The organism is Marivirga sp. (assembly GCF_051117495.1).
In the GTDB taxonomy this organism is placed as follows: Bacteria; Bacteroidota; Bacteroidia; order Cytophagales; family Cyclobacteriaceae; genus Marivirga.
This window is the reverse complement of the sequence record NZ_JBNPEF010000032.1, coordinates 1-57,671: the sequence shown is the minus strand read 5'-3', so window position 1 is coordinate 57,671 and position 57,671 is coordinate 1. Positions and strand designations below refer to the sequence as shown.

Below are 57,671 nucleotides of genomic sequence, written 5' to 3'. Positions count from 1 at the left end.
ATGAATACAGCTATAAGAATTGGGCCACGGTTCAAAATCAAATTAAAAAAGCAGGTATTCGATTAGCGGGCTTGCTAAATGAAATTTATGGATAAGAAAAGAAAGCAGTGATTCAAAATATTGTTTCACTGCTCTTTTATCAAAATTGAATCTCCTTCTACCTCAATATTTATAAAACCTTCCTTTTCTAAAAAAAAGCCTTTTTCTCCTTTGGCTAAATTTTTGGTTTTTATGATATCATCATTTAGTATATCGATTTTATAATTCTTGGGAAACCATTTCCTAAATTTAGAATTCGGTATTAAGGAATATTTCCCATTTTCTGTGAAAAATATTATTGGAATGGAAAATTTCACTTCCTTTATATCCTGAAATAAGCTCTTCATTAAACCATCATCACAAAATATATAAATGCCAGTATAATTTTTACTGACTATCCAATCCTTAAGGTTCAATGCAAAATTTAAGGGATTATAAACTAAATTATTATTACCCTTTATATGATTACCCTTCTCATTTGCTAGATACCCATCAACTTTGGTTTGCTTTAATTCAAATACTTCCTTTAAATCTGGATCAATTAGTAAAACTGGAGACCAACCCAACAATTCGGAAAGCTCATTCCAATTATTAAACAGTTTAAATACTAAAACCGGAGGCTCTTGTTCATCCCTTATGATGTGGTGAGAAGACATATTTAGATTATATTAATAATAATTCATTTAAAATCAATGATAAGATAAATTCATTTTGTAAAATTACAGTGGAAATACATTAAATTGCACAAACAATTTTTAAAAGTGAAGTTTAAAACTGTTATCATATTAGTCTTTTTAATCATTATTTTACCTCTTTCTATGAAAGGGCAAAATCAGACAATGATAGACAGCCTAAAAAGCGCACTTCCAAATGCTGGCCCCTCCAAAACAATAGATATTTACAACCAATTAGCTTGGGAATTCAGAAAATCATATCCTGACAGCACTATAATTTTTAGTCAAAATGCTATTGAAATTGCTTCAAACAGTGCTGAATTAAATGAAAAAGTTGTGAAATCATTGAATTTCAAAGGTGTTGGCCATTTTTATGAAGGAGAAAATATAAAAGCATTCGAACTTTACCAGCAAGCTAAAGATTCCGCATTAATTTATGGGGATTCACTACAGTATGGATATTCCCTTAATAATATAGGCCGCCTCTATTTTAATCAAGGAAATTATGTAGCGGCATACGATAATTTTTTTCGAGCTCTAGAAATTTTTGAAGCTGTTAAAGACAGCATTTCTATGAGTTATGGATATAAAAGCCTTGCGGAGCTGTACCAATCGCAAAACAACTTAGAAAAGGCTTTAGAAATGTCCTTAAAAACAGCTGAAATCCGGCAAACTTTTGATGATCCATCCGGGATAATTTCTATTTACCTTGAAATAGCTGAGATTTACGGACAGATGGAAAATTATAATAATAGCCTAAAATACTTTACACAAGCTTATGAGGTTGCCTCCAAAATAAATGATGAGGCAAACTTGGCCATTATTAAATTGTCTATTGCCAAAATGAATACAAAAAGAGGACAATTAGCAATTGCCCTAAACAATGCCAATGAGGCACTTGATTTTGCCTCAAATGCCAAAAATGTAAACCTTGTCATTCAAGTGTATTCACTGTTAGGTAAAATTTATTTCTACAGAAATGATTATAATGAAGCTTTAAATTACTTTAATAAAGTAAATCAGCTTGCTACAAATAATGACATCACCTTCGAACAGGAGGCTTATTATTACATTTCCGTGATTTTAGAAAAACAGGGCAAAATAGAACAAGCCTTTGATTATTTTAAAAATTACACAGATTTGAAAGAAAAAACCGAAAATGTTAACACTGCCCGTGAAATTGAAAGATTAGAAGGCAGACTAGCATTGGAAGCCAAAGAAACCGAAAATGAACTTTTGAAAAAAAATGAAGAAACATATAAACAGGTTATTCAAAAACAAAAAGCTTTCAATATTGCCCTTACTGCTACTATAGTACTTGCCATCATTATTTTAGTGATAATATGGATTACTGCCAACAGAAGAAGAAAACTCAATAAAATTCTTCAAATAAAAAACTTGAAAATAGAAGATCAACAAAAAAAGATAACTCTACAGAACAAAGAAATAAAGGCGCAAAATGACGAACTCATTATTAGAAATAAGGAATTGGATGATTTAAACAATGAAAAAGACTCTCTTTTGAGCTTGGTTGCACACGATATGAAGGCTCCATTTCATAGAATAAAAGGCTTAACTGAACTACTAAGGTTGTCCGGCCTTAATGAAGAGCAAAGTCAATATGTTGGAATGATAAGGAATAATGCAAAACACGGAGCCTATTTAATTAATGATTTGTTGGATGTTAACGCCATCTCAACTGACAAAGAAGAGCTTAATTCCGAAAGTTTTGAATTAAAAAAATTATTGGATGATACAATCTCAAATTTTGTAATTGAGCTCACCAACAAACAAATAGAGCATAAAATAGAATGTGAGCCAGGATTAAAAGTTAGGACTGACAAAAACTATATCAACAGAATACTCGAAAACTTAATCTCTAATGCCATTAAATTTTCGGATTTAAAGTCTGAAATTATTATTAGGGCTGGGATTAGCAAAAATAACTTTTGGATCAGTGTAAAAGATTTTGGACCAGGATTCACAGAAGAGGATAAAAACAATCTCTTCAAGAAATTTAAAAAACTATCTGCCAAACCAACCGGAGGAGAAAGTTCAAATGGATTAGGCTTGGCAATAGTAAAAACTTTAGTGGATCGCTTAAATGGTAAAATTAATCTGGAAACCGAATTAGGAAAATACAGTGAATTCACTATTTATCTCCCTATCTCCAAAGATGATTAATCTAAAACCCCATTTTTCCTGATTTCCACCCATTGGTTTCTACCTCGCTAGCTGATTTCAACACCTTATCTCGCATCTCGTTTTTATACTCTTCTAATTTTTTGAAAGCGTCATCGTCAAAATTCGATATTATCTGAGCAGCCAAAATTCCGGCATTTTTAGCGCCATCCAATGCAACAGTTGCCACAGGTACCCCACCCGGCATTTGTAAAATGGACAATACTGAATCCCATCCATCAATTGAATTACTTGATTTTACAGGAACACCAATTACAGGCAAGGTAGTATAGGCCGCCACCATTCCCGGCAAATGAGCCGCACCCCCTGCACCAGCTATAATTGCATGAAAACCATTTTCCCTAGCCGATTTTGCAAAATCCATCATTCTTTCGGGTGTCCTATGTGCCGACACAATGGTTAATTCGTAGCTAACATTCAATTCATCCAAAACTTTAGCCGCCTCGCTCATTACCCTAAGATCTGACTGGCTACCCATTATAATGGCTATTTTTCCCCTTTTACTCATGCCTTTACTTTTAATGTAGATTTAACTTTTTCAATCTTGGTTTTTAAGGAAGTCAAACTTGGGTCAGTAATGGTAACATGACCCATTTTCCTAAATGGTTTTGTTAGTTTCTTACCATACAAATGAACTGATGCACCTGCTATTTTCATGACCTCTTCCATCCCTTCATATTTTGCATCTCCAGTGAATCCATCCTCACCCAAAACGTTGACCATAGCTGAGCTAATTTTAGTTGTTGTATCCCCTAAAGGAAGATTTAAAATCGCCCTTAAATGCTGGTCATATTGGGATACGAAATTTCCTTCAATACTCTGATGTCCACTGTTATGTGGCCTTGGTGCTATTTCATTGACTAAAATCTCATTGTCTTTAGTTAAGAACATTTCAACTGCCAAAATCCCTACCATTCCCAATTTCTGAATGATATCTATCGCTACTTTCTTAGCCTTTTCTGCTTCAGATTTATCAATTACAGCAGGGGAAAGAAGATACTCCACAAGATTATGTTCGGGATGAAAGACCATCTCAACTACTGGGAATGAATTCACTTCCCCCTCTTCATTTCTACTAACGATTACAGCTAGCTCTTTTTTAAATGGAACGAAATCTTCTAGTAATGATGGGGCATCAAAACCTTTTTCAATATCATCTTGAGATTTGATCACCTGCACACCTCTTCCATCATATCCGCCTTTTCCAATTTTATGGACTGCAGGAAATTTATTGATATATTTTTTTAATTCTTCCTTACTTTCAGTTAACACAAATGATGAGGTAGGGATGTTATTGTCAAGATAAAATTGTTTTTGAACTCTTTTATCTTGAATCATTTCAATGATTTCAGGTTGTGGAAAAACCTTAACCCCCTCAGATTGAAGTTTTTTCATGGCTTCAATATTGACCTTTTCAATTTCAATTGTCAATATATCACAGTCTTTTCCAAATTCATAAACTGCATTATAATCTTCCAAATCACCAACTTGAAAATCAGCAATCAAATTTGAGCAGGGCGCATGCGGATCGGGATCCATCATCCTTAAATCAATATTGATATTGATGGCGCTTTGTAAAAGCATTCTGCCCAATTGGCCTCCACCTAATACGCCAACTTTTAAATCTGTGTTAAAACTCATATTGTAATTTTGAATAAATTATGAGGCAAATATAATATTTATAAATATCTATCAATCAATACCAGCCATCAACAATGGTTAAAAAATTGATTTATTCAAATAATTTGAAAAAATGGGCATAAAAAAAGCCTTCCGGCTTAAGGAAAGGCTAAAATTATATGAGACCTAATAAAAAATTTCACAAATATTTAATATTTAGTATTGATTATCAGGTAAACACAAGCTTATCTTGAGTAATTGCCTGATAGGCTCTATTTAAAATTCTATAAGATGGCTTACTTGCCTTTGACATCTTTAATTTTATCTCCGTTAATCTCTACTTTTAAGATGAATAAATCAAAGTCTTCATCTATAGGTAAAAATTTATAAACTAACTTTTCCCCTGTTTTACGAGCAATATCAATCAAACCTAGTCCAGCGCCCCCTTTATTGGAAAGCTTGCCGTGCTTGATTTGTTGCATGTACATTTTCTTCAACTCATCTGCACTGGCTGCATTTACTTCATCTATTGCATTTCTTAAGTCTTCTACCTTATCTCTTGCTACCTTATTACTGGTGATTACATAATAAATATCTTCTTTATTACCAATAACGAACAAACCGTTTCCAATTTGGGCATCTGTAATTTCGTCAGAGTGCTTATTCATGTTTTGAAGGGTCTCTACCATTACGTGGTAAACCCTCTTCTTAACGTATCTATCTTCCTTTTTACGCTCCATGTCTGATTCTGCCATAGAGGTAAACATCTTCGTTATTTCATGATTGAATTCTCCCAAATAGACTAATGAAATTCCATTTCCCTGCATTTCAGAAAATAGACTTAGTACTGATTTGATGAAATTTACATTTAAATCCATCTTGTTTTCATTTATGTTATCTATCATCAATAATTAGATTTTATTCGTATTTTTAAAATATATTTCTAACTTTTTCCAAATTAGTAGATTTTTTTTGAAAAATCAGTCAATTCCTAAATCAATTGTGTCAATTGTATTCTTACTGTTCTTTTTTGCCCTCGATTTACCTTTATTTACGTTTCCAAAAGTATGATTTATCCCAAATCTAAAATCAGCTGCACGGCCTTTCATTGGTTTTGCAATAGACAATAAATCGTTGGTTGCCAATACAAGCTGGAATGGTACTAAATTCAATGTTATCCCAGTTCCAAAGTTGTTCACTCTACCATTCATCATGGTAGCTGAAAAAGCAAAATTAAAGAAAGTTCCTGCTTGAAAATTATACATCCCGGTAAAAGCAGGAATCAATGCCCCTCTATATAATTCAGAATATAATATTGCTGAAGCAGTTTGTCTCCTGCTCAATTGATAGGATGCCCCGGCATAAATCCTGGCTGTCAAAGAAGTGGTAAATGACTCATCAGTTGTTTCAGCTATTTCCAAATTATTAATAGTGCTATCAAAATCATTAATAACCGATATATCCTCTCCATTAATCAATTCAACTACATCTACTCCGCTAAAACTGTATTGAAATGATGGAACTGATAACTGGTTGGCATATTGGCTATTCCATTTGATAAATCCCAAGTCGTTCATACTTGCAAAAAACCTTATCTTCTTGCTAAATTCATAGGTTGCTCCCAGATCTAAACCAAATCCTCCATTTGAAAGTAAGGAGCTTCTAATATCTTCACTATTAAAGTCATCATCAAATACTGATCCTGCGATACCAGCAGTTCTTATATCAAATTGGTTTACGTTCATTTCAATTGAATCTCCCCTAAATTCCTCATTACCATAAGTCCTTAATCTTGCATCAAAATTTTTGATATCAGCATACCCATGGCCTATCAAGTATTTAACTCTTATTCCTGCGGTCATCTGTCCACCTAAAATTTCTCGTCCATGAGACACTCCTATTTCTGTATAACCCATTAATTTGGTCGAAAACCTATTTAAATCTAGAAGTCCATCCTCTAATTCATTACTGGCATTACCCAAAATAGCAAATTGGAAAAATTCCCTCGGCAAACTAACTCTTGCAGTGGTCCGGGTATTAATACTTACGGCCGTATAACTTGTTAAGCCACGTATCCCTAAGTGGAATAGATTGATAGTATTATTAGAACTTATCCTGTTGTTTCTCTTAATACTGTTCAAAAGATTACTGGAATTTATATTTCCATCCGCATCTTTAGCTTCCAACATTTCAAGATTTGTGAAATTTTGCGCTGTATTAATATGAAAACCGGACAATCCAGGAAGTCCTAAAGAAAACTTATAATCAGGTAATATTGCCGGGTTCAAATTATTGGTTTGTGGTAAGGTCTTACCCAATCCATAAGAAATCATATCAGATTGAGCCAAAACTTTACTGCTATTCCAAATAAATAGTATCAATAATGCGCTATATATAATCTTTTTCATCATTCCCTTCATTATAAGTTGACATTATATTTAGCTTGAACTGCCAAATTGAATTGAACTGAGGCATCAGAGGTTATTCTGACAACACTGTTTCCATTGTTTGTAGTTGAAACAGTGGCTCTTATCCCAACCCGTCTCACTTCTTTTAGGTCCTCTAATTCATTAGAATTGGTATCAGGATTATCCTCTAATCTTATAATATCATTTATGGTTGCAGGCTGGTCTTCAGTTCCACCAGCCAAAAACTTCCCATCAAATAAATTCATTACAAAAGCACTATCTTCATCCAATAAATCTGCTGTAAAGTTCAGGTCAATTGGTAAAGAATTTTCAGAAGTAAATTTGAATAAAGCATATTGCAATTCTTGAGTATCTATACCTTCCAAAGTTACTGTCTCATTAATTTCGAGGCCACTTAGACTAAATTCAAGCGGTAAGTTAATTTCATACCCCACTAAAATATTAGAGTTTCTGGTCACAAAATTATCCGGAGTATCATCTGGGTCAATTGCACCATCGACCTGTAATGTAACTGAGTCCGGCATATTATTGATAAGGTTTTTAAAGACATTATCGAAGTTGGCTTCTGTTGTTGAAGATGACCCTTCTTCTGCAGATTCTAGTTCTATTGCATTATTTATCGACTCTTCATTAGCCTCACCATTATTATAGGAAGTAAAATTATTAACATCAAAACGAACAGGAAGTCCCATTGAATTGGTGAAAATCATCCTAAACTGAGGGTTTTCGAAATAATATTCAATGTCATTTAGAAATTCATTATCATTTAAAAAATTGGTTTGAACTGTATTTGTTTCAGTACTAATGTTTTGTGGACTTAAATCCCCATAAAGTCCCCCAAATTCCATATCCTGAAAGCCTATATCCAAATCTAAACTGTTAGCCCCAAAAACTAAATCCTGGTTTACTCTAGTAAGAGATAATTGAAAAGAAAACTTTATTTGACCTAGGCTAGGATCTTCGTTAAATATAAATCTAATATTGCTAAACTGATCAGTTGATTGATCTGATGATATTGGATTCACACCATCAAAACTGAAAATTTGATCATAATTTAAAATAGAATTACTTTCAGGATCTTCCATTGAAAACGATAAATCTACATCGGCAGGAAAATCCTCCTGAACCTGTGTTACTACAAATCCTTCATCAATAAAAATTTCTTCTAAACCAGCTGGATTGGGGTAATTAATATTTATTTCCCTTAAAACCGTTACTTGTCCATTGGAATTAAATAAATCAATTTCTTCTTGAGTTAAAATGATGGGAGGTACATTTAAAGAAGTATTGCTTAAGGAATAATAATCTGAAGCAGATTGACTGAACAAACTATCATCCGAAATGGAAATCACTATGGTATTATTGGCATCAGTAGTGAAGTCAATATTATCGGAATTTGCTTCTAATATTTCCGTAAGTGTGAACTTAGAATCGATTAAAGGTATCCCCAGTTCAGGGCTCCATTTAATATTCTCAAAATCTAAATCCTTTAATTCAGAGTAACACCCACCAATAAAAATTGATAGAATTACTGCTAAATAGAAAATTGGTTTTCTTAATATCCAATCCATATTCTTTAATTTTAATTCAAATCTACCTAAAATTGAATGATTACTATAAATTATAGAAATAAAAATATATGGAAAAATCAATGTTTTTTATAGGAATTTGCCCTCCTCATCCATTAGAAAAGCAAGTTCATGGAATAAAAGAGGAGTTTTATCAAAAACATGGAATTAAGGGAGCTTTTCGCTCAAAAGCACATATTACACTACAAATGCCTTTCAATTTGACCATTAATAAAGAGGAGAAATTCATATCAGAATTGATAAACCTTATAAAAGATCAAAAATCCTTTACAGTACACCTTAAGGATTTTGGATGTTTTGAACCAAGGGTCATTTTCATAAATGTAATTGAAAATACACCTCTTAATGACCTTCAAAAAACCATAGAAAAATATATGAAGCAATTTCAAGTATTTAATGGTACTCATAAACAAAATGGCTTTAATCCTCATATAACCATTGCATTTCGTGATTTGAAAAAACCTGTTTTTTACAAAATTTGGGATGATGTAAAAGACCGAACATTAGAAGAAAGCTTTTTAACCAAATCAATTACAGTTTTTAAACATAATGGAAAATCTTGGGATGTTTTCAAAGAAATTGAATTTGGTAATATCTAATAATTGGAGTTTTCATTTTGCTTCTTTACTTTAGTATTGAACTAAAGCCTTATTTTAAAATGAAGCAAAGAATCAGGATTTGGCTTCGGAATTTTTTTGGTTTTTCCAGAACTGAGACTAACGGATTTATTATTCTCATTTTTTTGATGATTATTGTTCTTGCAATGCCATTTGCTTCTCGTCTATTATACACTCAATACAACAAAAATTTACAATCTGATGAGGATAAAATTCAGCTAGAAGCATTATTAGCAGAACTCGAAAATTCAGTTGAGATAAATACTGCTCGTCATAAAGAAGAAACATATCATGTTTTTGACCTTAATAAATCTAATGTCCATCATTTGATAAATGCTGGATTCCCAGAATATCTTGCCGAAAGAATAGTGAAATACAGAGAAAAGGTAAAACCCTTTGAATCAAAATCAGAGCTTTTGAAAATCTACGGAATGGACAGCTCTTTCTATGAAAAAATTTATCCTTTTATACAGCTTACCATAATAAAGGCTAAACCCGAACAAAAATTCACAACTGATGCCAAGAAAAAAATTGTTAAAGAAGAGAATGAACAGACAAAAAATGCGTTTGAAAAAGTAAAGATCACAAGGTTAGACATTAATAAAGCAGATAGCACCCAATTACAAAAGATTTATGGCATAGGTCCTGCATTCTCAAAAAGGATTACCAAGTATAGAGATTATCTTGGGGGATTTCATTCCCTTGATCAACTTGAAGAGGTATATGGATTGAAGGAAGAAAATTTAGACTCATTGAAAAAACATGTCTTTATTAAAGACAAAATAAATCTTAAGCAACTAAAAGTTAACCGAATTGATGCAGATAGTTTAGTCCAACATCCGTATATTTCCTACAAAGAAGCAAATTTGATTATCAATTATAGGAATCAGCATGGTGAGTTCAAATCAAATAAAGATTTGCTTTCCATTAAAGTTTTGGATAGCGCTTGGGTAAAAAAAGTAAGCCCATACCTTGCTTTTGACTAGCTAAACCAACATCACATTTACAAAAAAGGTAATAATTTCCTAAATTGATTCCTTGCTAATTAATATTATATGCACGATATACTAAGGTATTATTTAAAACGGCTCACGAATCTCTCAGGCACTAATAGGTCTTTATTATTGCTGCGCTTGATTTCGGACCAAACCTTAGATCTACATGATTTCGATTTCTTGCTCAATAAAAGTTCATTTTCACTTATAGAAGATTTAATAGCCAGAAAGAAAAATATCCCACTATCTGCTATTTCCGATCCTAGGCTCGAAAAAAACAACATTATGAGCCGGAAAATGAAGAAATTAAAAAGAATTGAAAAATTCATTTATGATGAGAGAGGAGCGAAAGACCTTTATGTTGGCTGGCCTTTTGTAAGAGGTAAATTTCATGGGGGAACCTCAGTTCGTTGCCCGCTCATTTTTTTTCCGATTGAAGTAAAGGAGGTGAATGGTCAATGGGTAATGGAATTAAGAGAAGATGTAAACATTACTTTTAATAAATCATTCCTCCTTGCCTATGCCCATTATCACGGCATTAAAATTAGCGATGAATTAATTGAAAAAGTTTTTGAAATATATGACCCAGACAGCCGGGTTTTTAGGACTGATTTATATCAGATTTTTAAAGAAAGCCCTATAGAGATAAATTTCAACCAAGATAATTTCATGGATGTATTGCATCCATTTAAAGATTTTAAAAAAGCGGATTTTGAAACATATGAAAAAGAAGGTGAATTAAAGCTATATCCTGAAGCGGTTATAGGAATTTTCCCGCAAAGTGGTTCCTATTTAGTGCCAGATTATACTTACTTATTAGAAAAAGAACAAGAAGTCCAAGATATAGAAGAGTTTTTCTTAAGCAGAAATCCTGATAAACAAACAAAAGAACCATCAGATTATTCGCAACGCTATCGTTTTATTGAAAGCGTTAAAGAAGAGGAAACCTTCACCGTATTCCCAATGGATGCCTATCAAGAAAATGCATTAAAAGCGGTGAAAAAAGGGAACTCGCTTGTAGTGCAAGGGCCTCCAGGAACTGGAAAGTCCCAGTTGATCAGTAACTTAGTGACGGATTTTATTGCCAGAGGAAAACGTGTTTTAGTTGTTTGTCAAAAAAGAGCGGCTTTAGACGTTATTCATGAAAGAATGAAATCCATTGACATGCAACCATTTGTTGCATTGGTGCATGATTTCAAGAATGATCGAAAAGCTATCTTTGAACAAATCCAAAATCAAATTGACAGATTAGAAGAATATGAAGCCAAAAATAATGGCCTTGATTCTGTTCAAATTGAGAGAGAATTCCTAAAAGCCAGTAGGATTATTGACCAGATTGTAGAAGAAAAAGAAGAATATAGGTTAGCATTATTTGATGAAGCAGAATGTGGTATTTCCGCTAAAGAACTCTATTTAAATTGTGATTTTAATGATACTAAAATCAATTTAAAACAGATTCACCGTCATTTTCACAAAAAGCAAATTGAAGAATTCGCCAATAAATTGGTTCATTTCCAAACCTATGTGGATGATTTCAGCCAAGATGATTTTATATGGCAAGACCGGGTTAATTTCAAGGACTTTGATTTGAATGATAAATCAGAAATTGTCAACTTACTGGAAAAAATCCCTTCTTATTTTCAACAAACATCCGAAAAGTCGAAGAAATTGGTTGGCTCGCCCATGAGCTTGAAGGAATTTGAAGATGTAGTAGAGCATCAAGATAAATTAAATCAACTAGAGGAATTGCTAAATCCTAAGGCATATCAATATTTGGTACACATGTTCAACTATTCCGATGACAATACCAATGCGTTATGGTTAAGCAATGTGCAAAGAGTATTGAATGATTGTTATAAAGAGGGTGGAATTGAAAGTAGTTTAGAATCAAAAGATTTAGGAAATCTACAGAAAATCATCCAATTAAGAAGACAATCTCGAAAAAGACCAACAAAATGGATTCATTGGTTACTTTTTGCTAAAGAAAAGTACTTTTTGAAAAAGGTTTTGGTGGCCAATAGTCTTCCTGTCAATGGTTCAGGAGTAAAAGAGCTTGAAAAACGCCTTGATAATCGATTAAATTTTGAGCACAATATGACCAAGCTCAAAAAACAAACATGGTTAAAAGACATTCCTAAATCTAAAAACCAGATGGAATTAAACCATTGGTTCCAAGAGCAAACACAAGCCATAAAATCGAAAGAGATTATAAGCTCATTCACTAATTTCAAAGCATTTTCCTTAATTGAAGGAAAATCTTTATCAGAATTTTTAGAAAAAATTAAGGCAATTATTCAATTATCGGAAGATACAATCGAGGAAAAGAATAAATGGAAAAAATATCTGACCAGAACGCAAATTGACCAGCTGGAACAAGAAAGATTACCTGCTAGTTACATTAAAACATTTCAAAGACACTTTGATGAATTGGTACAATTCGACCAACTCTACGATAATCTAGAACACTATGAAAAAGAGGTAGTAAAATTACTTAATGAAAGTGACGTCACCATTACCCACAAAAATATTAAACCTATTTTCCTTAATAGTATATATTTGGAATGGATCAACCATATAGAAACAAAATATCCAATTCTAAGGGAAGTTTCCACAAGGAAATTTGATAAACAAACCGATGACCTTCAGTATGAAATAGGGAGTAAATTAAAATTAAGTAATGATATTCTCAATCTTAAAGTACGTGAGAGAACCTTTTCTAATGTAGAATATAACCGATTAAATAATCGGATTTCTTATAGAGACTTGAGTCATCAAGTTACCAAAAAGCGTCAAATATGGCCAATTAGGCGGGTTATTCAGGAGTTCCAAGAAGAATTATTTGATTTGATACCTTGCTGGATGGCAAGTCCAGAGTCCGTTTCTGCTATTTTCCCCATGGAAGAAATTTTCGATTTGGTGATATTTGATGAGGCTTCTCAATGTTTCGTAGAAAAAGGAATTCCGGCCATGTACAGAGGAAAGCAAGTAGTGGTAGCAGGTGATAACAAACAGCTAAGCCCAAATGATTTATATAAAGTAAGATGGGAAGAGGAGGAAGTGGATCATCCAGATTTGGAAATTGACTCGCTTCTGGATTTGGCCAATAAATATGTCATGAACTTGCAGTTAGCAGGACACTATAGAAGCAAGTCATTGGATTTAATAGAATTTTCCAACCGTCATTTCTATAAAAACCGTCTCCGTCTATTGCCTGATTTTCATTACATTAATAATGCTGATCCGGGAATTGACTACATTAAAGTTGACGGAGTCTGGGAACAAAATGCGAATGAAGTTGAAGCACTTAATGTAGTAGATCTCATTAAGGAATATCTAAAAAATGAGCCAGAAAAAGAAATTGGAGTAGTAACCTTTAATGCGCCACAACAAAGCCTTATTTGGGATATTTTAGAAGAGCAAATTGCCAAGGGAAATCTGACCCTGCCCGATAAATTCTTTGTTAAAAATATAGAAAATGTTCAAGGCGATGAAAAGGACATCATTATCTTCAGCACGGGATATGCTCCTGACAAATCAGGTAGATTAAGAATGCAATTTGGAAGTATCAATGCACCAAAAGGAGAAAACAGATTGAATGTGGCCATCACCAGGGCACGGGAGAAGATAATCATCATAAGTAGTCTTTACCCTGATCAGCTTAAAGTGGATGACACAAAAAATAATGGACCAAAATTATTGAAGTCTTATTTACAATATGCATTGGATGTATCCAAAAGCAACTTCAAGCCAAAACCAAAACCTGCTGATAATTTCCAAAGTAGTTGGTTCTTAAAATCAAAGGTGAAAGAAGAATTAGAGACTTCTGTTAAAAGCATTACAGTTAAAGAGGAATTGCCTTTCGCTGATTTAAGTTTTAAAGATCAAGAGCAATACAAAGGCTTATTGCTTTCAGATGACAATCTATTTTATGATAATCCTTCCGTAAAAGATATTTTTGCTTATACTCCATTTCTGTTGTCTAAAATGAACTGGCCCTACATTCAAATCAAAAGCCGTAACTTCTGGAACGATAAAGAAGAACTGATGGAAAGAGTAGTGCAGTTTGTGAAGAGGAATGATTAATATTAAATAAAGGCTTAGCACATGATGCATGAAAAAGAAAATTGCAGATTATGCAATACAATAAGTCCGATATTTCATATAGAATTAGATCGATACTATTTTAAATGCCCAACATGTAGTGCAATTTTTATTTCTAAGCAATTTTTACCAAACCAGAACAAAGAAATAGAACGATATGAAACACACAATAATGACATAAAGGATCCTGGATACCGAAAGTTTGTTTCTCCAATCACCCAAGCGATTTTGACTAGCTTTAATGAAAATCATCAAGGATTGGATTTTGGATCAGGGCCAGGCCCAGTCATCACCTCTATGCTTAGAGAAAAAGGATTTAATGTAGAGACCTATGATCCATTTTTTGATTATCGACCCGATGTTTTGAATAATACTTACGATTATATTGCATGCTGTGAAGTAGTAGAGCATTTCCATGACCCGATGATGGAATTCAAAAGATTACGTTCGCTCCTGAAACCAAAAGGAAAACTTCTTATTATGACGGATCTCTACAATGAAAAACAAAATTTTGATAATTGGTACTACAAAAATGATCTAACCCACGTTTTCTTCTATCAAAAATCAACATTCAAGTGGACCCAACATACTTTCAATTTTAAATCTATTCAGATAAAAGACCGACTCACGATTCTAAATTCATAAGCAACCACTTGATTTTTAAAAGTTTATATTTGATTTCATTAAATAAAATTGTATATTTTATGACACTAAACTTTTTCAATCATGGTTAAAAGCTATCAAGGAGCATTCATCAAAAAAGATAAAAAGGAAGATGAGCCAAAACATATATCGGTTGCGGATTATATGGCTACAAAACTCATTACTTTCAATGAGCACCAAACTATCTATGAGGCGATGGACACATTAATGAAAAAGAAAATTTCAGGTGGCCCTGTGGTAGATGAAGATAATAATTTAATTGGTGTGATATCAGAGGGTGATTGTTTAAAAGAAATTGTAAAAGGTAAATATAATAATTCACCCAAATTGCCAGGCTTGGTAAAAGATTATATGGCCACTAATATAATCCATATTGAACCCGAGACTAACATCTTCGAAGCTGCCAATATGTTCCTGAGAATGCGTTTTAGAAGATTCCCAGTTTTAAAGGAAGGGAAACTTGTAGGCCAAATAAGCCAGCGAGACATTATGAGGGCTGTTAGGGACAGCCAAGAAGTGAACTGGAAGCATTAAAAAAGCCGAAAATTTCTTCTCGGCTTTGTAAAATTTAAGTATGTACAAATATCCTATTCAGCTGCTAAAGCTTCCGCTCCAGCTGTAATTTCTAATATCTCTGTTGTAATTGCTGCTTGACGAGTTCTATTGTAAGTCAACCTCAATTCTTTCAATAGATCACCAGCATTCTCAGTTGCTTTATCCATAGCCGTCATTCTAGCTCCATGCTCAGATGCATTAGAATCTAAAAGTGCTTTAAACAATTGCGTTTTCAATGAAGTAGGAATTAATTCTTTCTCTATATAATCCCTTGATGGCTCATAAGAATAAGCATGATCAGTATCCGCTCCCTCTTCATCATTTGCTTTAGCTATGGGCAAGAATTGTTCTTGATTTAAAACCTGAGTCGCTGCATTTTTAAATTCATTATAAATGATTTCAACTTTATCATAAGTGCCCTTCTCGAACTCATCCATCACAAATTGTGCAGCTTCGCTTACATCATCAAAGTTTAATCTATTAAACAAATCAATGTAGTCAGCATTGTTAGGAAGCTTATTTCTCTTTAAGAAATCTGCAGCCTTCTTACCAATTGTCATAAAATGTAAATTATCATTTTCAACAATTGACTTGTATTCGCCCTCCATCAAGCTCTTTACTCTTCGTGTAACTGTACTGTTAAAAGCCCCACAAAGTCCTTTATCAGAAGTTACCAAAATCAATAAAACCTTTTCAATGGGTCTTTCCTTAGCATAAGGATTATTCATATCCTCCCCACTACCACTCACGTTTTGTAAAATAGCAGATAACTTTTGGGAATAAGGACGCATCATGGTGATTCTGTCCTGTGCGCGCTTCAACTTAGCAGCCGCCACCATTTTCATGGCTTTGGTGATTTGTTGAGTCGAAACAACTGAATTAATCCTATTTTTTACTTCCTTTAGATTTGCCATACAGCCTTATATCTATTTTGACCTTTAGTTAAAAAGGAAAATGTTAATCTTAAAATGTAGAAAGGAGCTTTTAAAAAGCTCCTCTAAATATTAGTATTTAGATGATAAATCGTCAGCTACTTTCTTTACAACTGCAATTAAATCATCATTGATTTTCCCTGCTTTGAATGCCTCAAGCGTTTCTTTTTCTTGATTCTCCATCATCATGGCAAATTCTTTTTCAAAAGCACGCACTTTATCAACAGGTACTTTATCCAAAAATCCTTTTGTAGATGCAATAATGATCGCTACTTGTTGCTCAACAGCAACAGGAGAATACTGACCTTGCTTCAAGATTTCCTGGTTACGCTTACCTCTTTCAATAACTTTCTTAGTAGCTGGGTCCAAATCAGAACCGAATTTAGAGAATGCCTCCAATTCACGGAACTGCGCTTGATCTAATTTTAAGGTACCTGATACCTTTTTCATTGATTTAATCTGAGCATTACCTCCCACACGAGATACAGAAATACCTACATTAATGGCTGGTCTGATACCAGAGTTAAATAAGTTAGTTTCCAAGAAAATCTGACCATCCGTAATCGAAATTACGTTTGTCGGAATATAAGCTGAAACGTCACCTGCTTGTGTTTCAATAATTGGAAGGGCTGTTAATGAACCACCACCTTTTACTTTTCCTTTTAATGAAGGAGGCAAGTCATTCATATCTTGAGCAATCGTATCGTCATTGATCACTTTTGCCGCTCTCTCCAATAAACGAGAGTGTAAGTAGAATACATCACCTGGGTATGCCTCACGACCTGGAGGTCTTCTTAATAGCAATGATACCTCACGATAAGCAACTGCTTGTTTTGATAAATCATCATAAACAACCAATCCCGGACGACCTGTATCTCTGAAGTACTCACCTATTGCAGCACCTGCGAAAGGAGCAAAGAACTGCAAAGGAGCTGGATCTGCTGCAGAAGCAGAAACAATAGTGGTATAAGCCATTGCACCAGCTTTTTCTAACTCAGCCACAATTTGTGCTACTGTAGATGCTTTTTGCCCGATGGCAACATATATACAATAAACTGGCTCACCAGCATCATAAAATTCTTTTTGATTGATAATGGCATCAATTGCCACAGCAGTTTTACCTGTCTGACGGTCACCAATAATCAATTCACGCTGCCCCCTTCCAACAGGGATCATGGCATCAATAGATTTAATACCTGTTTGCAAAGGCTCACTTACAGGCTCACGGAAAATTACACCAGGTGCTTTACGCTCTAAAGGCATATCAAAAAGCTCTCCTTCGATAGGGCCTTTACCATCAATTGGTTGACCTAATGTATCCACAACTCTACCTGCGATACCATCACCCACTTTAATGGAAGCAATTTTTCCTGTTCTTTTTACAGCGTCACCTTCTTTAATTCCTTGTGAACTACCGAATAATACAGCTCCAACATTATCTTCTTCCAAGTTCAAAACCAATGCCTGTAAGCCGTTTTCAAACTCTAACAACTCACCTGATTGAGCTTGTGTTAAGCCGTAAATGCGTGCCACACCATCACCAACTTGAAGGACGGTACCAACTTCTTCTAATTCAGCTTCTGTTTTGAAGCCTGAAAGTTGTTCTCTTAATATTGCTGAAACCTCGTCTGGTCTAACCTCTGCCATTATTCTGTTATTATAGGTTAATTAATATTTTAAATCTGCTTGATATATTGATTATGGGTTAATTCCCTTTTTAAATCATTTAGTTTGCTTTGAATGGTTTCGTCTATTTGCTTATCACCCACACGGATCAAAAAGCCACCAACCAAAGCTTCATCAACTTTTTCATTTAACTCAACTTCCTTACCGGAAATCTCCTTTACAATTTTTATCACCTCTGAACGTAAACTATCATCTAATTTGAAAGTAGTAGTTACCTCAGCTGTAATGATCCCTTTGTGCTCATTATAAAGCTGCTTGAAAACTTTTGCCATTTCCGGCAAAACAGACTCTCTATGCTTTCTTGACACAATATCAAAAAATAAAGAAGTCATTTCTTGTACTTTGTCCTTAAATACTGCTCGTATTATAGCAGCCTTTTTCACGCTTTCCAAAATAGGATTATTAAGCATAAGGACAAACTCTCTGTTTTCCTTGCAGACTTTAGATAAAAGTTCCATATCCGACTTGATATCTTCTAGTTGATTTTTTTCAACTGCAAGATCAATTAAAGATTTGGAATACCGGGATGCAATTCTATATTCTGACATTTGATCAGATTAATTGAGTTTTAAATCTTTCATAAAATCTTCAGCTAAAGCTTTTTGTGCTTTATCATCAGATAGGTTTTTACGTAGAAGCTTTTCTGCAATCTCTAATGATAGCTCCGCAACTTTAGTCGTCACTTCTTTTAAAGCAGCATTTTTCTCTACTTCAATAGCATTTTTAGCATCAGAAATCATTTTATCTGCTTGTTTAGCAGCATCAGATTTAGCTTCTTCTTTTATTTTACTAGCAATGTCAGTTGCTTCCTTTAAAAGCTTATCTCTCTCCAATCTTGCTTCTTGCAATAACTTTTGGTTATCAGCCTGTAGTTTTGCCATTTCTTCTTTAGCATTTTCAGCTGACTGCAAAGCGTCTGCAATACTGCCTTCTCTTGCTTTCAAAGAGTTTAGAATGGGTTTCCAAGCAAACTTCGATAATAAAAACAAGAGAACAAGGAAAATGAGGAGCTGCATGAAAAACAAGCCCGGAGAAAAGTCATTTATTAATTGTTCCATTTCTTTATTTGATTAATTTAAGTTTTTAAAAACGCTATTTGCAGCCTAGCGCATACAAATAGCGTTGATTCTTTTCGGATTAAATCATCCAGCAAGGATCAAAGCACCAAATGCTAATCCTTCTAATAATGCACCGATGATAATCATAGCGGTTTGAATTTTACCAGAAGCCTCAGGTTGTCTAGCAATACCTTCCATTGCTTTTCCACCAATTTGGCCTAGTCCGATACCAGCACCGATTACGATTAATCCTGCTCCAATTAAATTGTACATGATAGTTGATTTATATTAAATTAAACAAAAATACACTTTTAATGATGCTCCTCTACTGCCATACCTATGAACAATGCCGACAGCATTGTAAAGATATAAGCTTGAAGAAAAGCGACTAATAATTCAATTAGGGTAATAAAAAATGCTAATCCAAAAGAAATACTTGAAGAAGCAACTATACCAAATTGTGAACGCATCGTTATTATTAATGCTATTAAACTCATTACTACAACGTGACCTGCTGTAATGTTTGCAAACAAACGAATTAATAATGCAAATGGCTTGGTGAACATTCCTAACACCTCAATTGGCATTAAAATAATTTTCATTGGGATTGGAACACCAGGCATCCAAAAAATATGCTTCCAATAATCTTTGTTACCACTAAACTGAGTAACAAAGAAAGTAATTAAAGCCAACCCTACAGTTACCGCAATATTACCTGTGACGTTGAAACCTAATGGCGTTAAGCCCAATAAGTTCAAAATCCAGATATAAAAGAATACAGTTAGTAGATAAGGAATAAATTTCTCATACTTAGGGCCAATGTTAGGTCTTGCAATTTCATCTCTCACATAGATCACTAAAGGCTCCAGGATTCGTCCAATTCCTTTAGGGATTGATCTTTTATTGTAACCCTTGGCTAATGAAATAAATCCTAAGAACATTAATAATGAGGTAAGTAACATCCCAACCACATTTTTTGTAATTGAGATATCTAAAGGCTTAGCATTAGTGGCATGACCTTCTTCATCTAAATTGATTTCCCCATCAGCATTAGTTTCGTAAACTTTACCGTGATATAGTGCGAAATATTTACCATTCGATTCAGCTACTTTATGCCCATAATCAAATTTACCTGATGAGAACACATGCAAACCATCGGACCATAAAATAACTGGTAAATGAAACCCTATATGTGATCCAGTTTTACCATTTGTCCAAAAAGTAAAATCGTGAGAATCTTGCAAGTGGTGCTGAATATACTCATTTATCTCCTCTTTGGTGTCTATTTGACCGCCTTCTTCTGAACCTCCTGCAACCGCCAATAACGAATTAACGTTAATAAGCGATATTAAAAGTGCGAACAACAAAGTGTTTCTCATTATAGTTGGATTGATCATTCTACTATTTACGATAGCCTTAATTTGGGGGCAAAGGTAATCAATTTCTTAATAAACATAATTTTTTTATTAAGTTTTTTAGCCCTCGGATTTTGATTCATTGTCAACTGCATTCATTAGTCTTCCGCAATAGATTGCTTCGAATACTAAAAACATGAAAAAAGGGATAACAATTGATATCCTCTCCAAAAAATTCATGGGAGAATCTGCAAAGAGTGTGTCTTTAAAGACTAAAACAAATAATCCTATTTTTACAAAAACACTAGCCAAATAAAAGTAACCAACTTGATCTGGTAATCTTTTGCTTAAAAGCTCGACAGACAAAACAATTACTATGTAAGCAAGAAAATGAAATAGATATATAGCATTGATGGAGTAGGACAATGTTTCTTCTATAGACTCAAGATACCATTTTTGAGTGAAAAATATAGCAGTAGCCAAACCTAACATTAAAATTGTGAAGGCTAAAAGTCTTTTAAGCATTGATTCTATTCTTGTGATTTGATGACTTCTCTTATGACCACAAATATTGAAAGGAAAACTGCCAAAAGCGTGATGATTTTTGTAAAAATATCAGAACCGCTTTCGGCAACTTTATCAACATACTTACCTAGTAAATTACCTAGATAAATTGTAACAGCCATTTGTATAGCTAAACCAGAGAATTTGATGTAATTATTAAACTGCTTTGGCTTTTTCAATTTTAGGGTTTGATTGTCCGTTAGCAGTTTCATCTCCTATTTTAATGGTTTTATTGGTAACGCCCATTTTACATTCTCCATTAAAAGTTGCTCCTGATTCTACGATCAACTTATTAGTAATGATATCTCCATGCACTACTGCAGAAGGCTTCAAAACCAATAATTCCGTGATCTCCACTACTCCTTTAACTTCTCCTTCAATCTCGGCATTTTGTGATAAAACATTGCCTTCAATATGAGAAGTATTACCTAAGACTAATTTTGATTTAGTTTTGATATTACCAATTACCTTCCCATCAATTCTGATATTTCCGAAAGTCTCTAAATCTCCGTTAATCGTAGTTCCTTTACCGATTGTATTACTAGAACTTGTGATATCCTGTGCCATTTGTATTTTATCTTGCTTGTTATTAAACATCTCCGTTTCCTTTTCCTATTATATTAAAAAGTAATAAATTCTTCCGGATCCACCGGATTTCCATTATACCATATTTCTAAATGAACATGTGGCCCTGTAGTTAGTTCCCCAGAATTACCAATAATGGAGATTACTTCACCTGCATTCACAAAATTACCAACTTTTTTCAATAATGCCGAATTATGTCTGATTACTGAAATTAAATTTGCTCTATGTTGAACCGCTATCACATAACCTCCATCTTGCGTCCATGACGATAATATAACGGTTCCATCCGCAATAGATTTTACAGGTTCATTTGTTTTTGCCACTATATCTATTCCATAATGGTCAATGCTCATATCATAAGGTGAGCTCACTATTCCTTGAATTGGTGGAAAAAAGAAAATATCCTTTAATTCCTCTGAATAATTATTGCTTGAATAGCTCGTGAGACTAAAGTCCTGTTCTTCAAACTCTTGTCTGATAATGGAGTCCCCAACATCCATCTTTTGAGGGTTGAAATCTTTGTTGAGATCCTCTGTATTAACTTGATCTGGCTCTCTGTAAGTTTCCCCATCCGGAACATCACCCTGTAAAATTGTTTGCAAATTCCCAATAAAACGGTCTTGAGCCCTCAATCTCGATTTCAAGGAATCCATCTCCATGGTCAACGACAATAGTTTTTGATTATATTCCATGGTAGTGTGCCTTGGGTCAAACCATTGTGCCAATAAAGATTGGGATAAATATAATGCCCCAATAAAAATTATAACAAAAGATAATAAACTAATAACTGCTACCTTTGCATAAGTAAAGTTAAAGGTAGATACTTCAGCCAAGTTTTCTTCGTTTCTTACCACCATTTGATATCTTGTGGTAAGCCAATTGGACATTGTCTTTCTTATTCGCAACTTTGTTTTTTTATTATTTAATGCAAAAATACATATTATCAACGACTCTCAATACTTTTCTTATATGAATCGCTTATTTTAGTCGTTTGAAAACTACAGTGAGTAACAATATCAAAAAATATCGAAACCTAGTTTTAGGCTTATTTTTAACAATAACAGGCTGCACACCTGAAAATTCGGGCTTAGTTGGCTATAGTTACCATAATATTACCGCCAAATACAACGCTTATTTCATTGCAAACGAAAAACTCCAAGAGGTATTACTGGAAATCGAAGAAGCTCATCAAAACAATTTTAACAGAGTATTGAAGGTTAAAGCCCCTATTGATACCAATATTGTTAATGCCAATAAAGAAAAAGTAGAAGATATTATTAAAAAAGCATCAATCGCCATTCAAAGACATAAAGTAAGCAAATGGGTTGACGACAGTTATATTTTGGTGGGAATTGCCAGAATGCTAAATCAAGAATATGAAGAATCCATCGAGACTTTAAAGTATGTAAATGTCAACAGTAAAGACGATCAAACAAAATATTTGGCACTTACTCACCTTGTTAGAACATTTACAGAATATGGGGAATTAAATAATGCCTTAGCAGTAATTGATTATTTAAATAGACAAAAATTATCCAAATCAAATAAGCGAAAACTATATCTCAATGCGGCCCATTACTATCAAATTTCAAATGACCCAAATAATGTAATAAAATATTTAAGTGCCGCCATCAAACTGATGTCAAAAGGGCCGGAAAAAGCCAAAATGCACTTTATTTTGGGGCAACTCTATCAAAAATCGAAATTAGATGCTGTGGCTTATGACAATTATAGCGAGGTCTTAAACAACAGACCTACATATGAATTGTCATTTTACGCCCGGTTAAATATGGCCCAAGTAACCGAACTTTCTAAGGGCGAGGATATTAAAAAGATCAGAAAATATTTCGAGCAGTTGCTTAAAGACGGCAAAAACGTGGAATTTAGAGATAAGATTTATTACGAAATGGGCGAGTTTGAATTAAAACAAGGGAATATATCAGAAGCAATCCCATTTTATAAATCATCAATCGAAAATAGTGTTGATAATCAAAGACAAAAATCCTTTTCCTATCACAAATTGGGCTTATTGTATTTTGACGAACTAAAAAAATACCCTTTAGCAAAAGCATATTATGATAGTGCTTATAAAATTATGCCCGAAGATGAAAGTATTTATCAAGAAGTTGCCACAAGGCAGTCCGTGCTTACTGATTTTATAAAGCAAATTAATACAATTGAAGTGAATGACTCCTTGGTAAGCCTGGCCAAAATGGACAGCAGTTCTCTAAATGATATATTCTTGGCTGAAAGGAATGAAAGAATTGAAAAGGAAAAAGAAGAAGAAAGAAAGCGCCAAAGAGCTGAAAGAAATCAGGCAGCAAACAATAAGACAACTGCATTCGAGCAGGGGCCAAATATCCAAACCAATACTGCCCCGGGTGGTGGCTTCTATTTCTATGACCAATCTACAGTAGCTCAAGGTAGAAATACTTTTAAAAGGACTTGGGGCAATCGATCATTACAAGATAATTGGAGAATAAAAAGAACACAAGTATTTGAAGAGGATAGCTCTAATGAAGAAGAAAGCTCGCCAAAAAATACTCAAGCCGACATGGGGGAAGATCTGTCAGAAGAGGACCTGATCGCACAAGAAAGAGAAAAGTTTTTTAATTCCATTCCATTTGAAGAAGAGCAACAAGAAAAGCTATTAAATGAAATGGAAGTGGCTTATTATAAATTAGGTAATATTTACAATTTTGATTTACAAGAAAAAAAAGATGCTATAGAAACTTATGAAACACTCTTAAGTCGGTTTCCAAATACAGAGTACCGAGCTGAACTTCTTTATTTGTTATATATATATTATGAAGATAAAGAAGAAGAAAAAGCCAAGACTTTTGCAGATGAATTATTGGAAAAATTTCCTGACACCATTTTTGCTAAGCTAATTGAAAACCCTAATTATCAGGAAGAAAGTAATTTGGCTAGCGCTAAAGTGAAAGTAATTTATGAAAAGGCCTACCGTCTATATCAAAATGAAAATTTTAAAGAAGCTACCGCAGAAATCAATGAAGGCTTAAACAATTATCCGGAAAATGATTACGAAGATAATTTAAAACTTTTAGAAGCATTAATTACTGGAATAACAGACGGGAAAAATCCTTATAAATTCAAATTACAGCGTTTCATGGAAAATTATCCTGAAAGTGAATTATACAGCTTTGCCAAAAGCCTTTTAGCAGCTATTGACAATCTCGATAAAAAACAACAACAAAAAGAGCAAATTAAATACATTCCATTTTTTGATCAGGCTCATTATTTTGTCGTTTTATATGAAAAAAACAAAGCCTTGGCTGGTGTACTTCCGCAGGAAATAGAGGATTTCGGAAATAAATTCTTCCCAGAACAAGAATTAAAATCTGGAAACCTTGTTTTTAACGATGACTATTCAATGATACTTTTAAGCGAATTTGAAGGAAAAGACATTGCAGAGGCATTTTTTAAGAAATTTAATAGTGATTTATCACCATTAAAAAATTTCAAAAGCTTAAATTTTAGTAATTTTATAATCTCAAAAGATAATTTTCAAATCTTTTATCAAGCAAAAGTCCCGGAAAGTTATACGGAATTTTTCAATTTAAATTATCAAGTAACTCCTTAGGATTATTTAAGATTTGAATACCAATACATGAGTTCAATTAATATGAAAAAATCAAAGATATTTAAAGCCGTAGTGGCAATGTGGGCTGTTTTTATTTTGGCCATCATTAGTTTTGCGCTATTTATTTACAGCATTAGCATCAATCTTAATGGTTGGTATGGTGAACTACCCGGACTAAAATCCTTAGAAAACCCCAAAAGTGATTTATCCTCCATTTTATACTTTGCCGACAATAAGGAAATGGGGAAATATTATCGTTTCAACAGAAGTCAAATAACTTTTGATGAACTATCGCCAAATGTGGTGAATGCGCTAATTGCCACAGAGGATATTCGTTTTACTGAACATTCAGGAATAGACCTTAGAGGTTTAGGTAGAGTGTTCTTCAAATCTATTTTAATGTTCGATAAAAGTGCTGGAGGGGGAAGTACGATTTCTCAGCAATTGGCTAAAATACTGTTTCGTACACGAAGCGATTTATCAAATGGGAGTCTCAATGATGTGCCTATTTTAGGGTTGGTGATTGCCAAAATGAAAGAGTGGATTGTTGCAGTGGAATTAGAAAGATCGTACACCAAGAAAGAAATCATTGCGATGTATCTTAATACATTTGAATTCGGCAGCAACGCCTTTGGGATCAAAACTGCATCCAAAACGTTCTTTAATACTACCCCTGATCAGCTTACAATTCCTGAGGCAGCAGTTCTAGTAGGCCTATGTAAAAACCCAAACCTTTACAGCCCGGTTTATCAGCCTGAAAATGCATTTCAAAGAAGAAATACTGTATTGAATCAAATGAGAAAATATGGTTATATAGATGATGTGGCCTATGACTCAATATCATCTAATCCGATCGAGTTAGATTACGATGTGGAAAACCACAATGACGGACTTGCTACTTATTTCCGAGGAGTTATTTTATGGGATTTATTGGCTTGGAGTAAAGCAAATGGATATGATCTTTATGAGGATGGTTTAAGAATTTACACCACAATCGACAGCAGAATGCAAAAATATGCCGAAGAAGCTGTAGAGGAACATATGAAGTTTCAACAAGAGTTGTTTGATGAGCACTGGGAAGGTAAGGCGCCTTGGCGTGATGAATCCGGGAGAGAAATAAAAGACTTTGTGAAAAATGAAGCCAAAAAAACCCAAGCATACAAATATTGGAAAGATGAATTCGGAGGTGATGAAAAGAAAATATTCAAAAAACTAAATGAACCCAGACCTATGAAAGTATTCAGCTGGGATGGTGAAATTGATACGGTCTTAAGCACCATGGATTCTATTCGTTATTTCAAACAATTCCTTCATGCAGGATTCATGGCCATGAACCCCAATAACGGTCATATTAAAGCTTGGGTAGGTGGAATTAACTATAAATATTTCAAATATGACCATGTAAAACAGGGAAGAAGACAACCTGGGTCCACCTTTAAACCACTAGTTTATGCAGCTGCTATAGATAATGGGTATTCCCCTTGCTATCAAATAGAAGATGTGCCCGTTACATTTGAGGTTCCTGGCGACCCGCCTACTTGGACTCCTTCAAACTCAAATGGCAAGTTTTCCGGTGACACCATGACCTTAAGACAAGCCATGGCTAGATCACTAAATTCAGGCACTGCCTACGTAATGAAAAAAATAGGGCCTCAAACTGTAGTGAATTATGCTAAAAGATTAGGTATCGAAAGTCCATTGGCCGCTGTTCCATCTTTGTGTTTGGGAACTTCAGATGTTTCTATTTATGAACTAATTGGTGCCTACAGTACTTTTGTGAATGAAGGCTTTTATACTAAACCATTCTACATTGAAAGAATTGAAGATAAAAATGGAAAAGTTTTAAAACAATTTGTTCCTAAAACTGGGGAGGCATTAAGTTCTGAAACTGCTTATGCTATGCTACATATGCTAAAAGGTTCTACCGAAATTGAAGGTGGTACTGCATTAGGACTTGATAAAGAATTGAGAGAAGAAAATGAAATAGGAGCTAAAACAGGTACCACTCAAAATTATTCAGATGGTTGGTTCGTTGGCGTCACTAAAGATTTAGCTGCCGGTGCTTGGGTAGGAGGAGATGATAGAAGCATACACTTCAGAAATATTGGGCTAGGTCAAGGAGCTAGAATGGCTATGCCAATATGGGAAAAATTTATGACGAAAGTCTATGCAGATGAAGAGTTAGCCGTAAGCAAAGGAGAATTTAAGAAACCATCTAATCTTTCCATTGAACTGGACTGTGAGCAGTATATGATGCAACAAAACAATGTCACTGATTCTACAGAACAAATTCAAAAACTGGATGTTGATGGCATACAATAAAAAATTGTGAAATGTACGATGCGGTTTTCCTTAAGCCTCAGGATTTAAATGAATTACCAAAATTACCTGGAGTTTATAAATTTCATAACTCGTCAGGCGATATAATTTATGTTGGAAAAGCAAAAAGTCTAAAAAACAGAGTTACAAGTTATTTTAATAAATCAGCCAATCACAATAGAAAAACTATCAGATTGGTTCGGGAAATTGAAAAAATTGAAATAGCCATTGTCAATTCAGAATTTGATGCTCTTTTACTCGAAAATTCTTTAATAAAAGAATTACAACCTAAATACAACATCCTCTTAAAGGATGATAAATCTTTCCCCTATTTGTGCATTACAAATGAGCCCTTCCCAAGGATTATATCGACTCGTAAGAGGTTAGCTAGGAATGGAACTTATTTTGGCCCATATGCTAGTGTGAGGGCTATGAATAATGTTTTGGAATTAATTCGTAAGTTATATACAATTAGAACATGTAAGCTTAACCTCACGGATCAAAATATTAAAGCTGGCAAATTTAAAGTCTGCCTAGAATATCATATTGGCAATTGCAAAGGGCCATGCGAAGGATTGCAAAATCATAATAACTACCAGAAGGATATTGACCAAGCGGCTGAAATCCTAAAAGGAAATCTAAATATCCCAAAGCAACACTTCAAAGAAAATATGCAAAAGGCGGCTGAAGATTTAGACTTTGAAAAGGCACAGAAATTTAAGGAAAAGTTTGAGCTGCTTGAAAAATTTCACAGTAAATCTCTGGTTGTTAATCCTCGTCTTACAGACATAGATGTATGTACTGTCATTTCAGAAGACAAATATGCCTTTGTCAATTATATGAGAGTGAAAAATGGCAGTATTAATGTTACGAAAACCATTGAATTAAAGAAGAAGCTTGACGAAACCGACCAGGAGTTACTCTTACTCGCTCTGATTGATCTTAGAAAGCTATATGAAAGTGGTACCAATGAAATACTCACCAATATCAATATTGAAAATTTACCGGAAAATTTTCATTTTATAAAGCCTCAAATAGGTGATAAGAAGAAATTAGTGGAATTGAGTTTAAAGAATGCCCTATTCTTCAAAAAAGAAAAGCTCAATCAAAATGAGTCCAGCAAAATAAAAGAGTTAAGGGTTTTAAAGCAATTGCAAAATGACCTAAGACTAAAGGAACTCCCTATTAAAATTGAATGCTTTGATAATTCCAACATGCAGGGTACCAATCCGACTGCTTCAATGGTTCATTTTAAAAATGGGCGTCCAAAAAAGAGTGAATATAGACATTATCATGTTAAAACGGTTATTGGCCCAGATGACTTTGCATCAATGACGGAAATCGTAGGGAGAAGGTACAGAAGACTGATAGATGAACAACAAGAACTGCCAAACTTGATAGTAATTGATGGGGGTAAAGGACAATTGAGTGCTGCGGTTAAAGCATTAAATGACTTGAATTTATATGGAAAAATTCCAATAATAGGTATTGCGAAAAGACTGGAAGAAATATACTTTCCAGAGGACCCTTACCCAGTTCATATAAGTAAGAAAAGTGAGTCTTTAAAATTACTTCAGAGACTGAGAGATGAAGCGCATCGCTTTGCGATTACTTTCCACAGACAAATCAGAAGTAAAAATAGTTTTACTAGTGAACTAGAAGGAATAGAAGGAATTGGGGAAAATACAATTGATCAATTACTAAATCATTTCAAATCTGTCAAAAAGATTAAAGAAGCCTCTTTTGAAAATTTGAGTAAGGTTGTTGGCAATGCTAAGGCTGAACAAATTATTAATGCTTTTACTTAGAGACTATGAACCTTTTACACGAACAAAGATTATACATACTGATATTGAGTACCAAACAGTATATTTTTGTGTGGATAATTATTAGATTCTATTTAAATGAAAAAAGGAAGGTCGAGACCTTCCTTTTCTTATAAGTTTTTAATGTCAAATTAGTATGACCACAATTCGTGTTCTTTCTCCATTAATTCATATTCTAACCATTGAGAGGCCATAATCCCCTGCTTTGGTGATTCTGAATAGGTATCAATGATAAAGTTATCATCAGGATTGGCAACCTTTATAATTCTTGCATTGAATAGTCTCAAAGCAAAAGCATCCGCCAAGTTTTTATGTTCGGCACTATTTTGAGGATTAAACCAAATCATCTGATCTGGATTGCTTCTGAACAAATCGATCAAATCCAAATATTTGAAAACACCTACAGTTCTCTCAACCCCAGAAGTAAATTCACTAGCTGGAATAATAATTTTAATTGCTTGAATATCCCAATGAGTAACTGACCGCTTTCTGTCGAAAATCATGTCCTCAACAATTTCTAGCGTTGTCATCTGTCTTACAGTGAATTGAGTAGATACTTCAGTAGCAGCACTTTCCTCTTCATCAGCTGCGGTATCATCAGCTGTATCGCCCCAGCCATCATCACTACCCCAGCCATCTCCACCGGAATCTCCCCAACCATCATCAGTACCCATATTCATATCCTTTAATCGAGGATCTTCAAGTTTTTCTAAGAATTCTTCCTTAGTCATTCTATTCACCATGGAATCTCCTTTATAAATTGGGAGTATTCCTGCTTTAGCAGCATTTACAATGTGTTTGGTGATTTCATTATTTGAAGCAAAAAAAGGTTTATTTTGCTTTTCTCTTAAGTCCATTCTTCTCCAAACACGCTTTTTGTACATAATATCATCCTCATGAATAGGATAAACCGAATTCGGATTATACCCATCATTGGCTGATTCTTGTGCTCTTGATGGTTGAACAAAAACCATCAAAGCAACTCCAAATGTTAATATCACAAACTTTTTCATAACCTGTTAATTTCTTTTTTCCTATTAGTTTAGGGTAATAGGGAAGACTTGCTCACCTAATGCAACCTCTTCAGTATTACCTCTAAAATTTCTTCTTAATACCTGATCGACCTGAACTACCAATCTATCTCCTGGACGGGCATTAGACATCAACTGGGAGATATTCACCGTTTCACTAGTCGCTTTAATAGGCTGACCAACTGGTCTTGGCCCTCTAGCTAAAGTAATAGTCCATCTCGTTACCTTATATTGTGCATCCTTTGGTAATTGTGCTTTAAAGTTTTCATCAGGAATAGCTTCAACTCTCAATACTCTTAGTGAAGTCGCTTTTTCACCCTGCTTTAAATTAACTGGTTTAGAGCCAGCAAAAACCTGAACATCAGGTCTTGGGATTTTACGCACACTAAATGTTTTATTTCCGATTTTTGTACCACCTGAACTAACACCTAATGTTACTTTCGGTGCATTTGGAATAATGGTAACTCTACCTCTTTCCTGTCCTTGAATAGATGTTCCACCTTGAACAGTAAAAGAAGGATTATAAGATGTACCTAATGCAGGAACCAATACATCCAATTCATTACCACAATTTAAGTACAATTGACTTAAAGCTGCAGATTGAACTTGTATTACAGGTTCAGCCACAAAATACTCAATTTCATCTCTGTAAACACTATCTTTTAATTTGGCAGTAGCCTCAAATGTCTTTCTAGCTGTACCATCTTCATTATATGAACTAGCTGATGAAACAGTAAATTCTATTTTACCAGCTCCATTTTCGACATCAATTTCATTACCGTTGTAAGTCATTTCAGGGTCTTCAGCAGATGATGAAGCCGCCACAATAAGGTCGGCTTTATATTTTGCTCCTGCAGCAACTACTTTGGATTCAGGTAAAGCTACCAAACGGATTAAGTCAAATTTCAAATCACCAGCACCTACTCTTCTTGCTAACAAATCTAGAGCCCTTGCTTCATAGGCCATAACCTTATTCTGATAATCACTGATTGTCGCTAATGCGGCAGGAGTTGGAGCTCCCATAAATTCTAAAGTAGCCCAATCTTTCCCTTTTTGGTTAGGGTCATTTTGAAATCTAGGATTTTCGTTGGCATCAAGAGCAAGTGGATCAAAAGATACAGCTGAATCTGCAACAGTTTCATCTATATATTTGGCATATTCATTTAAATCCTTCTGAAGCTTAATACCATTGTTTTCATTTTCAGGCATCATATAATTACCCACCTTGTCATAGTCGGTTTTACCTTGCATTTCACCATCCTCGTCATAGCCACCAGTTATTTCAATAAAGGTGTCTTTATAGCTTTTTAACTCTGCTATCATATCGCGAGTTTTTTGACGAATCTCTTTAGCCTTATCCAATATTTCAACATCATCAGGACGACTACCCGATTCTTCCACTGCATTTTCTATTCTTTGCAATGTATTTCCATTCTGCTCTTTAGCTGCATCTACAGATACTTCTAATGAGTTATTTATATCGATGAATTTGTCGAGTACCGTAACACTAACGTTAAGCGCCAAAAGGGCAGTCAGTACTAGGTACATCATGCCGATCATCTTCTGTCTTGGGGTTTCTTTTCCTCCAGCCATATAGATTTATATTTTAAGCTTTAAAAACAAATTAACCTTTCATAGCAGATAGCATATTGCCATATACCTTATTTAACTGAGAAAGATTAGTTGTCAAGTTTTTAACTTCTGTTTGGAACTGTGCTGTATCTTTGCTTGCTTCAGTCATACTATCAAGAGCAGTTGATAAATTCTTGTAGAACTTATTCATAGCCTTCACATGATTTTGAGAATCTTGCAATTCCATTTCATAAACTTGATTTAATGCAGTCAAGTTTTTGGTTACCGCTTGCACTTGTGAATGGTAAGATTTAGCATCCATTGAAGCGTTTGACATCTCAGACATTGCCTTTACAGTATTGTCATAAGACTTATTCATTTCCAACAATGATTTACTAGCTTGTTTAACATTATTAGCATAATCATTGGTAGCTACAGCCGCATTACTTAGGTTAGACATTTGCTTAGCAGAATCTGCCATGCTTTTCATTCCATCACCTAAACTTTTTATCAAATCTGGACCAATCTTACCCTCTTCCAAAACTTTGTCAAGTTGTTGGGAGGTAGATCCTCCGGATGCAGAAGAAATTTGTTTTTTCCTAGGGGCTGGTTCATCATCAAATTCTTCAGCCAATTCTGGATAAACTTTACTCCAATCAACTTCTTCATGTGCAGGTTCAAATGCACTCAATAAGAAAATTATGGCCTCAGTACTCAAACCAACACCCAACATAAAAGATGCACCTGGAAGGTGAAGAATCTTAAACATGGCACCGATAATTACGATTGCCGCACCAATACCATATACCTTCGGCATTATGGTCTTGAATAATAACTCCTGAAATCCGCCTTTTTTATTACTCATGTTTGTAGTTTTTTGTGGTTAATGTCTAAATATTGTTTTATTTTTTTAAAAAGTCAATTAAAATTCTGCTCCAGATGATCTACCAAGGTAAGTCATTGCACATCTAAAACCTATATAAGCTCTAGTTGAATCTTTATGTTCGTATGCTCTGGTACCTGTTTCAAGGTAATAAGCTATATCTTTCCAAGAACCTCCCCTAATAACTTTTCTAGGCTCGGTTTCATCGAAAAATGTTGGGTTTAAATCCCAAACCAACGGAACTGATGCAGGATTAAAAGCATCTTCACACCATTCGGATACATTCCCTGACATATCAAATAAACCGAAATCGTTAGGGAAATACGACATTACTTCCGCAGTATATGCGTTTCCATCATCGTAATAATTTCCTCTTCCTGGTTTAAAGTTTGCCAACATACACCCTTTAGCATTTCTTATATATGGATTACCCCAAGGATATTTAGCCATATCCCTGCCTCCTCTTGCTGCATATTCCCATTCAGCCTCTGAAGGCAAACGGAATGCAGGCATCGGAAACTCACCCATGGACTCTCTATATGAATTCAGATAATCTGTTCTCCATTGAGAAAAAACCTTGGCCGCTTCCCAATCGACACCAACTACTGGATAATCATCGAAAGCTGGGTGCATATAATAATATTCTTGCATAGGATCTCCCATATGGTTGGTGAAGTCTTTCATCCAGACTGTAGTATCCGGATATATTTCCTTCATAATATAATCTCTACCAAGGGTAGAAGCAGAGTCCTCCATCATTCTTTGGATAAACTGACGGTATTCATTATTAGTAATTTCAGTTTCATCCATATAAAATCCACCGATGGTAACTTGCCTATTAAAATTAATCTGGCTCGCTGCCACATCTTCATCAGCTTGACCCATATGAAAAGTTCCAGCCGGAACTGACCTCATACCGTAAGGAGTAGCCATATACCATCCTTCTCTACCGGGAACACCTACCAAATTACCTCCATCGCCAGCACCGCCTCCAAAAAGACCGCAGCCTTCAAGGAAAAGAGTAGCAATAAACAAGATTGATAGGGTTAATTTTTTCAAAACACCTTTATTATTCATAACACCTATTTGTTTCTAACTAAACGCTAATATATTGACAATTATTAAATATATTCTTTACACCTTATAATAAAACCCCAAATTGTAAGGTTTTATTGTATTTTAAATATTTTATAGAAATATCTTTACAATTTTCACAAAAAAGTTTTATTCTGCAAGTATTTTACGATTAATGTCTAAATCTTGGCGTTCGCACCACCTTTTTTCCCGATGTAGATATAGCAGGTAACCTATAACTCAACATTATTTCATGTGAAGTGGTACTTTTTGCGCTTTGTTCTATTAGTACATAATCGAAAGCATATCCTAATTTTAACGTATTTTCTTTAAAAAAGCTATAACCCAACATTACAATGGCCGCCTCCTGTTGTCTAAAAGAAAGGCCTCCCCAAATTTTTTCTTTATATGTCGCAATTGCAGATACATCAAAAGTATAAGAACTAAACTCTGTAGTTCGAACCAAAAAACTTGGTGTTAGATTAATATCGTAATTTACTGGGAAAGTATAGCCACCCGTAACTATAAAATCCTTTGGGTAAGGATTTCTTATGGCATCTGAGCCAAATCCAAATTCTGCTTCTATTAAATGGTTAAATGCTGCTCCTACATAAAAATCCTTGTGTTGAAAATTAACACCCATTGAAAAATCAGGACGAACTTGAGTTGGTTGTATATTATTGATATTAGGATCATCAGGGTCAATGGCGATGTAACCGTCTTTATTAATATTTTGGGTTATGACACCTCCTCTAAAACCAATACTTAATTTAGAATCTTTAATTCCCAGATGATAGGCACCGGATGCTTGAACTTGAATAAAATTCTGATTGGCTATATCATCGTTTAAAACATAAAACCCAAAACCACTATTGTATCTCATAATAGGCGATGTTAATGAAATCAGTTGGGAATTAATACCTCCTGCAGGGCCATTGGAAGGTGCATAGCCTGCCCATTGCGTTCTGTGCATTGCCGTTAATTTCGTATAACCTTCAACACCCGAATAAGCCGGATTATTAAAAAGGTTATTAAACATGTAATGAGAGAATTGCACATCTTGACCATGGACACTAAAAATGCCCATCGTCAGAAAGATAACGCTCAATAATTGTAATGTTTTTTTCATATCCTCAACACTTTAGAAGGATAAATATAATAAAAATAACTTTTGTTCAAGCTTTTATGTAATTAATTTAAAGTTATTATATAATTATATATATTCAAACTCCTTTAAATCAATTACTTAAGCCCATTAGCTTTTTTTATATAAAGTTCCAATGCTCCTGTCATTGACGGTGCATTAGGCAATGGTGCCTCAATATCAATAATTAAACCAGCATCTCTTGCCGCCTGGGCAGTAGTAGGGCCAAAAACAGCGATCCTCGTTTTGTTTTGTTTAAACTCAGGGAAATTAACAAATAAAGAATTAATTCCTGAGGGACTAAAAAACGCTACAATGTCATAAGTAATATGTTCCAAGTCAGATAAATCTGCTGCAACGGTCCTGTAAATTGTTGCTTCCGTGAAATTATATCCATTTTTATTCATGAAAGATGGAATATCATCCTTTCTGATATTAGAACATGGAAACAAATATTTTTCGTTCTTATGTTTCTTAATTACGTTTAAAATATCCTGTGCGGTTCTCTCTCCTACAAAAACTTTTCGCTTTCTTACCACTATATATTTTTGAAGATAGTTAGCCGTTTGCTCTGAAATACAAAAATATTTCATTTCAGGAGGCATCTCCACTTTACTATCCTTACAGATCCTAAAGAAATGATCTACCGCATTTCTACTGGTGAATATAATGGCCGTATGTTTCAGAATATCAATTTTCTGTTTCCTAAATTCCTTGGAATCTATTGGATCCACTTTGATAAATTGCCTGAAATCAATTTTAATTTTGTACTTGTCCGCTAATTTATGATACGGAGAATTTGAAATGTCTGCCGGCTCAGGTTGTGAAACCATGATACTCTTTACCGGATAAAATCGGTCTTTTACACTTGTTGACATACTAATAAGTCTACTTTGAAAAGTTTAATCAAATGAAATATTTTAGTCCAATTAAAAATGGGAATATTTCTGTGGTGCAAAAGTAAGAAAATAAATAGAGATTAGAGAAGCTGCTTAATTTTAATATTTTAAAATATATTAATATTAAGCGAACCAAATAAAGAATTACTATGCCATATATGGCTATAGTTAACCAGAATGGAGGTATTGACCCTACATATAGGTAAATAAGAATTGAACTAAAAAATAGAATTATTATGAAAAACAGATTGATATTTAACATTTCTTTAATGTAAAAGGCAGCTATTTTGTTGTTTCCAAATAAATTAGAGACAATTGCTACCAATATCACCTTCCCAATTAAGCCTGTGGAGATGACCGCTAAAATTTTGAAAAATGACAATATCCCATTAGGTTCTATACCCAGAAAACTAATATTCTTGCCTACTATCAAAAAATATACTAACCCAGCGGTAACAAAACCATACAATCCGGCAAATACCAAATTGTCTTGGTCCATGATTCTTATTCGGGACTGGTCTCCTTCCTTAAGTCGGAAAGTAAATATTTTACCAAAAGATAAGATATTTAGGTATCGCTTATCATAATTGGCTTTTACTATTACCATAAAGAGTGAGGCCCCAATTAGCAATAATAGTAAAATATTGTCTGATAGCCATTTAGTGTTCCTGTTTGAAATTTCTAGACTTTGATAGGCTGTATTCGAATCCTGATTATCAATTGAATAAATTCCATAAGTCAAATTTCGAAGGTTGTCATCCAAGCTTAAGAATATTTCTCCATTGGGTTTTTCATCAAATGAATATTCTAATAAGCCGTTTGTAGATTTCTTCACCAACTTTTCTCCGTTGAATAAATAAAAAGGAGCATCAGCTTTGGCTTCTAAAATTAATCCTGAAGAATTATTGAGATGTAATTTTATTTGTCTAACACTATCTGAAGCCCATTCATCTACAAGATTTAAAGTATCGGCTTGATGCCAAATACGCAAGTCACTTTTGGAGGCAACAGTATCGTTCTGCGCTTCGGACTGTTCTTGACCGCAAGAAAATAACAATAATAAAACGGATAAGAAATATATTAGCCTATGCATCAACAATCTACTATTTAATTAGAGCTTATTAGGCAATTACATGAGATAAACTTTTATTTACCTTATAATCAGTGCCAAATAATAAATTTTTATGAAAATTATTATTAGATTCCATCTATAACAAATGAATTCAATTTTTAATCCTAGCTTATTACAGTTTATCACCGAGGAATAAGCTAACTATTAAAAAACTGCAATATAACCAAAATGCACTTTCCCTTGTGAAAAATCGGGCTTATTTCCAGTTTGATTTCCTAGTGCATAAATAATCCTGAACCATCCATTTTGGCTTTTGATATCTACCCCAGCCCCAACAGCATATACCCAACCAATGCTTGATTGTAATTTTGCCATATCCGTTAACAAGAAAAAACTGGATTTTTGATCTAAAAAATATCTATAATTCAAATTTAGGAGCGCAAAATAGCTTGAATAGAAAAAGTTTCTGTCAAATCCTCTTAAATTTTGTAATCCGCCTAGGCGCAATAAATCATTTTGAGACAAGGCAGGATTTTCAATAACAGCATATTGTGGGATAGCCTCAATCAATATTCTTTTTCCAATAACTCTCTGAAAATGGAATTTCATTGCTCCACTGATATTATTACTAACTTCTGGAACATTTTGCCATTCAGATGGCAAAGCCGTAAAATTCATGATATTCTTACTTCCAAAACCAAATTTCACAGTAGCAAAGTTATAATTTAGCAATTGAGGATATGTCAATTGGTTCTTCCAATCAACATTTAATATTACAGCATTTGTTCTTGAGCTCCTCAATGGATTAAGGTTTGAGATTTCCTGTTCTGAAAAATCTCTCAGCACATTATTATTAAGTCTTTGGTAAGCTAAACCAATATTAAAATCTTTCCCTATTGGGTATCGGGTTCCGATTTCCAAATCAGTTTGCAAAAAAGTGCTGTCTTCTTGCAAAAGTTCGAATCCGAAATTTAATCCCAATGGACTTTTAAAAGCATGGGATTGCCCAAAATTAATATTTAAAAATTGAGAATTAGCTGAATACTTTTGCCAGAACACATCCATTCCAACTCCTCTTTTAAATAAATTTCTTAATCTTGCATCGACTTGGCCAGTAAAATTTGTGCGATCTCCTTCAGGAATTACTCCAATAATGGCATCAAACTGATTGGTTTTCACTTTCTGTAAATTCAATTGAATTTTGGCTTTATTATTGGCAAATGAAAGATCAGGAGGAGAAATCAATTGCAAATATTCCAATTGATTTATAAGGCTTTCGATCGCATCATAAGCTTTAATATCAAATGGCTGGTTATAATTTAAACTTAGTTTATTGCTTAAATATGATGGTTGAATAGCTTGACTATCTCCTTTTATTATAAGACTGTCATATAAAATAAAGTTTTGTGGATTGATATTAATGATAGCATCAATTTGATTATCATCTAAACTACTAATATTCAGATCAGCTTTTGCCAGGGGATGACCTTTTTGGTGGTAATTTTCCCTAACATAGGCGGTTAATTTTCTATTAAGCTTATATTGATTGGCAACTTCACCGCTCATTTTGTTAATGAAAGGAATATCAGTAGGTATCTGGTTTTCATAAACTAGAATGTTCTTCCAATAATAAGGTCTTCCTTTTAAAATTTGAAGCTCTTTTTCTTCATTTACTAAAATTTTAGCTTCCCAAAAGCCTGATTTTATTAAGGAGTCCTGAATTTCATTCTTTTGTTGGAAAATACTGTCACTGGATATTTGTGCAGATGTATAGTTGATTAATAAAAAATATAGAAATGGAAACAGCAGGGACTTCTGTAAAATTCGGTTTAAATTTGCATTGATTTTGGCAGGTATATACATACATATTCCCTTTTGTAAGCAGGCGTGCTTCTACTGTGATTTCCATTTTTCCACCAATATGGCAATTAAAAACGATATGGTGGAATCAATTTGCAAAGAAATTGAGCTTCAGCAAGATTATCTGGATGGTGAACTCATTGAATCCATTTATTTTGGAGGCGGCACTCCTTCTGTTTTAACAGAAACTCATTTAAAATCTATTTTACGTTCATTAAGCCAATATCATAATGTCGATCCTAATGCCGAAATTACATTTGAGGCCAATCCCGATGATATCAATAAAGAAAAACTGGATATGCTATTCCAAAATGGTATTAACAGATTAAGTGTCGGCATTCAATCATTTGATGAAAATATCTTGAAATGGATGAACAGAGCCCATAACAGCCAAGAAGCTTATCAGTGTTTAGAATTGATCAAGGAAAGTGAGTTTTATAATTTCAGTTTGGATTTGATATACGGAATCCCGATTTCCACACACCAAACATGGGAAAAGGATTTAAAAACCTTGGTGAGTTTTCAGCCTCCCCATATTTCTTCCTATTGTTTAACCATTGAACCCAATACTGTTTTTGGAAGATGGCAACAAAAAGGCAAACTCCATGAGGCCTCGGAGGATTATACTTCAGATCAATTTTTGCATCTTTCAGACTATCTGAATAATTCAGGATATGAACATTATGAGGTTTCCAATTTTGCTAAAAATGGATTTCAATCGAAGCATAATAGCAGTTATTGGCAACAAAAACCTTATTTAGGCATTGGCCCTTCTGCTCATTCCTATGATGGCAAAAACAGACAGTTTAATATTTCCAATAACGCCAAATATCTGAAATCTTTAAAATCAAATGAAATCCCTGCGGAATTGGATGTTCTTAGTAAAGAAGATCGAATCAATGAATATTTAATGACTTCATTAAGAACATCAGAAGGTTGTAATCTAGATTATTTGATAAAGGAATTAAATTACGACTTATTGAAAAAGGCAAAGCCACAAATTGATCAATGGAAAAACTTGAGGCTTTGCATTTTAGAACATAACACATTGAAGCTGACCCTTAAAGGCAGGCTTTTAGCTGATAAATTAGCTTCGGATTTGTTTTTGATGGATTGATATTTACTGGGAAAATAAAAATTATTTATTAAATTATTTTTACTCAATTCGCAAAGCTATCCCCCTGATCGGTTGCTTTAAAGACTCATTAAGTCCTTGAATTTTGTGGCTTGTCTTCGGCTGACTTCTACTTTATCTCCTCCTTTTAATTTCACCATTAAACCACCATTGAACCAAGTTTCTATTTCATCTATCCACTCTAAATTGATAATATGTTTTCTACTTACTCTAAAGAAATGCTTGTTGTCCAACTTTTCATCCAATGCATTCAATGACTTATGAATCATCGGTTTATTTTTATCAAAATAGACTTTGATATAATTTCCGTCAGATTCAAATAATCTAACGTCTTTTAACCTTACAAACCAGCAATTATCCCCATCTTTGACAAATACTTGATCGTTTACAGTCAACTGATTGCCTGTTTTTTGTCTTTCCACCTGTGCTTCTACCTCTTTTCTTATTTTATTGATAGATTCGGTTAACCTCTTAGGCTCAATAGGTTTTAAAAGATAATCTAAAGCATTGAATTCAAAAGCTTTCAAAGCATATTCATCATAAGCGGTAGTGAATATGACCTTCGGGGTTTTTTCCAAGGATTCCAACAACTCAAAGCCTGTTTTGCCAGGCATCTGAATATCTAGAAATATCAAATCAGGATTTAGCTTGTCAATCATCTCCTCCGCTTCATCCGCATTGGCTGCTTCGCCAAGGATTTCAATGTCTTTATACTCAGCTAATAAAGTACTTAGTTCTTTTCTAGCCAGTCTTTCATCATCTATTATTAATACCTTCATATTTATAAATTAAAAATTCAATAATTAACTTGAGGAATTTTCACAGTGGTTAAAACGATTCCATCTACTTCGTTTTTGATACTAAACGAGGCTTCCTGATCAAAGATTAATTTCAATCGCTGTTTGGTATTTTCCAAACCAAACCCCTTGTTCTTTCTTCTTTTGTCCAATTTAAAGTTTCCTGAATTCCTAATAAAGATATTCAAGCATTTTTTATTGTCCACTTGTGTTTCAATTGATAATTTTCCTCCATGTGTCAAGTTAGAAATGCCGTGTTTAATACCATTTTCAACCAGAGTTTGTATCATTAAAGGGGGTACTTGATATTTATAGGAATCAGGATGAATAATGAATTCAGTAGTTAATCTTTCCTCATACCTTATTTTTTCCAATGCCAAAAAATCAATTACTGTATTTAACTCATCATTAAAATTAATTAATCTTTTTTTATCTAAAATTAATGAGTTTCTCAAAATATTGGAAAGTTGAGTGATGGAGTTCTTCGCTTTTGCCGGATCTTCATCTACCAATGCCCTGACACTATTTAATGCATTGAAAATAAAATGGGGATTTAATTGAGATTTAAGATTGTTCAGCTCAATTTCATTCATGGCCGCATCATATTTCAAGGATCGATTATAATTCTCCACATAATGATACATGAAATAAACCAATGACCATAAAAAGTATAGAATTAGGTTTGCGAGAATTCCTATAAAAATAACGGTAGGGGCAAGGTCAAAGGAAGGATCAAACAAACCTAGCCAGGAAGAAATACCAAATAAAAATAAATAATTGATAATACTTAAAATCAAACAGGCTATAATTACCCTTACTACCAATTTCTGGATAATGATCTTCAACCAGCCATTTCTAACTATAAAATTTCTATAAAGATGTGTAATAGTAATATAAAAAGGCACTAAAATAAGCTGTCCTATTGCCTGTTCCGTTGAAAGTCTTTCTCCTAGATATGCTAGGTAGATATTTAACAATCCATAGACAGTCCAACCAACAATTTGAAGCGTCCAATACAGTGCCTTTTTATTCATTATGCGCTTAGCTCAAAAAATAAGTACCTAATTTTAACTTGATGCAAAATAAGCTTCTTTTTATAGATTTAAGAAACCGCCTGTCAAATCATGTTACTTTCTTTTTTATCCTTCTGGCTTTTGACTTTCGGCACGAACGGTCTAATAATTAAGCGAGTACCTCTATCATAGGTAAAATAATTCCATATCCAATTGCTTAGAATCACGATTTTATTTCTAAAACCTACTATAGAAATAAGGTGAACGAACATCCATATAAACCAAGCGAAAAAGCCCCCAAAATGTAGATTCTTGGGCAAATCAACTACTGCTTTATTACGACCTACAGTAGCCATACTGCCTTTATCTAAATATTTAAAAGGTTTTTGTTCCTTTCCTTTCATGGAAGCTAGAATATTTTTAGCCAACCTTTCCCCCTGTTGCATCGCTACAGGAGCCAACATGGGATGACCTTTTGGATAATCCTCTGTTTCCATTAAAGCTATATCACCAACAGCAAAAATGTTTTTGGTGCCTTTTACCAAATTGTATTGATCAACTTGATATCTGCTATTTTTCACACTCTGATCCGTAAGTCCTTCAATCACATTTCCCATTACACCTGCTCCCCAAAGAAGAGTGGCAGCAGGAAGTGTTTCACCATTGCTAAACTCCACCTTTTCACCATCATAGCTATTGACCATTGTGTTGAGTTTAACATTCACTTCAAATTTTTTAAGGTACTTTTGAGCTTTTTTATCTGCGAAATCGGACATTCCGCCTAAAAGCCTGTCCATACCCTCTACCAGATATATATTAAGTTTATTAAAATCTAAATCCGGGTAGTCATTTGGTAACACGTGTTTTTTAAGCTCACCCAATGCCCCAGCAAGCTCTACTCCGGTTGGGCCTCCTCCCACTATTACGATATTCATTAATCGCTCAATCTTATCGTCATCTGAACTTAAAACCGCTTCTTCAAAATTCTGTAATATATGGCTTCTAAAATCCAAAGCCTGAGGAATTTGCTTAAGTGGAAAAGCCTTTTCAAACTTTTCATTTTGCCCAAAGAAATTTGTTTTAGAACCTGCGGCTATAATGAGATAGTCATATTGCAATTCACCTACATTACTAATAATTTTATTTTCTTCTTGATCTATTGTAAAGACAGTGGCCATACGAAAATAAATATTTTGATGATTTTCAAGCAGTTTCCGCAATGGCCCTGCAATGGAATCGGGCTCAAGACCAGCTGTGGCAACTTGATATAATAAAGGTTGGAAGGTATGATAATTATGCCTGTCCAATAATACTATTTGTACATCTTTACCTGCAAACTTTTTAGCCATTGTTATACCGGCAAAACCTCCACCGATTATAACAATTCGCTTTTGATTTATATTGGGAATTTTAAAAGAATTGGGCTTATCCATAAATGATTAAAGTTAAAAAGTAGATGCTTTAATAACTGCTTTAAAATTAATTGGTTTTATTAATTAAATGACCATATAAATTATGTTATGATACATTTATTCTTACATAGATTGCCACATTTTTGAGCCTTAAATTGAGCAAACTACTTTCAGAAATTCCTTCTTGAAAGGATACAACATCTACAAAAAAGAAAAGGCAAAAACAGGCGCTTAAATAATCTAAAATAAGCATATATTTTAGGCATCACGGTTAAATCCTATTTTAATTGTAGATACTACTATTCAATGCCAAACTCTATTTATACAACTAGCTGATAAACAATTATTTAAAAATTTTATATTCATATATGTTTTGGCTGATTACCTTTAGAAATAAATTATATGTAATAGCCGAAATGAATACAGGATTAAAACCATTAAATACTTTAATACAAAATAATATTATGCAATAAGATATATTTACAGGAGTTTATTGTATAAATATAAAAATACTTTTACTTTAATTATCTTACATAAAAATTACATAAGCCGAATTATTTTTTAAAAAAAGCGTGCAACTAATTTATAATGTTCTGCGTCAAGTAATCAAAAGAACCTAAAACAAAATATTATGAAAAGGGCAATAGTAATTTTAGTGATGATTTTTGCATTAAGCAATGCTTATGCAAGTGACGAGAAAGTGTCTATCGATCCAAAATTAATCAAAGAGGTAAAGGAAGAAATGGAGGCACAATTCTTCATTAATGAAGTAATTGAAGAGGAACCAGATGTGCTGATTTACAGTATGGAAGGTGAGCTTTTACACAGCTTCAAAAAAGAAAATATCGACCCTATAGCCATGAGAAATGTAGATTTATTAATGGATTATAAATCTCAAAAAATATTTATTAAAGTAAAGGAACTAAATCCTAATATTTAAGATTTATAAGATATAGTTTAATTCATAGTGAATGGTTGATGTTTTGGTAAGTAAAAGCCTCCACGCGTAAAAGCTGGAGGCTTTTTACTTTTTATCGCTATTCTTGTACTACTGCATCCAGCAACTGCAGTGCGTTACGACCTAAATGTTCGGCAATAATTTTTCTATAGCTTGGACTAGTTCTATAAGCCTCCGTCAAAAACTCTTGAAAAGGTTTATCCCAATCACTATTCTTAGGCATAACAATACCAAATTCCTCAGCAGTTTGATCTCCGGCAGGATGTCTCTTGATTGGCTTTTTAGATTTTGTGGCATCTAAATAATAAGTAAAATCAATGTTTGTAAAATAATCGGAGCTGTTCACAATTTTAGCCAATACCTCATCAAATGAGTTTACATACTCTATAGTTAAATTGGGAAAATAATTTTTCTTGATCTTCAAAATTTGGTCTTCGTTGGTTGATCCTTTAACCGTTACCGCTTTTTTCCCAGCAAAAACATCAGCTATTTTACTCATATCATTAAGCGTAGGAAGTGCCTCATTACTTAGCATCATACCAATATTAGTAATATAAGGAGGGCTGAAATTGTATTCTGCCTTTCTCTTTTGGGTTATAGTGGTGTTACTTAAGCCAAAAACCCCATTTGATGATTTTTTTACTGCATTTAAATAGGCAGTAAAATTATTTGCATGGGCTTTTTCCATTTTTGAATTCACCGTGATACCATAATTATCCAATAAGTAAAATTCAAAATCGCTCATTACATCCACACATACACCTTGCACTTCTCCGTTTATTTCGGCTGCAAAGCCAGGAGATTCGGAATACACATAAGTTAAGTTTGCTGTTTTAGTCTGTTTAGCCTTTGCAAAAGTATCGCCTGAATATTGTGCGTTGGATAAAAACCCAACGAAAAGCATAGGGATTACTAAAAATGAGTTAAATAATAGCTTCTTCATAATCATGTTTTATTGTCCAATTTGTAAAGTAGTTAAACATACCCTAATTAGAAAGTAATATTCTGTAAACCAAATACTTTTATCGATAAAATAAAACTAATAGAAGAAAGATTGTTGAATCAACCACCATAAAAGCAGTATAAATATAATTATTCTAATATTATATACGAATATTTACAAACAAAAAAAGCACAGACTTTCACAAGCTGTGCTTTTGTAAATATTTTTTAGAAATATTAAAAGTTATCCATCTATGGATCCCATAACTCTCTTCATAAAACCATTAAGCGCTTCTTTTTTATCAGTTCCAGATCGGATATCTTTATGAACTTCAATGGCTCCGGAAAAATTGGACAGTAGTTCTCCTATCACTTCCAATTCCTCATCTTTTATTCCTTTTGCCTCGATCAAATCTTCGAGTAGATCCATGCTTTCTACAACATAATCTTCATCATTTTTTTCGATGAATTCTACTACGTGCTTAATTATTGGTAACCTCATCTAATAATTCTGTTATAATGCTAGGTTTATTTCCTGAAATAGAATTTACTAATTTGCCATTTTTAAAACCGGCAAATGTCGGTAGATTTTTAACCTCTGCCAATGATCTTGAATTTGGTAATTTTTCAGCATCAACATAAACAAACTTTATGTTTTCATTTTCACCAGCCAACCTTTTGAATTTTGGCTTAGTTATTTTGCAATTTCCACACCAAGTGGCACCATATTGTACCATGACCATTTCATTCCCATCTACTATCTCTTGTAATTTATCTTCTGCTAATTCTATCATTTTGAAATTCGTTTTATTGATTATACCTAAATGAACCGCAAAAATACGAATAGGTTACGATATATTAAATTGATTGTTTGCATCTGATTATAGACAAAATCTATAGCAGCTAGATTATTGTAAAAGCTCGTAAATCCTATTAAATGAGGTAGCTTTTGTAATATACGATTCCAGTTCTGTAATCGGCATTCTTTCCTGCTCTGTGCTATCTCTATGTCTTATGGTTACCGTGTTATCCTCTAAAGTTTGGTGGTCAACAGCTATGCAGAATGGTGTACCTATCAAATCTTGACGAGTATAACGCTTACCAATTGAAGCCGCTTCTTCATAAACCACATTAAATGCACCTTTCAGCGATTTATATATTTCTTGTCCTTTTTCAGGTAAGCCATCTTTTTTAGTCAATGGAAGAATTGCTGCTTTAACTGGTGCCAGGGCTGGGTGCAGCTTTAAATAAGTTCTTGTTTTAACTTTATCGCCTTCCCCAGTCTCTTCGTTTTTAAAGGCACTGCAGAACAACATCAAAAATAATCTATCCGCCCCAACGGAAGTTTCCACTACATAAGGAATATAATTTTTGCCCACCTCCGGGTCAAAATATTGTAATTTCTTTTTGGAGACTTCTTGGTGGCTTTTCAAATCAAAGTCTGTTCTACTGTGAATTCCTTCTACTTCTTTAAAACCAAAAGGAAATTTATATTCCACATCCACTGCTGCATTGGCATAATGCGCTAATTTTTCGTGCTCATGCAAACGTAAATCTTCTTCTGCAATTCCTATTGCCTTATGCCACTTTAATCTCGCATCTCTCCACTTTTCGTACCACTCCATTTCCTCACCAGGACGAACAAAAAATTGCATTTCCATTTGCTCGAACTCACGCATCCTGAATATAAATTGACGGGCCACAATTTCATTCCTGAATGCCTTCCCTATTTGAGCAATACCAAATGGCACTTTCATTCTGGCCGTTTTTTGCACATTCAAAAAGTTGACAAAAATTCCTTGCGCTGTTTCCGGTCTAAGATAGATTTTTCCTGAGCCATCCGAAACACTTCCTATTTGAGTAGAGAACATTAAATTGAATTGACGCACTTCTGTCCAGTTGGCCGTTCCGGAAATCGGGCATTTGATATCTTCTGCTATGATTAATTCACGAACAGCTTCCAGATCTTCGGCTTCAAGCAATTGACCGGTTTTTTTCAAAAGAGCATCTGCTTTTTCCTGCTCGCCATTGTTTTCATATTCAGCCGCTTTTTCTTCAAGTAAAACATCTGCCCTATATCTCTTTTTGGAATCTTTATTATCGATCATCGGGTCATTGAAACTTTCGATGTGACCAGAGGCTTTCCAGGTATCTGGATGCATGAAAATAGCAGAATCCAAACCCACAATATCATCATTGAAACGGGTCATGGTATTCCACCATAATTCCTTAATATTTTTCTTTAATTCTGCACCATAGGGGCCGTAATCATATACGGCTTGCAAGCCTTCGTATATTTCGCTTGATGGATATACAAAACCATATTCTTTAGCGTGAGCAATAATATCTCTAAAAAGTGTGTTTTCGGGAGTTTGTTCTTTCTTTGCCATGGCGCAAAGATAAATCAATTCAATTATGGATAAGAAAGGATTCTTTGAATTTTTAAGATTTAGGTAATTTTATTGTAAAAGTAGTTCCTTCTCCCTTTTCTGATTGCAAGCTTATGCTTCCTCCTAATCTTTCCACCATATCTTTCACAATATATAAGCCTAATCCGGAACCTTTGGAATTTTCTGATGCCCTGAAAAACATATCAAAGATCTTGGGCTGAGCATCTGCAGGAATCCCTTGGCCGTTATCTACTATTTTAATTAATATTTCATTCCCCAAATCCTCGGTTTGTACTGCCACATATTTTCCAGGGTGGGAATGTCTGTGATATTTGATGGCATTATCCACCAGATTATTCAAAATAACACCTAATCGTCCTTTATCTGTCTGTAAGCTAGTGTCTTCCGCAATACTCATTCTGAAATCAATATCTGCAGAAAGCTCTCGGTACTGGGTATTTTCAAAAGTCTCTCTTACCAATTCATACAGGTTTACATTTTGCTTGATAATTTCAGTCCTTGTATTTCTTGCAAAACTTATGATTTCGTCTATGAAAGAATAAAGCTTTTTGACACGGTTTTTCATCATGCCAAGCAATTGCTTTAATTCTTGGCTATCATCAGTGGTATCCCCTATATTGATAAGACCTTGAATAGAATTTAATGGTGCCCTTAGATCATGGGAAACACTATAAACAAATCTGTCCAGCTCAGCATTAGTCTGCTCCAATAGCTGATTTTTTTCTTTAATTTCTTCTTCTTTAACTTTTTTATCAGTGATATCCACTAGCGAACCTACCATCCTGACCGGTTTTTCATCATTTGACCATTTGGCTTGGCCTGAACCATGGAACCAACGATAGCTTCCATCTTTACATTTTAATTTATACTCTACAGAGAAGGGCTCTTTAGTTTGTAGATGTCGCTTAAAATCATTTACAAGTCGAGGATAATCTGATTTTTCCGCCAGTAAATTCTTAAAACTTTTTTGGCCTGGAGAGAACTCTTTAGGATCATAACCCAATAATTCATACAATTTTGGCGACCACCATTGCTGATCTTTATTGATGTTTTCCCAGTCCCAAATACCAGCATTGGTGCCCTCCACAGCCAAGCGAAACCTTTCTTCACTTTCTTTTAATTTACGGTCTTGCTCTAAAATTTTTTGCTCCGATTTATATTGTAGTTTTACCTGAAAATAAATCACCACAATTAATCCTACAAATGTGAAAAAATAGTTTAAAAAATAAATTTTATCTTCCTTGGCTTCATTGATGGTATCCACGGAGACTATTTTATAAGTTGTAAATTCGCTTATAGTAAAACAAGCAAAAGCCAGAACACCATAAAACAACCAAACTTTCACATTTTTATAACCAAATAAGGTGATTGATGCAACTAAGATTGGGAATAGATAAAGTTGAGATCCATAGTATTTTCCTTCATTGCTCATGAAAATGAATACAAAGAAAATGGCTATGAGCAATAGACTATGCTTCGCTAATTCGTATTTTCTAAAGCGATTTAATAAGAAACCAAAAAGCCCCCCGAATATCCCCACCATAAAGGATGGAGTCAAGGAAATATCCCATAAAAACACATTCAATAATCCATTGACGGTGCTAATAAAGGTTAAAATCAAACAACAAACTCCAACTAGTAAAGCTTTGCGATAATCCCCTTCAGATTTTATGTGGGTGGTTTTACCCAGTATAATATTTCGAAATGAGAGTTTTTTCATACTGATAATCAGTAAATATACTTATTTTTCGAAATATTTTTAATTACGTAAGACGTAACCAATTTAGCTGGATGTATTATTTTACCACAATTTGGGTGATTTTTAGTTGTTTAAAGTTTTTTAAACAATGAAACAACTCAATTGAAGGGGTAATTTTAGATGTAATAAATTTTCATCTATTTTATTATTGTTTTTGGAGCATAAATGTTCCCATTGTATGCCTGTTTTGAACGACCACTTCCTTAAATGGCTCTAAGAGCTCTAATTTCATCTCATTTAATTCTTTTACAACTGAATAGGCATTCACAACAAATCGAATTTGTTCATTTGGGAATTGGTAAATATTTGGTTCTATTTCAGTAACTCCTTCAGCTAGATAGTGATCGGTCATGGTGCGAATGAAAATTTTACCCCCTGGTTTTAGCAAGCGAACTAATTCCGATAGCATACTTATAAAATGCTCAAGGCTTTTTGCAAAATGCAATACGGCACTACAATTGATCACATCAAAAGTATCATCTGGAAAAAGGATTTTATCCAGTTTCATGACTTGAAAACGAGCCTCAATGTCTTCAATTTTGTACTGTTTGGCAATGAGTTTTAATAATTGGATTGCCTCAGGATTTTGATCAATCCCAAAAACGTCCATGCCATTTTTCAGGGAGTAAGTAAGATTTCTACCTTCCCCGCAACCGGCATCCAATACTTTGGCATTTTCGGACATGTATCCTTTTAGAATGAAGTCGAGCCAATAAAGATCAATATTGCCCAATTCATTATTGAGTTGTTTCCAATCCATTTTTATATTGGCTGTACGATTTATCAAATGCAGCTTTACCTAATTCCACTAACTCAGTGCTTTTGTAAAACTCAAAAGTACCACATGAATTTCTTGAAATTTGAACCAACATATCGGGTTTAATTAACTCCATTTGCAAATTGGTCATTTTCTCTTGCATTAAATCAATTGATCTATTGAGCAAATCAAAATAACCCAGCTTTTTTGGAGTGCTGTTGGGTTCTTTCCCGTTGCTGGTAGGCAAATATCTTTTTATACGAGCTGTAAACTCATCCAAAAATTGTTTATTCTTTTCATCTTGTTGCACTTCCTCCGCTGTAACCGCCACTTTTTTCTCAAATGGAATGGCCGCATTCACATCCACGGCAATTAAGATATCTCCTTCCGTTCTTTTTACCCTGTTGAGCGGGATAGGATTCAGCACCCCACCATCCACTATTTCTTCATTGTCTTGGTAAACTGGGGTCATAACAGTCGGGATGGCGCAAGATGCCCTTAAGGCATCCATCAAATTCCCTTCAGAAAAAAGAACTTCCTTCTGTGTTCTAATATTTGAAGCTACAGCAGTAAAAGGGATTGGAAAATCTTCGATATTGAACTCTCCCAAAAGCTTTCGCATTTCTTTGAATACTTTTTCACCCCTCACAATACCTTGCAAGCTTAATGTGAAATCCAAGAGTTTAAAAACATCGATTTTATCAAAATGGGTGACCCAATCTTTGTATTCCTGCATTTTGCCGGCCGCATACAATCCGCCTATCACCGCTCCCATACTTGATCCTGAGATAGAAGAAATCTCAAATCCGTTTTCTTCCAATGCTTCAATTACGCCAATGTGGGCAACTCCTCTGGCGCCACCACTTCCTAAAACTAAGGCTACTTTTTGTTTCATGATGATTAAAAAATTTGGCTGAGGAGCAATTTAAGAAAAATTAATAGAAAGGAGATGGATAATAATCTATGTTATAGGTAATATCCAAAATGATTAGATTTAATTGATCATAATTAAGAGAACTACTATTATTAAATAATAAAAATACTATTTCATTTTCCTTTTTCGGTATTCTAAAATAATAACAGTTAAATTCATTACAATTAAAGACACAAAACCGGCTTGAGTATCAATGAAAAAAAATATGCCTAGGGACACTAGAATAAGGATGATTTTGACTAGGGTTATATTTTCCATGGTCTCTTGAGTTAAAGGTATGATTAACTAAAGAACTACCTAATACAATTATTGTTAATCCATTTCAAAAACCTTACTCATTTACTGACACTTGGAAGAATAAAGTGTTGAGGCTATACATGCTAGCAATTCCAAAATTCATCTTTCGAAATGGCTATCGTTCCGGAGCAGACCTGTAGGTGATTAATACAATGATTATTAAAATTACGGCTAATATCATTACCAATGCACCCGCTTTATTATTAGATCTTTTCGACTCAATATATGATAGGTATAATGCCAAAATTAAAAAAGGCACATAATACCACAAATTATATATTTTTAAGAAAAATAAAGTAAAAACGCCTAAAGCAGTGATTAATCTTAAATATGAATGCTGATTTTTCATGGTCCATTGTTGATAGGTTCAATTATTCTCCAGTCGCTCAATGTCTTCCTTGGCCTTTTTAAGCTTTGGATCCAATATCACCGAATTAAAATTGTTCCAAAATTCTTCATTATACGGTTTTTCTACATCAAACAAATCTTCGTCAAGCGCCATGGTTTCTTTATACTTAATTCTTTTAAAGTCCCTTCTTCTGGTTTTCACATCCGTCACGTAAAATGCGGCATCATAAAATTGGACTGCTGTTTCTCCATCTTCTGTTTCGGTTTGCCAGGCATCTCTTACTGGTGCTTTCCATTTTATATAACTTAAATAATACTTTTTACCAATCTTGCGGTAAGAGACTACCGATTGTTTATGAATATTATTTAAAAACATCTTCTCCTGGTCTTGACTAAATCTGGCTTCATTGGAGTCTTCTACGGGAAAGAATTGGTGATTAAATTCTAGTTTAACAATGCCATAATCCACTGAATTGATATATATCTTTCCAAAAGATTGAAGGCCACCAAGATGGAAGGTAGGAGAGTAGTAATTTAAAACATAAACAGCCCCATTATCGGATTTAATTACCGAATCCAATTCAAAATCAAAACGATCATAATATCCTTTTAAATGTTGATAGTTTTCTGTTGTATTGTATCCTCTGATATAATCAAAATCAAAAGACTTGTACAAATTGTTTTCATCCCCACCCATGAAGTACTTATAAACCTTTTCAAAGAAACTGTAATCTATATAATCCTCGCTCTTATTTAATTCGTCCAGTCGGATTTTTAGTTTGTTATAAGGCAGGTCAAAACCATTATCCTGTACCGAAACTGCTGCTTCTAATAAACGAATATAACTGTTGTTTTTCACCACCATTTCGCGATAAAAACCTTTTAATAGAAATGACCTGCGAGAATAATTAAAAGGAATTTTTCTTATCGCCTCACCCACTAAAGCCCTGAGTGTGTCTTTCGTTGGTTTCACTATTACTTCTTTGAGCATTCCCTGTTCTGGGCTTAAATAGTAAGCTGAATCTTGCCTTTTTAAATTGGTTACCAACAGTTCCAAATCCTCATAGCCAATGCTTGAAATTACTACCGTATCATGTTTTTCTCCTAGTGGAAAACGAAAGCTAAATTGCCCTTCTTCATTGGAATGAGCGCCCAGCATGGTGCCTTTTAAATGGATGTTCGCAAAGGGAATAGCAGATGAATCTCCCTTAGACAATAAAGTCCCACTGATTTCTTTGTATTCAGGCTTAGGATTTTGAGATTTTAAAAGGGTTGTATTGAATAATAAGATAAGAAATGCTATAAATAAAACTCTCATATATCGGGTATGGAAATTTTAAGGTTGAATCCAATTTACAGAAAAATATTATTTTAACTAAATAAACAGAATAGTATCCCAAATTAAATTCCTCTATTAATCACTCTTTCAATTTTCTTTTTCTGTATTCCAATAATAGTATGGTGCCTTGCATGACTATCAAAGAAATAAAGCCCGCTTTAGCATCAAAAATAAAAATCAATCCGGATACAATAAGCAAAAGAATTTTAACAAAGGTGATGTTCGACATGACATTTTTTTTGAAGATAAGATTTCTTCAAAAACCACTGAAAGCTTAAAATGTTAGATTGATTTCATATCCGTCTCAAAAAACCAACTCATTAACAGATTCGCTAAAGAAGTTCTCTTCTTTTATTAAAGATTGCGGTTCTCCTTGACTTGTAATACTGCCATTTTCCAAAATGTAAATGTAGTCAGAGAAACCAGCTACTTTCATTCTGTGACTCACGAACAAGATCGTCTTTTCATTCTTTAAATGCTGCAATAAATTCAATATGAATTGCTCTGTATTTCGGTCCATAGCAGAAGTTCCTTCATCTATCAATAGCAATTGAGGATTACGATAGAGTGCCCTGGCTAATCCTACTAACTGCTTTTGGCCACCTGAAATATTGGCTCCTTCTTCACCCAACAATGTCATATATCCTTGAGGGAATTTTTCAAAAAACCTATCAAAGCCAAAGTCCTTACACCATTTGACAACTTTCTCCATTTCAGCAGGATCATCACTCAGGCAAATGTTAAAAAGTAAATAATTATTGAAAACCTTAATGTCTTGAGGAACAACGCCTATTAATTTTCTATAACGTACTAATTCTAAATCATTGATTGGTGTTCCATCTAATTTTATGGAGCCTTCTGATGGTGTGTAAAATCGTTGAACCAATTGAAAGATGGTGCTTTTGCCCACACCACTTTCTCCCAAAAGGGTAGTGATTTTCCCCTTTTCCACTTTCATGTTGATATTGTTCAATAAGTTTAATGAACCAGGATAATGAAAATTAAGGTTTTCAACAGTTAAATTATCGATCTTTTCGATTTCAATTTCCTTCCCTTCTTTATCTTCCGTTTTTATGCTTGTAAATTCCTCCATTCTATTGAAGGCCACTTTTGCTTCTTGAAACTGAATATTAAAAAGTGCTATTTTGGTCAAAGAGGGGCCTATAGAACCAGAAAGGGACAATAAAGCCACCAAAGAACCAATTAAAAGATCCCCTTTAAGTACTAAAAAGGAGGCTAAAGATATTACACTTACTACGAGTAATATCCCAGCCAACTCCGTTAGCAACCCAAACTTTACTTGAATTTTACCTAATTTGAATATCTGGTCTTGAAAGTTTTTATATAAAAAGGTAGTGGCCTTATGAAAAAGATTGATAGTTCCAGTTGTCTTTACTTCTGCTATGCCTGTAATCACATCTATGTAGTTTCCTTCATTGAGCGCATAAGCACTCATCACATCTTTTTGAGCATTGATGATAGGTTTGTTCAATCGCCAAAGAATCAAACCATAAACTGGAATAAAAACAGAAACAATTAGCCCTACTTGCCATGAATAAACAAAAACCCCAATCAGCGAAATAATGATGACCAAAAACTCTATTAAAAGATTACCGATTAAATTACTAATTGAGGATTGAATGCGTCTAGTATCATTCATTCTCGCTACCATATCCCCTGTCTTTTTTGAATCGAAAAATGGTTTCGGAATATGTAAAAGTGATTGAAAAAAAGATGCAATCATTCTATTGTTAAAATCCTTGCTTTGTGTGATCAAAAATGTAGATCGCACATAACTTAACCCCATCTTAATCAATAAAATCAAGGCAAATAAAACCAATCCAATGATGAGTTTGCTTACTTCTTTGGTTGGCAAAATAACATCAATCAACTTTTGACTAAAAATGGCCGTGGCCAATGAAAAAATAGCGATTAAAATACCTAAAAAGAGTGCTGCCAAAAGAATATTGATATCTTCCTTTACCCAACTGAGCAGGTTTTCGTATTTTTTCTTTTTGGACTTGACTTTTTCAAAATTCTTGTTGGGTGTCAGCTTTAACAAAGCTTTGGACTGCCATACTTTTTCTAGTTTTTCTTTTGACCATAATTCTACCGCCCTACCCGGATCATTAATTATTAATTGGTCTTCTTGAAAACCATAAAAAACTACATAATGCTGTAATCTGTTCTCTAAAACAACATGCAAAATAGCAGGGGAATTCAGTTCCCTTAAATTTTCAATAGATTCAGCTTCTAAGCCCTCCACTTCAAAACCTAAATCTTTTGCTCCTTGATATAGCCCCAATAATTTTGTGCCTGTTTGAGTGGTTCCCGTAATCCTTCTGATTTCATCCAAACTATGCTCGCCTCTATGAAATTTGATGATGGAAGCCAAACATGCTGGCCCGCAATCCGATTGACCATGCTGCTGAACGAAATATTGGTTGAGTTTTTTTAACATTAGGTTGGTTCGTTTAAATATCTTTCAGCGATGAAACCTGTCAGATTTGCCGTCATTAAAATTCTAAATTTCTTTAAATAACTGATGCGTTTTTTTAACTTAAAACCTGTCAGGTTTTGCTAAAATACAGTTCCAATAACTATTTCATCATTCCAAAACTTCTAAAATAGCTTCTATCTTCACTTCCCCTTTAAAATGCTTTTGCAGCAAGCCATTTTCATAAATAAAAGTTTGCGGTACGCCTCCTGAAATTGTGTTGGTCAATGAATCAGGATCGACTTCAACATAATATTGTGCAAGTTTGTATTGCAGAAGAAAATCTAACGCTTCATTTTTAGGTTCAAAAGAGGCCAATAGCAACTGATAATTTTGAAATTTTTTGATGTTCTCACCAATCTCTTTCATTTCCCATTGGCAAAAATGACAATCACTATTAAAATACATGAAAATAGTCGGCTGATTATTATTTAGTACTTTCAATCCCAAATTATTGGTTAAGGAATTTAGATTTTGAACAATTGCCTCTGACTTATTTTTCTGATCTAATTTTTGAACACTTGAATAGCCCATCCAAGACAAAAGACCTATCACTACTAAGCCAATAATGATGAGAAGTCTCTTTTTCATTATGCGCCTAAATTAATTGACAAAAATGTGACAAATAATATCCAAACTACTAAGGCGGAACCATATCCTGCAAAGTTAAATTTCAAACTTGCGTCAAAATCAAGTGAGCTTTTTTTGGCAATTACATATGACAATAATAGGATATAAAAAAATTCAAATAAATTTAAAGTCTTTAAGGGGTAAATTATCCATGTGTCCAAATAGGCTGGATTAAACATTGAAAAAATTGATAATGGTTCGAAAAAATGTACATCTAATAAAGTATAATCATTCTGAAAAAGAAAAAACCAAACCATTTTGATAAGAGGAGGGAAAATAAAGACAAATTCAGCAATTATTAAACATTCTATAACCTTTGAAAACCCTAATTTGATATTGAATAAAATGCTTGCGCTTAATAACCAGAATCCAAGTAAACCTATTTTGACCAAAATAATAAATGGTAAAATTAAATAATTCAACCCTTCCCACTTATCCTTAAAAGTTAAGATGTCTAGTATATTTTCTTCAGATATTTGACTTTGATAATGCTCATAAAAAATACTGTCAGTTATTAAATAGTTATTTGATATAAATAATGAAATATCAAACAAGATAACTAGTATCAAAAACAGATATTTTTTATTCATCATTGAAATTATTTATTATTGTATTTTAGTAAAGTTGAAGACAATGCAAAAATTAAAAGTGGATATATAAAATCGATATCAATTCCTAAAACTGTTTCTTTATGGATGATATGCTGCAAGAAAAAAGATAGCACAGATATGACTACTATTAGAAAATTTAAATAATATTTTACCTTACGGTTCATAATTTAAATAAAATTAATTTTTTTATTTTTAATTAAAAAATTCAAGAAAAACAAGGATATGTAATATTACATATCCTTGTTAATTTTGAAACTTATATTAAATCACAGCCAGCTAATGCCATTCCTCCAAAAAAAGTCAGCCCTGCAACTGGATTAGCAATAACTAAAACGGTTCCTATTACACCTGCAACAGCGCAATTTTCATCTGAAACATCTAAGCCTTTGCCATAATAATTTGACATTTGAATTAAATTTAATTTTTTCATAGTTTTTAAGTTTTTAGTCAATAATTCCTACACATTCCATGAACTTCATGTGATATCCAGTCACATCCCCTTCAAAAGCTCCAACTATCACACCAAGTCCAGTAAAAGCCATAAAGAAGGAGTTTCCACATGTAGGCTCTCCTCCATTAGTCTGGATCATCCTTTCAATACTCAAATTTTTCATAATTTTAAGATTTATTTGTTAAACATACACAAAGAACTAAAAAAATATTAGTCGTTTTAATCATATTTAAATAACTTTATTTATTTTTGAATAAATTTAGAACCACAACCTTAAAGTCATGTCTATAGGAGATCATATAAGAAAAATACGGATCAAGCAATAAATCTGGGGATTTAGGATTGAAGAATTAACTTTGTCAAAAAAAAAGACAAAGTGGATCAGAGCTTAATTGAGTTGTTTTTGCCAGAGGGCATTCTCGAATATTTCCA

The 57,671-nt window shown here is 33.7% G+C and carries 53 protein-coding genes (1 of these 53 running past the window's edge); 12 read left to right on the top strand and 41 right to left on the bottom strand.

Features of this window, described 5'->3' with window-relative positions:
• Positions 1-95 carry the 3' portion of a S1/P1 nuclease gene (locus ACFE0M_RS16700; protein ID WP_434546931.1) on the top strand. 676 nt of this gene lie to the left of the window's left edge, so the window shows 95 of its 771 coding nt (coding positions 677-771); its start codon lies off the left edge, out of view; it ends in the stop codon at positions 93-95.
• 30 nt (positions 96-125) lie between these two features.
• Here ACFE0M_RS16700 and ACFE0M_RS16695 read toward each other — a convergent pair whose 3' ends face one another.
• Positions 126-695 (bottom strand): hypothetical protein, encoded by a 570-nt coding sequence (locus ACFE0M_RS16695; RefSeq protein WP_434546930.1) that lies wholly within the window; start codon positions 693-695, stop codon positions 126-128.
• 183 nt (positions 696-878) lie between these two features.
• On the opposite strand from ACFE0M_RS16695, the gene ACFE0M_RS16690 reads away from it, so the two are divergent.
• On the top strand, positions 879-2,897 hold the full coding sequence (locus ACFE0M_RS16690; protein ID WP_434546929.1) for a tetratricopeptide repeat-containing sensor histidine kinase: 2,019 nt from the start codon (positions 879-881) through the stop codon (positions 2,895-2,897).
• 1 nt (position 2,898) lies between these two features.
• On the opposite strand, the gene purE is transcribed toward ACFE0M_RS16690, so the two are convergent.
• The 5 genes from purE to ACFE0M_RS16665 form a co-directional block, all read right to left on the bottom strand.
• Positions 2,899-3,423, bottom strand: coding sequence for a 5-(carboxyamino)imidazole ribonucleotide mutase (purE, locus tag ACFE0M_RS16685; RefSeq protein ID WP_434546928.1), 525 nt, complete (start codon positions 3,421-3,423; stop codon positions 2,899-2,901).
• A complete protein-coding gene (locus ACFE0M_RS16680; RefSeq protein ID WP_434546927.1) occupies positions 3,420-4,556 on the bottom strand; it encodes a 5-(carboxyamino)imidazole ribonucleotide synthase in 1,137 nt (378 codons plus the stop codon). The genes purE and ACFE0M_RS16680 overlap by 4 nt, the downstream gene beginning before the upstream one ends.
• Positions 4,557-4,831: 275 nt before the next feature.
• Positions 4,832-5,440 carry a SiaB family protein kinase gene (locus ACFE0M_RS16675; RefSeq protein ID WP_434546926.1) on the bottom strand — a complete coding sequence of 203 codons (609 nt, stop codon included), beginning with the start codon at positions 5,438-5,440 and terminating at the stop codon, positions 4,832-4,834.
• Between the two features lie 75 nt (positions 5,441-5,515).
• Positions 5,516-6,943 carry a DUF5723 family protein gene (locus ACFE0M_RS16670; RefSeq protein WP_434546925.1) on the bottom strand — a complete coding sequence of 476 codons (1,428 nt, stop codon included), beginning with the start codon at positions 6,941-6,943 and terminating at the stop codon, positions 5,516-5,518.
• Positions 6,944-6,954: 11 nt separating this feature from the next.
• Positions 6,955-8,535 carry a hypothetical protein gene (locus ACFE0M_RS16665; RefSeq protein ID WP_434546924.1) on the bottom strand — a complete coding sequence of 527 codons (1,581 nt, stop codon included), beginning with the start codon at positions 8,533-8,535 and terminating at the stop codon, positions 6,955-6,957.
• A 68-nt stretch (positions 8,536-8,603) separates the two neighbouring features.
• Here ACFE0M_RS16665 and ACFE0M_RS16660 point away from each other — a divergent pair, with 68 nt between their 5' ends.
• The 5 genes from ACFE0M_RS16660 to ACFE0M_RS16640 all read left to right on the top strand — a co-directional run bounded on the left by ACFE0M_RS16660 (position 8,604) and on the right by ACFE0M_RS16640 (position 15,463).
• Entirely contained in the window at positions 8,604-9,152 is a 549-nt protein-coding gene (locus ACFE0M_RS16660) for a 2'-5' RNA ligase family protein (RefSeq protein ID WP_434546923.1), read from the top strand.
• Between the two features lie 59 nt (positions 9,153-9,211).
• Positions 9,212-10,156, top strand: coding sequence for a helix-hairpin-helix domain-containing protein (locus ACFE0M_RS16655; protein ID WP_434546922.1), 945 nt, complete (start codon positions 9,212-9,214; stop codon positions 10,154-10,156).
• A 69-nt stretch (positions 10,157-10,225) separates the two neighbouring features.
• The gene (locus tag ACFE0M_RS16650) at positions 10,226-14,248 is read left to right on the top strand and encodes an AAA domain-containing protein (RefSeq protein WP_434546921.1); all 4,023 of its coding nucleotides are present in this window, start codon (positions 10,226-10,228) and stop codon (positions 14,246-14,248) included.
• A gap of 21 nt (positions 14,249-14,269) precedes the next feature.
• Positions 14,270-14,911 (top strand): class I SAM-dependent methyltransferase, encoded by a 642-nt coding sequence (locus ACFE0M_RS16645; RefSeq protein WP_434546920.1) that lies wholly within the window; start codon positions 14,270-14,272, stop codon positions 14,909-14,911.
• 81 nt (positions 14,912-14,992) lie between these two features.
• Positions 14,993-15,463 carry a CBS domain-containing protein gene (locus ACFE0M_RS16640; protein ID WP_434546919.1) on the top strand — a complete coding sequence of 157 codons (471 nt, stop codon included), beginning with the start codon at positions 14,993-14,995 and terminating at the stop codon, positions 15,461-15,463.
• Positions 15,464-15,516: 53 nt separating this feature from the next.
• On the opposite strand, the gene atpG is transcribed toward ACFE0M_RS16640, so the two are convergent.
• The 10 genes from atpG to ACFE0M_RS16590 all read right to left on the bottom strand — a co-directional run bounded on the left by atpG (position 15,517) and on the right by ACFE0M_RS16590 (position 22,551).
• Positions 15,517-16,398 carry an ATP synthase F1 subunit gamma gene (gene atpG, locus ACFE0M_RS16635; RefSeq protein ID WP_434546918.1) on the bottom strand — a complete coding sequence of 294 codons (882 nt, stop codon included), beginning with the start codon at positions 16,396-16,398 and terminating at the stop codon, positions 15,517-15,519.
• 90 nt (positions 16,399-16,488) lie between these two features.
• On the bottom strand, positions 16,489-18,063 hold the full coding sequence (atpA, locus tag ACFE0M_RS16630; protein ID WP_434546917.1) for a F0F1 ATP synthase subunit alpha: 1,575 nt from the start codon (positions 18,061-18,063) through the stop codon (positions 16,489-16,491).
• Positions 18,064-18,092: 29 nt separating this feature from the next.
• A complete protein-coding gene (gene atpH / locus ACFE0M_RS16625; RefSeq protein WP_434546916.1) occupies positions 18,093-18,650 on the bottom strand; it encodes an ATP synthase F1 subunit delta in 558 nt (185 codons plus the stop codon).
• 9 nt (positions 18,651-18,659) lie between these two features.
• Positions 18,660-19,160, bottom strand: a complete 501-nt coding sequence (locus ACFE0M_RS16620) for a F0F1 ATP synthase subunit B (RefSeq protein WP_434546915.1) — start codon at positions 19,158-19,160, stop codon at positions 18,660-18,662.
• Positions 19,161-19,244: 84 nt separating this feature from the next.
• Positions 19,245-19,433, bottom strand: coding sequence for an ATP synthase F0 subunit C (gene atpE / locus ACFE0M_RS16615; protein WP_085516136.1), 189 nt, complete (start codon positions 19,431-19,433; stop codon positions 19,245-19,247).
• A gap of 38 nt (positions 19,434-19,471) precedes the next feature.
• Positions 19,472-20,539, bottom strand: coding sequence for a F0F1 ATP synthase subunit A (gene atpB / locus ACFE0M_RS16610; RefSeq protein WP_434546914.1), 1,068 nt, complete (start codon positions 20,537-20,539; stop codon positions 19,472-19,474).
• A 96-nt stretch (positions 20,540-20,635) separates the two neighbouring features.
• Entirely contained in the window at positions 20,636-21,040 is a 405-nt protein-coding gene (locus ACFE0M_RS16605) for a DUF6168 family protein (protein ID WP_434546913.1), read from the bottom strand.
• 5 nt (positions 21,041-21,045) lie between these two features.
• On the bottom strand, positions 21,046-21,258 hold the full coding sequence (locus ACFE0M_RS16600; RefSeq protein WP_434546912.1) for an AtpZ/AtpI family protein: 213 nt from the start codon (positions 21,256-21,258) through the stop codon (positions 21,046-21,048).
• Positions 21,236-21,676 carry a bactofilin family protein gene (locus ACFE0M_RS16595; protein WP_434546911.1) on the bottom strand — a complete coding sequence of 147 codons (441 nt, stop codon included), beginning with the start codon at positions 21,674-21,676 and terminating at the stop codon, positions 21,236-21,238. The genes ACFE0M_RS16600 and ACFE0M_RS16595 overlap by 23 nt, the downstream gene beginning before the upstream one ends.
• Positions 21,677-21,699: 23 nt before the next feature.
• On the bottom strand, positions 21,700-22,551 hold the full coding sequence (locus ACFE0M_RS16590) for a M23 family metallopeptidase (RefSeq protein WP_434546910.1): 852 nt from the start codon (positions 22,549-22,551) through the stop codon (positions 21,700-21,702).
• A 116-nt stretch (positions 22,552-22,667) separates the two neighbouring features.
• On the opposite strand from ACFE0M_RS16590, the gene ACFE0M_RS16585 reads away from it, so the two are divergent.
• Genes ACFE0M_RS16585 through uvrC form a run of 3 tightly spaced genes read left to right on the top strand, consistent with a single transcriptional unit; the run spans position 22,668 to position 29,395 of the window.
• Positions 22,668-25,268 (top strand): tetratricopeptide repeat protein, encoded by a 2,601-nt coding sequence (locus ACFE0M_RS16585; RefSeq protein WP_434546909.1) that lies wholly within the window; start codon positions 22,668-22,670, stop codon positions 25,266-25,268.
• A gap of 42 nt (positions 25,269-25,310) precedes the next feature.
• Positions 25,311-27,590, top strand: a complete 2,280-nt coding sequence (locus ACFE0M_RS16580) for a penicillin-binding protein 1A (RefSeq protein WP_434546908.1) — start codon at positions 25,311-25,313, stop codon at positions 27,588-27,590.
• Positions 27,591-27,601: 11 nt separating this feature from the next.
• On the top strand, positions 27,602-29,395 hold the full coding sequence (gene uvrC, locus ACFE0M_RS16575; RefSeq protein WP_434546907.1) for an excinuclease ABC subunit UvrC: 1,794 nt from the start codon (positions 27,602-27,604) through the stop codon (positions 29,393-29,395).
• Positions 29,396-29,544: 149 nt separating this feature from the next.
• On the opposite strand, the gene gldN is transcribed toward uvrC, so the two are convergent.
• The 8 genes from gldN to ACFE0M_RS16535 all read right to left on the bottom strand — a co-directional run bounded on the left by gldN (position 29,545) and on the right by ACFE0M_RS16535 (position 38,951).
• Positions 29,545-30,426, bottom strand: a complete 882-nt coding sequence (gene gldN / locus ACFE0M_RS16570) for a gliding motility protein GldN (RefSeq protein WP_434546906.1) — start codon at positions 30,424-30,426, stop codon at positions 29,545-29,547.
• 24 nt (positions 30,427-30,450) lie between these two features.
• Positions 30,451-32,037 (bottom strand): gliding motility protein GldM, encoded by a 1,587-nt coding sequence (gene gldM, locus ACFE0M_RS16565; RefSeq protein ID WP_434546905.1) that lies wholly within the window; start codon positions 32,035-32,037, stop codon positions 30,451-30,453.
• Between the two features lie 31 nt (positions 32,038-32,068).
• Positions 32,069-32,881, bottom strand: a complete 813-nt coding sequence (gene gldL / locus ACFE0M_RS16560; protein WP_434546904.1) for a gliding motility protein GldL — start codon at positions 32,879-32,881, stop codon at positions 32,069-32,071.
• Between the two features lie 57 nt (positions 32,882-32,938).
• Entirely contained in the window at positions 32,939-33,976 is a 1,038-nt protein-coding gene (locus ACFE0M_RS16555; protein ID WP_434546903.1) for an SUMF1/EgtB/PvdO family nonheme iron enzyme, read from the bottom strand.
• Positions 33,977-34,145: 169 nt separating this feature from the next.
• Positions 34,146-35,102, bottom strand: coding sequence for a PorP/SprF family type IX secretion system membrane protein (locus tag ACFE0M_RS16550; protein WP_434546902.1), 957 nt, complete (start codon positions 35,100-35,102; stop codon positions 34,146-34,148).
• 113 nt (positions 35,103-35,215) lie between these two features.
• The gene (locus ACFE0M_RS16545; RefSeq protein ID WP_434546901.1) at positions 35,216-35,995 is read right to left on the bottom strand and encodes a uroporphyrinogen-III synthase; all 780 of its coding nucleotides are present in this window, start codon (positions 35,993-35,995) and stop codon (positions 35,216-35,218) included.
• A 28-nt stretch (positions 35,996-36,023) separates the two neighbouring features.
• On the bottom strand, positions 36,024-37,109 hold the full coding sequence (locus ACFE0M_RS16540) for a DUF4271 domain-containing protein (RefSeq protein ID WP_434546900.1): 1,086 nt from the start codon (positions 37,107-37,109) through the stop codon (positions 36,024-36,026).
• 183 nt (positions 37,110-37,292) lie between these two features.
• Positions 37,293-38,951, bottom strand: a complete 1,659-nt coding sequence (locus tag ACFE0M_RS16535) for a hypothetical protein (RefSeq protein WP_434546899.1) — start codon at positions 38,949-38,951, stop codon at positions 37,293-37,295.
• On the opposite strand from ACFE0M_RS16535, the gene hemW reads away from it, so the two are divergent.
• Positions 38,929-40,065 (top strand): radical SAM family heme chaperone HemW, encoded by a 1,137-nt coding sequence (gene hemW, locus ACFE0M_RS16530; RefSeq protein ID WP_434546898.1) that lies wholly within the window; start codon positions 38,929-38,931, stop codon positions 40,063-40,065. The two genes, ACFE0M_RS16535 and hemW, sit on opposite strands and share 23 nt — an antisense overlap.
• Positions 40,066-40,142: 77 nt before the next feature.
• Here hemW and ACFE0M_RS16525 read toward each other — a convergent pair whose 3' ends face one another.
• The 3 genes from ACFE0M_RS16525 to ACFE0M_RS16515 all read right to left on the bottom strand — a co-directional run bounded on the left by ACFE0M_RS16525 (position 40,143) and on the right by ACFE0M_RS16515 (position 43,326).
• Positions 40,143-40,862 (bottom strand): LytR/AlgR family response regulator transcription factor, encoded by a 720-nt coding sequence (locus ACFE0M_RS16525; protein WP_434546897.1) that lies wholly within the window; start codon positions 40,860-40,862, stop codon positions 40,143-40,145.
• A gap of 17 nt (positions 40,863-40,879) precedes the next feature.
• Positions 40,880-41,914 (bottom strand): sensor histidine kinase, encoded by a 1,035-nt coding sequence (locus tag ACFE0M_RS16520; protein ID WP_434546896.1) that lies wholly within the window; start codon positions 41,912-41,914, stop codon positions 40,880-40,882.
• Between the two features lie 83 nt (positions 41,915-41,997).
• Entirely contained in the window at positions 41,998-43,326 is a 1,329-nt protein-coding gene (locus tag ACFE0M_RS16515) for an NAD(P)/FAD-dependent oxidoreductase (RefSeq protein WP_434546895.1), read from the bottom strand.
• Positions 43,327-43,936: 610 nt separating this feature from the next.
• Between ACFE0M_RS16515 and ACFE0M_RS16510 the strand changes: the two genes are divergently transcribed.
• On the top strand, positions 43,937-44,245 hold the full coding sequence (locus tag ACFE0M_RS16510) for a hypothetical protein (RefSeq protein WP_434546894.1): 309 nt from the start codon (positions 43,937-43,939) through the stop codon (positions 44,243-44,245).
• A gap of 97 nt (positions 44,246-44,342) precedes the next feature.
• Here the strand turns inward: ACFE0M_RS16510 and ACFE0M_RS16505 are convergent, their stop codons facing one another.
• From ACFE0M_RS16505 to ACFE0M_RS16440, 14 genes are all read right to left on the bottom strand, one after another.
• Positions 44,343-45,206 (bottom strand): substrate-binding periplasmic protein, encoded by an 864-nt coding sequence (locus ACFE0M_RS16505; RefSeq protein ID WP_434546893.1) that lies wholly within the window; start codon positions 45,204-45,206, stop codon positions 44,343-44,345.
• A 243-nt stretch (positions 45,207-45,449) separates the two neighbouring features.
• A complete protein-coding gene (locus ACFE0M_RS16500; RefSeq protein WP_434546892.1) occupies positions 45,450-45,707 on the bottom strand; it encodes a DUF6952 family protein in 258 nt (85 codons plus the stop codon).
• Positions 45,688-45,999: a thioredoxin family protein gene (locus tag ACFE0M_RS16495; RefSeq protein ID WP_434546891.1), complete on the bottom strand. Its 312-nt coding sequence runs from the start codon at positions 45,997-45,999 to the stop codon at positions 45,688-45,690. Before ACFE0M_RS16495 ends, ACFE0M_RS16500 begins: the two co-directional genes overlap by 20 nt.
• A 114-nt stretch (positions 46,000-46,113) precedes the next feature.
• Positions 46,114-47,595: a glycine--tRNA ligase gene (locus ACFE0M_RS16490; protein WP_434546890.1), complete on the bottom strand. Its 1,482-nt coding sequence runs from the start codon at positions 47,593-47,595 to the stop codon at positions 46,114-46,116.
• A gap of 52 nt (positions 47,596-47,647) precedes the next feature.
• The gene (locus tag ACFE0M_RS16485) at positions 47,648-49,336 is read right to left on the bottom strand and encodes an ATP-binding protein (RefSeq protein ID WP_434546889.1); all 1,689 of its coding nucleotides are present in this window, start codon (positions 49,334-49,336) and stop codon (positions 47,648-47,650) included.
• Positions 49,337-49,520: 184 nt separating this feature from the next.
• The gene (locus tag ACFE0M_RS16480) at positions 49,521-50,135 is read right to left on the bottom strand and encodes a class I SAM-dependent methyltransferase (protein ID WP_434546888.1); all 615 of its coding nucleotides are present in this window, start codon (positions 50,133-50,135) and stop codon (positions 49,521-49,523) included.
• On the bottom strand, positions 50,113-51,027 hold the full coding sequence (locus ACFE0M_RS16475; RefSeq protein ID WP_434546887.1) for a patatin-like phospholipase family protein: 915 nt from the start codon (positions 51,025-51,027) through the stop codon (positions 50,113-50,115). The genes ACFE0M_RS16480 and ACFE0M_RS16475 overlap by 23 nt, the downstream gene beginning before the upstream one ends.
• Before the next feature lie 703 nt (positions 51,028-51,730).
• Positions 51,731-53,029 (bottom strand): carboxypeptidase-like regulatory domain-containing protein, encoded by a 1,299-nt coding sequence (locus tag ACFE0M_RS16470; RefSeq protein ID WP_434546886.1) that lies wholly within the window; start codon positions 53,027-53,029, stop codon positions 51,731-51,733.
• Positions 53,030-53,129: 100 nt separating this feature from the next.
• Positions 53,130-53,279 (bottom strand): hypothetical protein, encoded by a 150-nt coding sequence (locus ACFE0M_RS16465; RefSeq protein WP_434546885.1) that lies wholly within the window; start codon positions 53,277-53,279, stop codon positions 53,130-53,132.
• Positions 53,280-53,354: 75 nt separating this feature from the next.
• Entirely contained in the window at positions 53,355-55,511 is a 2,157-nt protein-coding gene (locus ACFE0M_RS16460; protein WP_434546884.1) for a peptidase domain-containing ABC transporter, read from the bottom strand.
• Positions 55,512-55,658: 147 nt separating this feature from the next.
• Positions 55,659-56,138 (bottom strand): TlpA family protein disulfide reductase, encoded by a 480-nt coding sequence (locus tag ACFE0M_RS16455; RefSeq protein ID WP_434546883.1) that lies wholly within the window; start codon positions 56,136-56,138, stop codon positions 55,659-55,661.
• Positions 56,138-56,770, bottom strand: a complete 633-nt coding sequence (locus ACFE0M_RS16450) for a hypothetical protein (protein WP_434546882.1) — start codon at positions 56,768-56,770, stop codon at positions 56,138-56,140. The genes ACFE0M_RS16455 and ACFE0M_RS16450 overlap by 1 nt, the downstream gene beginning before the upstream one ends.
• Positions 56,771-57,044: 274 nt before the next feature.
• The gene (locus ACFE0M_RS16445) at positions 57,045-57,218 is read right to left on the bottom strand and encodes a hypothetical protein (RefSeq protein WP_434546881.1); all 174 of its coding nucleotides are present in this window, start codon (positions 57,216-57,218) and stop codon (positions 57,045-57,047) included.
• Between the two features lie 13 nt (positions 57,219-57,231).
• Positions 57,232-57,402 carry a hypothetical protein gene (locus ACFE0M_RS16440; RefSeq protein WP_434546880.1) on the bottom strand — a complete coding sequence of 57 codons (171 nt, stop codon included), beginning with the start codon at positions 57,400-57,402 and terminating at the stop codon, positions 57,232-57,234.
• Positions 57,403-57,671 lie beyond the last annotated feature (269 nt).

Excerpts from the sequence above, each read along its gene's own strand:
- ACFE0M_RS16695 (WP_434546930.1), bottom strand. The coding sequence starts at position 695 with ATGTCTTCTCACCACATCATAAGGGATGAACAAGAGCCTCCGGTTTTA.
- ACFE0M_RS16690 (WP_434546929.1), top strand. The coding sequence starts at position 879 with ATGATAGACAGCCTAAAAAGCGCACTTCCAAATGCTGGCCCCTCCAAA.
- purE (WP_434546928.1), bottom strand. The coding sequence starts at position 3,423 with ATGAGTAAAAGGGGAAAAATAGCCATTATAATGGGTAGCCAGTCAGAT.
- ACFE0M_RS16680 (WP_434546927.1), bottom strand. The coding sequence starts at position 4,556 with ATGAGTTTTAACACAGATTTAAAAGTTGGCGTATTAGGTGGAGGCCAA.
- ACFE0M_RS16675 (WP_434546926.1), bottom strand. The coding sequence starts at position 5,440 with ATGATAGATAACATAAATGAAAACAAGATGGATTTAAATGTAAATTTC.
- ACFE0M_RS16670 (WP_434546925.1), bottom strand. The coding sequence starts at position 6,943 with ATGAAAAAGATTATATATAGCGCATTATTGATACTATTTATTTGGAAT.
- ACFE0M_RS16665 (WP_434546924.1), bottom strand. The coding sequence starts at position 8,535 with ATGGATTGGATATTAAGAAAACCAATTTTCTATTTAGCAGTAATTCTA.
- ACFE0M_RS16660 (WP_434546923.1), top strand. The coding sequence starts at position 8,604 with ATGGAAAAATCAATGTTTTTTATAGGAATTTGCCCTCCTCATCCATTA.
- ACFE0M_RS16655 (WP_434546922.1), top strand. The coding sequence starts at position 9,212 with ATGAAGCAAAGAATCAGGATTTGGCTTCGGAATTTTTTTGGTTTTTCC.
- ACFE0M_RS16650 (WP_434546921.1), top strand. The coding sequence starts at position 10,226 with ATGCACGATATACTAAGGTATTATTTAAAACGGCTCACGAATCTCTCA.
- ACFE0M_RS16645 (WP_434546920.1), top strand. The coding sequence starts at position 14,270 with ATGATGCATGAAAAAGAAAATTGCAGATTATGCAATACAATAAGTCCG.
- ACFE0M_RS16640 (WP_434546919.1), top strand. The coding sequence starts at position 14,993 with ATGGTTAAAAGCTATCAAGGAGCATTCATCAAAAAAGATAAAAAGGAA.
- atpG (WP_434546918.1), bottom strand. The coding sequence starts at position 16,398 with ATGGCAAATCTAAAGGAAGTAAAAAATAGGATTAATTCAGTTGTTTCG.
- atpA (WP_434546917.1), bottom strand. The coding sequence starts at position 18,063 with ATGGCAGAGGTTAGACCAGACGAGGTTTCAGCAATATTAAGAGAACAA.
- atpH (WP_434546916.1), bottom strand. The coding sequence starts at position 18,650 with ATGTCAGAATATAGAATTGCATCCCGGTATTCCAAATCTTTAATTGAT.
- ACFE0M_RS16620 (WP_434546915.1), bottom strand. The coding sequence starts at position 19,160 with ATGGAACAATTAATAAATGACTTTTCTCCGGGCTTGTTTTTCATGCAG.
- atpE (WP_085516136.1), bottom strand. The coding sequence starts at position 19,433 with ATGTACAATTTAATTGGAGCAGGATTAATCGTAATCGGTGCTGGTATC.
- atpB (WP_434546914.1), bottom strand. The coding sequence starts at position 20,539 with ATGAGAAACACTTTGTTGTTCGCACTTTTAATATCGCTTATTAACGTT.
- ACFE0M_RS16605 (WP_434546913.1), bottom strand. The coding sequence starts at position 21,040 with ATGCTTAAAAGACTTTTAGCCTTCACAATTTTAATGTTAGGTTTGGCT.
- ACFE0M_RS16595 (WP_434546911.1), bottom strand. The coding sequence starts at position 21,676 with ATGTTTAATAACAAGCAAGATAAAATACAAATGGCACAGGATATCACA.
- ACFE0M_RS16590 (WP_434546910.1), bottom strand. The coding sequence starts at position 22,551 with ATGTCCAATTGGCTTACCACAAGATATCAAATGGTGGTAAGAAACGAA.
- ACFE0M_RS16580 (WP_434546908.1), top strand. The coding sequence starts at position 25,311 with ATGAAAAAATCAAAGATATTTAAAGCCGTAGTGGCAATGTGGGCTGTT.
- uvrC (WP_434546907.1), top strand. The coding sequence starts at position 27,602 with ATGTACGATGCGGTTTTCCTTAAGCCTCAGGATTTAAATGAATTACCA.
- gldN (WP_434546906.1), bottom strand. The coding sequence starts at position 30,426 with ATGAAAAAGTTTGTGATATTAACATTTGGAGTTGCTTTGATGGTTTTT.
- gldM (WP_434546905.1), bottom strand. The coding sequence starts at position 32,037 with ATGGCTGGAGGAAAAGAAACCCCAAGACAGAAGATGATCGGCATGATG.
- gldL (WP_434546904.1), bottom strand. The coding sequence starts at position 32,881 with ATGAGTAATAAAAAAGGCGGATTTCAGGAGTTATTATTCAAGACCATA.
- ACFE0M_RS16555 (WP_434546903.1), bottom strand. The coding sequence starts at position 33,976 with ATGAATAATAAAGGTGTTTTGAAAAAATTAACCCTATCAATCTTGTTT.
- ACFE0M_RS16550 (WP_434546902.1), bottom strand. The coding sequence starts at position 35,102 with ATGAAAAAAACATTACAATTATTGAGCGTTATCTTTCTGACGATGGGC.
- ACFE0M_RS16545 (WP_434546901.1), bottom strand. The coding sequence starts at position 35,995 with ATGTCAACAAGTGTAAAAGACCGATTTTATCCGGTAAAGAGTATCATG.
- ACFE0M_RS16540 (WP_434546900.1), bottom strand. The coding sequence starts at position 37,109 with ATGCATAGGCTAATATATTTCTTATCCGTTTTATTATTGTTATTTTCT.
- ACFE0M_RS16535 (WP_434546899.1), bottom strand. The coding sequence starts at position 38,951 with ATGTATATACCTGCCAAAATCAATGCAAATTTAAACCGAATTTTACAG.
- ACFE0M_RS16525 (WP_434546897.1), bottom strand. The coding sequence starts at position 40,862 with ATGAAGGTATTAATAATAGATGATGAAAGACTGGCTAGAAAAGAACTA.
- ACFE0M_RS16520 (WP_434546896.1), bottom strand. The coding sequence starts at position 41,914 with ATGAATAAAAAGGCACTGTATTGGACGCTTCAAATTGTTGGTTGGACT.
- ACFE0M_RS16515 (WP_434546895.1), bottom strand. The coding sequence starts at position 43,326 with ATGGATAAGCCCAATTCTTTTAAAATTCCCAATATAAATCAAAAGCGA.
- ACFE0M_RS16510 (WP_434546894.1), top strand. The coding sequence starts at position 43,937 with ATGAAAAGGGCAATAGTAATTTTAGTGATGATTTTTGCATTAAGCAAT.
- ACFE0M_RS16505 (WP_434546893.1), bottom strand. The coding sequence starts at position 45,206 with ATGAAGAAGCTATTATTTAACTCATTTTTAGTAATCCCTATGCTTTTC.
- ACFE0M_RS16500 (WP_434546892.1), bottom strand. The coding sequence starts at position 45,707 with ATGAGGTTACCAATAATTAAGCACGTAGTAGAATTCATCGAAAAAAAT.
- ACFE0M_RS16495 (WP_434546891.1), bottom strand. The coding sequence starts at position 45,999 with ATGATAGAATTAGCAGAAGATAAATTACAAGAGATAGTAGATGGGAAT.
- ACFE0M_RS16490 (WP_434546890.1), bottom strand. The coding sequence starts at position 47,595 with ATGGCAAAGAAAGAACAAACTCCCGAAAACACACTTTTTAGAGATATT.
- ACFE0M_RS16485 (WP_434546889.1), bottom strand. The coding sequence starts at position 49,336 with ATGAAAAAACTCTCATTTCGAAATATTATACTGGGTAAAACCACCCAC.
- ACFE0M_RS16480 (WP_434546888.1), bottom strand. The coding sequence starts at position 50,135 with ATGGATTGGAAACAACTCAATAATGAATTGGGCAATATTGATCTTTAT.
- ACFE0M_RS16475 (WP_434546887.1), bottom strand. The coding sequence starts at position 51,027 with ATGAAACAAAAAGTAGCCTTAGTTTTAGGAAGTGGTGGCGCCAGAGGA.
- ACFE0M_RS16470 (WP_434546886.1), bottom strand. The coding sequence starts at position 53,029 with ATGAGAGTTTTATTTATAGCATTTCTTATCTTATTATTCAATACAACC.
- ACFE0M_RS16465 (WP_434546885.1), bottom strand. The coding sequence starts at position 53,279 with ATGTCGAACATCACCTTTGTTAAAATTCTTTTGCTTATTGTATCCGGA.
- ACFE0M_RS16460 (WP_434546884.1), bottom strand. The coding sequence starts at position 55,511 with ATGTTAAAAAAACTCAACCAATATTTCGTTCAGCAGCATGGTCAATCG.
- ACFE0M_RS16455 (WP_434546883.1), bottom strand. The coding sequence starts at position 56,138 with ATGAAAAAGAGACTTCTCATCATTATTGGCTTAGTAGTGATAGGTCTT.
- ACFE0M_RS16450 (WP_434546882.1), bottom strand. The coding sequence starts at position 56,770 with ATGATGAATAAAAAATATCTGTTTTTGATACTAGTTATCTTGTTTGAT.
- ACFE0M_RS16445 (WP_434546881.1), bottom strand. The coding sequence starts at position 57,218 with ATGAAAAAATTAAATTTAATTCAAATGTCAAATTATTATGGCAAAGGC.
- ACFE0M_RS16440 (WP_434546880.1), bottom strand. The coding sequence starts at position 57,402 with ATGAAAAATTTGAGTATTGAAAGGATGATCCAGACTAATGGAGGAGAG.